This is a genomic window from Bacillus cereus (genome assembly GCF_025917685.1).
GTDB lineage: Bacteria > Bacillota > Bacilli > Bacillales > Bacillaceae_G > Bacillus_A > Bacillus_A cereus_AT.
Window position 1 is genome coordinate 4,954,502 of the sequence record NZ_CP089518.1, and the last position, 57,671, is coordinate 5,012,172.

The following is a 57,671-nucleotide window of genomic DNA, read 5'->3' on the forward strand; positions in this document are numbered from 1 at the left end:
GCTGGCTATTATTCCAAACAGGCTCACTGACCGGAACAAACATGCTTCTTCGTCGTTCCACATTAGAAGAACTTGGCGGCTATGATCCTTATGCAATTGCAGAGGATGCCGAATTAACATTGAGAATTACGCAAAAAGGCTATCTCTTACCAATCGTCCCGGAATCGATTACATGGGAACAAGAACCTGAACATTTAAAAATTCTTATTAAACAGCGTACACGTTGGCTTCAAGGAAACTTATATATTTTAGAAAAAATGTTTTCTTCGCTAAGCTTCTTTAAAGGAAAGCTACTCGTCCATTCCTTACAGCAAGTTTTAGTATATGTCGTATTTTGGCTATTCTTAATCATTTCAAACGTTTGGTTTGTAATTGGACTGCTCGGGATATTCCAAATTCAATACAGCATTCCATTACTATTTATGTGGTATGTCGCATATATTACATACGTTTCTCAATTATTTAGTGCCCAGAGCGTCGAACGAACCTTTACACCAACCAACATTTTCATAAGCGTCATTATGTACTTTACGTACGCACAGCTCTTTACGTATTTGTTTATTCGCAGTCTCATTCTTTACTTACGTGCAAAGAGCAAGAAACAAGTAATTGGCTGGGATAAAACAGTACGATTTAAAAAGGAAAAATAAAGTGAAACTTTAATCAGTGGGGGTTATTCATTTCCCACTGATTATTAGCCCTCACCAATCGGGCTTTTACGAAATAAAAAATAAGCACAGAGCGCCGTAAGCTCTGTGCTTATTTTTTACCGTAATACTATATATCAGACAATACCCCTTAGCTGAAAGTAATTTCACGTCCATCCCCCAACGAACGATCGACCTTCATTTATATACGAAAAAGTGATTGCTATTTTTGTAGAACCAGTTGCTTTTCTTGCTGCTCTTTGCGCGTTTCAGTCTTAGGTTCCGTGCTTTCTTGGACATTGCGATGTGCCACACGTTTCAAACAAATATGCTTCCACTTTCTTTCGTAACGTTTCATTATTCTAGATGTCCCCCTTGAATGCGATTTAAAACTATTTGAAATCGCTTACAGGAAATAATATAGCACATATACATAAAAGTGACAACACATTTCCGACATATTTTTGTCAAAAATATGAACATAATTTACACAATATCGAATATTGTCGAAACATATCGATTTTCCTTTTCGAACTGCTGATATCACCCTTTTCCTAATAGGTGCATTAAAAAGGAGCTGATATAAAATCAGCCCCTTTCCTTCTATTATTAATGTTTCTTTGTACGCCCTTCTTTTTGCAGTTCTTTAAACAACGCTGCAATCATAAAGAAAATAACAAATACAAATGGGAATGCCGCAATAATCGACGCAGTTTGCAACGCCTCTAATCCACCAACATACAATAAGGTCGAAGCTATTACTGCTAAAACAATACCCCAAACCATTTTAATACGATTTGGTGGGTTTAAACTACCATGTGTCGTTAACATCCCTAGAACAAACGTAGCAGAATCTGCCGATGTAATAAAGAATGTTGAAATAAGTAAAATAGCTAGGACAGATAAAGCTGGCCCCATGCCGCCCATTTGGTCTAACATAGCAAACAATCCTACTTCTGTACCCATTTCTTTAATTTGGTCATATATATTCGCTCCATCGAACAATTCCATGTGAATACCCGTTCCTCCGAAAACAGAGAACCAAAGTGCACCGATGATTGTTGGTACGAGTAACACACCGATGACAAACTCACGAATTGTACGTCCACGTGACACACGAGCAATGAACGTCCCTACGAATGGTGACCATGCAATCCACCATGCCCAGTAGAAAATTGTCCATGACTGAATCCATTGATTTCCACCTTCATTTAATGGACTTAAACGGAAACTCATACTTGGCAATTCTTGAATGTATGAACCGATTGTTGAAGTGAAATAATTCATAATAAAGTTTGTCGGACCTGCAAATAATACAATTATCATAAGTGCAAACGCTAAAATAATATTCGCATTACTTAAATATTTAATTCCTTTATCGAGTCCCGTTTGTGCAGATAGCATATAAAGAACAGTTACAATTCCGATAATTACTAACTGTGTCGTTAATGTGTTCGGAATGGATGTTAAATAACTAACGCCACCCGCAATTTGCTTTGCACCGAGTCCTAATGATGTTGCCACACCAAATACTGTCGCAAATACAGCTAGCACATCAAACATATGGGCAATACGGCCATGTTCACCGCCCCTAAATAGCGGACCCACTGTCGCACTAATTGTACTTGCCCTTCCTTTTCTAAACGTAAAGTACGCAATACATAATGCTACAAGTGCATATAATCCCCACGGATGTAATCCCCAATGGAAAAATGAGAAACGAAGTGCAAGACGTGCACTCTCTTCAGTTGCACCCTCTCCAAACGGAGGTGTGTATAAATGATTCAACGGTTCTGCAACGCCCCAGAAAACCAAACCAATTCCCATGCCGGCACTAAATAACATAGCAAACCATGTCATATAACTATAATCAGGTTCATCGTCATCTTTACCTAAACGAATCGAACCGTACTTAGAAACAATTAAGAAAATAGCAATTCCTAAGAAAATAGAAACGGAAATAATATAGAACCAACCAAACTTACTAACTAGCGCAGCTTGAATTGCAGTCGTTACATTTCCTAAGCTACCTTTTCCAATAATAGATTCGGGAATAATCCCCCAAAGTGTAAATGCAATACATAATGTTAATGAGACAATAAATGTTTTCGTCAGTTTCCTCATCAAATCCCCCTTCGTATGTTTCATTTCTTGTAAATAACATAAATTCCGATATGTTAAATCGGATAGAAAACTATAGTTTTGCGGTGATTTTCTTTCGGCTCTCTCAAGTTTGCCTTCACCAATTAGAATTCTTATGGACAGCCTTACCTTCCGTATAACCTTTTCACTCTGCAAGAGCTATAAGATAGGAATACTACTGTCAAATTGCGTGAGAAAAATGCGGATGGGGAGAGATTTTCCCCAAAAAGGATGTGTTACAGTTCTAAAAAAGGGCAGATTTATTCTTTACAACCCTTTCTTCTTGTAACAATTATGCGGTTTTTTGCTAGTATATAGCGCGTGTTTATAACTTCACAAACGAGATGTTTATGTTTATATAACTATATTACCCATAAAACGGTAAAATACTCAAGGAATGTAACTGTATAGTAATCATTACGTAACACCCTTGTAATATTTTTATTTACGCCGAAAAAAACATGTTGTATTAAATATTTTGAATATAACTAGAAACCTACTAATTATATGGAATGAAAAACGCTTTCCTCTAATTCTAGCTATATTACAAAGTGTTAACGACTTATTACGAATGGTTTGTAATTGTGTGTTTTCCCCAAATCCGAAAAAATCTGTTGCTATAATGAGGACACGAAAACAAACGCAATGGAGGCTATCATGAAAAAATTAATTGGTATAGCAACAGCAGCAGTTTTTGGTCTTGGGATTTTCACTTCATCTGCCAATGCAGAAACTGTTGTAACAACAGACGTACTAAACGTACGAGAAAACCCTACTACTGAATCAAAAGTTGTCGGTAAATTACTAAATGGTCATAAATTAGATGTTCAAAATACAGAAAACGGATGGTCACAAATCAAATTAGATGGTAAAGACGCATTCGTAAGTACAGAGTTTACAAAAAGCTCTTACTATGTAACAGCTAACGTATTAAATGTACGTGCTGAAGCGAACACAAACTCAGAAATTCTTGGAACGCTTAAGAAAGACGATATGATCGAAACAACGAACCAAGTACAAAATGAGTGGTTACAATTTGAATATAACGGGAAAACAGCTTACGTTCATGTTCCTTTCTTAACAGGTACAGCACCTGTTATTGAGAAACAAGAAACGCCTGCTCCTGCTAAAGCTGCAGCTGCAGCACCAGCTCAAGCTCAAGCACCTGCACCAGTAAAAACGGCTACTAAGCCTGCTGTGAAAGCTGCTGAAACTAGCGAACCATCTGGTGGTCGTGAGTTAACAGTTGTAGCTACAGCATATACAGCTCATCCGAGCGAAAACGGTGGCACATACGGCGGCCGTGTATTAACTGCAATGGGTCATGACCTAACAGCGAACCCAAACATGAAAATGATCGCTGTTGACCCGAAAGTAATCCCATTAGGATCTAAAGTATGGGTAGAGGGTTATGGAGAAGCTATCGCTGGTGATACTGGCGGTGCAATTAAAGGTAACCGTATCGACATTCTACTTGGATCAGATAGCGCTGCTCAAAAATGGGGACGCAAAACTGTTAAAGTGAAAATTTTAAAATAACCAATGACTGCTAAATTACAGCCGGTTCTCTTTATTGAGAGCTGGCTTTTATTTTTTATATAATACATATAAGGAGGTTATGTTCATGAATTTACAAGCAAAAGTAGACTGGGTCGGTACACCAAAACCGTACATATATAAAGATGAAACAACATATGACGCTACTTCTATTGATTTTTCACTCACAAACGATGACAATCGCTATAAGTTGATTGTGCTCAAGTCTGAAAAGAATACACATTACAAAATTGTGCAATATGGAATCAAACCAGGCTCTCAAAAGCCGTTTCCTATCGACGTTCCATTCAAACAAAACATGTTACCAATTATAGAACAAATATTACAAGATCCATATGTACAAGCGATATTAAAAGAAGCTCGCTTCTAATTGCTAAAAAGGATATCACCTAGTCGAAAAATCCGAATAGGTGACATGCTACCTAAAAAAAGAGACTGTTCTAAATGAACAGCCTCTCTCATATTAACGAGTCGGACCAGATACTTCTTCTGATTTCAACGTATTATTTGCACCAAGAGAATGATACAATATCTTGCCATTCCCATTAACCGTTACAATATGGTCATTATTAAAGCTCTTAAATTTAATAGAGCCATCACCGTAACGAATATGGTACTCTTCATATGTCGTTACTTTATATTTCGTAGCACTTTGACGCTCTACATTACGAATTTCCATTGTTAATAAATCTTCTGTAATTCCTTTTTTGTGTAGATATTGCAAGTAATCACGGTCTTCCTTATACGATTTACCGCTCTTATCATAATCATTTTCAATTAAGCTAAAATCATTTAATGCAATTGCACGCACGTTATTATAAATATGATTTTGTACAAAGTCACCAACTGCTGAGCTTGAAGCTTCTTTCGGGAACCTTAAATAATATGTGCTTTGGTCTCCAACTTTGATGCTTTCAGATTTAATGACACCAAAATCAGTGTTTTTCTCTAAATGTACTTCTACCGTTTCATCTGTCGGTACAGGACCAAGTTTATAGCTACCGTAACTTAATTTCCCACGTTTCTTACCATTAACAAAAACATTTGCTTCGCTTTCATCGGAAGAAATGGTTACATAATTTCCTTCAAGTGACAAATTCACTTCCACTGTCCCATTCTTTTCATCTGCTAGATCTACTTCTTTTTCTGTCTCTAATTCAGCAAGTTCTGTCTTCGCCTTCGCCTTTACAACATAAGCACCTGGGAAGTATGGACCTAATTCTTTTGAGGTTTTATCACTAGAAAGCTCTGCTTCTTTTTTATCATTCACATATATTTCAGCATTCTTTGCAGTTGTGCTAACACTCATGTAATAAGATTTCATGCTGAACTTATACTTCGGATATAAGAACCACTCTTTCCCATCTTCTATAATTTGCCCATCTTTAAAAGATGCATTATCACTTGCTAACTTTTGATTTACTGTTTCTTTTTGTAAATAAGACAGTAATGCTTTATTGTACGAAGGATTATCCTTTAAATAACGTATGTAAGCTTTAATATCTTCTGTCTTCACTTTTAAGCTTGGATCGTCTACTTTCAAAAACTCATCGATTGCATTCACATCTTTCTTTTGGAATGCTTCGATCATTGCATTTACTTGCTTTTCCTTCGAAAACTTACTTGCACCGAATTTATATGTACCAAACAAAATAGCAACAACAATGACAAAACCTATAAGTAAAAACATGTTTTTCTTACTTTTCACTTGCCTTTTTTCTCTCCGCATTTCTGAATGAGAAGAAGCTGTTTGATCAGCAATTTCTTCTATTTTACTTCCACACTCAGGACAAAAGTTCAAATGGTCTGCAACCTGATTTTTACAAGTTCCACAAAACTTCAATATGCTCTCCCCCTATTTCTTAGCTAATTTTATTCCAACGAACGCCGCTACATATGTCACAATAAAACTAAACAAAGTTAAATATATAAATGAATTTTGCATAGATAGCACCGTACCACTTGCCTCGAATAAATTCATTACATTTCCAGATACATCAATATTGAGCAATTTCTTGTGCAATTTGCAGCTTCTGCTTTCCTTGTTCTATTCCCTCTTGTAACTTATTCATTCCACTACCTAATTTCGTCTGTAAATCTGACAAGCTAACTCTCTCCCTATAAATATATAGTAATATACAAAATTAACTTCATATATATTACCATGATTTTCTAATTGTGTAATTAGAATTTCATTTTTTCTGTTTTGAGCATTTTTTGTTTATAATGGTAAAGGAAAGAAATCTGTGTACGGAGGAATATTATGCTGCAACACTCAATTACGAAAGATGAAATTATGATGATTGCGAATGAGTTCGTTCAAGGGCTTGATCCGCAGCAAGTTGCTGATCAGGAGCATGTCGCTACAGCTCGGCACCTATATCGTAGTGGTGTTGTCTATAACGTTGACTTTGATGGCTATACGCTATCAGGAACTGTAGATGCTGAAGGCAGCGTATATAGCGTTCACATCCCGATTCGTAATGTCGCTGAAAGCTATTGCGATTGCTTCGCGCCAACGCAATGTGAGCATATGCTTGCTGTGTTACTATCTGCAGCTTCAAGTTTTGGGCAGGTAGGAGACGTATTAACATTATTTAAAAATAATACGAAACCTTCCCTTCCTCCTATTCGAACTGCAAGACAAGTATTGCAATCATCAGCTTTTGAAGAAATGGATTATAAAAGTTGGCACACATACTTTGAAAATGAATTTGAATCATTTAAAAAGGAACAGGCTCGGCTCACTTATAAACAAATGTATTTTCTTATGAGTCTTTTTACAGACTTCTATACAAAATTAGAACGGAAAGCTCCGCGCGTCATTGCTATTCATGAATTATTTAAATTGCACGCGGCACTTTATTGCTTTCAAAAATTATTAGAAGAAATTCAAGAATTTGAAGCAAACAAACTATATTCTTATCACCAACCAGTTAACGTCGTTCGTCTATTCGTTGATAAAGTTGAATCTATCGTTAGGGACTTAAAAACAGAATCGATTCCGGCAGAATCTGAACCGATTTTACAAGAAACAGCTCGGCTCACGCATGAAGTATTCTTCTCTACCGATGCCTATACACAAGAGCGATTCTTCATTTATCGTCACATATGGGGTGAATTGTTAAGAACAGAAGAACAGCTACAGGAAGAAGCAAAACGGATCGATACTAAAATGAATCCACTTTCCAAAGCATTAGCCTCTTCTCATCTGCTCTTTTTAAATAATGAAGATTTATTGGCAATGGAATTACTCGAAAAACAGCCTGCTTCTGTCGTAAGCCTTTATTTTTATTGGTTAGAAGAGTTATTAAGTGCAATGCAGTGGGATCGCGGGAAAAACTGGCTTTCCTTTACGTATAAACAAGTAAAGAAAACAATACTCGAACAAGAGAATACCGTCTTCATACAAGATATCGTTCGGTTATTTGTAATGATGTATGAAACGTATGCAACACACACAAATGAACAAGCGGGATTAGAAATGATTTTACAAGAACTCCTGCCGTATAGTTTCGCAAATTACGAACAATACGTACTAGCGAAGAAACAATACCGTGCATGGGCAGAACTTCATCTCTTATATGGATTTGAGGCAATCGAACTTTTGAAAGAACCATTGAAAGATATTGAAAAAGAAGCGCCTGAAGCAGCACTTCCTCTTTATCACCTTGCCGCAACAGCAGCAATTGAAGAACGGAATCGCAAATCATATAGACGTGCCGTTCGTTACTTAAAGAAATTACGTATGCTTTATAAACGACTGAAACGAACTGATGAATGGGATGCCTTCATTATTCACATTGCTAATTTACATTCACGTCTGCGCGCACTACAAGAGGAATTACGGAAAGGAAAATTAATCGATGATCATACAAACTGAAGTAACAATTAGGCTCCAGCACGTTAGTCAAGGTTGGTTCCTTTGGGGAGAAGATGATAGCGGTGCTCCCTTATCCGTAGCAATTTGGAAACAAAATGCATTCACATGGCACTCTACTTCCTTCTACGGCACGTTTCTAAAAGAAGCAACGTATGAAGGTAAACAAGGCGTTATGCTAACGAATGTGCAAGCATTTGAATACATCGCAAATAAACCGATGAACTCATTTGCAAATATGCAAATGAACGGTCCTATTACAGCACTTACAAAGGATGCAAATGAATTATGGGACGCTTTCGTAAGTGGAAGCTTCGTACCCAATATGGAGCGTTGGTCTCATCAGCCATCTTGGAAAGTTCAGAATACCCCAATTGAAGATGACACGTTAGCATCACTTTTCACTTCAGCGGTGAACGAAAGTATTTTGCAAGATAGTCGCTCAAATGATGGCTGGGAAGATGCAAAGAGACTATATGAACATTACGACTTTACGAAAAGACAATTGGAAGCAGCACTACATGAGGAAGATTGGCTTCGAAAAATTGGTTACATTGAAGATGATCTTCCATTTATAGTTGGATTAAGACTTCAAGAACCACAAGAAGAATTTGAAATGTGGAAGCTCGAAACAATCGTTACGCCAAAGCGTGGTGCTCATCGCATATATGTATATGAGAATATCGATTCCTTGCCAAAAAGGTGGCACGATTACGAAGAACGTATTCTTGAAACACAAGAAGGATTCAGTAAGCTCATACCGTGGCTAAAAGAGGACGACAAGTTCAGGGAAGAACTCTTTGAAACAGAAGCTTGGAACTTCTTAACCGAAGCAAGTAATGAATTACTCGCAGCAGGTATTACAATTTTACTACCATCATGGTGGCAAAATTTAAAAGCAACAAAACCGAAGTTACGTGTACAGCTGAAGCAAAGTACAGCACAAACACAATCTTTCTTCGGCATGAATACGCTCGTTAATTTCGACTGGCGCATTTCAACGGACGGAATTGATTTATCAGAAAGCGAATTTTTTGAACTTGTTGAGCAGAACAAACGCCTTTTCAATTTAAATGGTCAATGGATGAGACTTGATCCTGCCTTTATTGAAGAAGTAAAAAAACTAATGAACCGTGCAGATAAATATGGACTAGAAATGAAAGACGTGTTGCAGCAACATTTATCTAACACCGCGGAAACAGAAATTGTAGAAGACGATAGTCCGTTTACCGATATTGAAATCGAACTAGATGGATATTATGAAGAGCTTTTCCAAAAACTTCTGCACATTGGAGATATTCCAAAAGTAGATGTACCCTCTTCGCTACAAGCAACACTCCGTCCATATCAACAACACGGTATTGAATGGTTGCTATACTTACGAAAGCTTGGATTTGGAGCATTATTAGCCGATGATATGGGACTTGGAAAAAGTATTCAAACGATAACTTACTTACTATACGCTAAAGAAAACAATCTCCAAACAGGACCTGCATTAATTGTTGCACCAACATCAGTCCTTGGAAATTGGCAAAAAGAATTTGAGCGTTTCGCACCAAATTTACGTGTTCAGTTACATTACGGGGGTAACCGAGCTAAGGATGAGTCATTTAAAGACTTCCTTCAATCAGCAGATGTTGTATTAACTTCTTATGCATTAGCTCAGCTTGATGAAGAAGAACTTAGTACCTTATGCTGGGATGCTGTTATTTTAGATGAAGCTCAAAATATAAAAAACCCACATACGAAACAGTCGAAAGCAGTAAGAAACCTACAAGCAAATCACAAAATTGCTTTAACCGGTACACCAATGGAAAACCGACTTGCTGAGCTTTGGTCTATTTTCGACTTTATCAATCATGGGTATCTCGGAAGCTTAGGACAATTCCAGCGCCGCTTCGTCACACCGATTGAAAAGGACCGTGATGAAGGAAAAATCCAGCAAGTACAACGATTTATCTCGCCATTTTTACTGCGTCGTACGAAGAAAGATCAAACAGTCGCATTAAACTTGCCAGATAAACAAGAACAAAAAGCTTATTGTCCACTAACTGGTGAACAGGCCTCCTTATATGAACAACTTGTTCAAGATACATTACAAAATGTAGAAGGATTAAGTGGAATTGAAAGACGCGGATTTATATTACTTATGCTGAATAAGCTAAAACAAATTTGTAACCACCCAGCCCTTTATTTGAAAGAAGAAGAACCACAAGATATCATCGAACGCTCTATGAAAACAAAAACGGTAATGGAGCTCATCGAAAATATAAAAGACCAAAATGAAAGTTGCCTAATCTTCACTCAATACATTGGCATGGGGAACATGCTAAAACGTATGCTAGAAGAAAAATTCGGTCAGCGTGTCCTCTTCTTAAACGGGAGTGTACCGAAGAAAGAACGTGACAAGATGATCGAGCAGTTCCAAAACGGAACGTATGACATCTTCATTTTATCATTAAAGGCCGGCGGAACAGGATTGAACTTAACTGCTGCCAACCATGTCATTCACTATGACCGCTGGTGGAATCCAGCTGTAGAAAACCAAGCAACAGACCGTGCATATCGCATTGGTCAAAAACGCTTCGTTCACGTTCATAAACTCATTACAACGGGAACGCTTGAAGAAAAAATTGATGAAATGTTAGAAAGAAAACAATCATTAAACAACGCCGTCATTACAAGCGATAGTTGGATGACCGAACTATCAACAGACGAACTAAAAGAATTACTTGGCGTATAAATCAAAAAGGAGCAAATCTCTAAATGAGATTAGCTCCTTTTTCTATGCCAAAACCAATTGCTTATTATAATTCCTGTTAACCCGCCGCACGTATCAAGCAATGAGTCTTGCCACATCGGTGTACGATCTCCTGTAAACCATTGATGAATTTCATCAAATGTTGCATAACCTGCAACGAAAAGGAGGGCGTATGCAAAGCATCTTTTTCTCGAATAACCCGATCGATGAAAAGCATAATACGTCAATGAACCTAGCATAAAGAACACCATAAAATGAGCACCTTTACGAAGGAAAAACTCAACAAATCCACCTACACCTTTATTTGCGATGCTAACAGGTGTACCTCCGCCATAATCGATAGATACCCATGAAAAATGCTCTTTCACAAACTCAACATTTACATATTGCTCAATATTTGAGCGCATATCCTGTTTTTTATATGGCTGTGCTGAGGAATAGAAAATAAGCCCCATCCATAGTAATACAGGAATCCAAAATAACCATTTACGATTCATTCTCCCGAAAGCTCCTCTCTTAGTCTTTTAAGAGTACCAAAAAAAAGAAAAAATTTCACGCCAAAACATGACATTTACTCCCTATTTATAAAGTGAAAGGGGGTGATAAACATGGCAGTTGAAACAATCGTAATGGATTTAACTTTACGCCTTGTATTAAACGGAGGATTAGACAAAAACGGTAAAACAGTTTTAAAGAACAAACAATTCAAACGTGTGAAAACAAATGCAGATTTAGGAAAAGTGCATGAAGTAGCACGTGCTCTTACTTCACTACAACAATCATCACTTCAAGCTGTACAACTTGTAAGCACGTCAGATCTTTCTAACCTGTAAAGTGAAACTTTAATCAGTGGGGGGTGTTTACCCCACTGATTATTATCCCACACCAAGCGAGCGGTTGCGGGATAAATAAAAAGGAGGGAATAAAACATGCAAGTACTAGAGTTAATTTTCGTGAAAGAAGATGGAAAAACAGTTGCCTTTTCTATCGAAAATCCCATCACACCAGTAAATGAACTAGTCGTAAATCAAGTAATGGATACCATTCTTTCTTCATCTGTATTTTCATCAATTGGTGAAAATGCTCGTAAAAAAGGGGCTCGCCTCATAGAAAAAAACATATCTGAAGTTCAGATCACTCCGTAAATCAAAAAGACGAATCTGCATTATTTTGCAGATTCGTCTTTTTTCTTCGGCATTTCAATCGGGATAAAGATGTTTGAAAAACCAACGCAAACATACTTATAATTCTCTCCGCCTACATCAAACTCTGTCTTATATGTCGAGAAGAAAATATAATCATTTCGCTTTGTATAATGATCGATTAATAGTCCAACTTGTGGCTCAACATACTTATTTGCCAATTTCTTTCCCGCCGATGCTATATCGCCAAGTATACCCTCTTTGTTTTCTTTCTCAACCTCATCTAGCTTCTTACTTACATCATTACGCTTCATAAATTGTTTTGCTGCCCAATCCGTATATTCTCCCTTACCCGGATTACTATTTGCTAAATAAACTAAGAGAATAACAGCTAGAACCATAATAATATACTTTTTCTTCATGCTATATCACCGCCTACTCTTTTCTATTTTCATATATATGTACAAGCGATACAAATTAGAAAGACTATCATCTATTGATTGTAAACGAACAGTAAAAATTTACAATACGCAACAGAAGATTAATAGCAACTTTACATAATTCGTATATAATTATATACGAATTAATTTCTATAAGGGAGGATTTAGAATCATGGATAATGAAAATGATATTTTTATTTCTCGTTCTACAATGATGCTCGAACCTTGCAAACACCCTTATTACCGGACAAAAATTATTGACAGTAGCGGTGACCCCCTGCACTCTTGCCAAACAGCTATCCAACTCATAAAGAAATCTTGTCTAACAAATGTTCATTCTACTTATCAAGGTAGACGGCATGCAGTCCAAGCAAACTTTAATTTCAAACGAAATGTTCCGATTCCAATTAATCATAGAGAATATATTTGCGTTTTCCCAACAGAATCTCCTTCTTCTCCAAACTGTATTTGGTTGTTCTATAACCATATAGATGATATAGAATTTTTTAAGAAAACTAAAACATCAATCATTCATTTTTCAAATGGAACTACTGTAACAATACTAATCAGTCCTCATAAGTTGCAGCAACAATTCTTGAAAGCTGGGCATGTATTATCCCGAATGAACATGAAAGATTCACTACACGTAAAAAACCTCTTGCCACATTTACTGTATTAAAGTAAATAGAATGGAACGCAACATTTCCCTTGCCTTGCCTTGCCTTCCATTCTATTTATTATTCTTATCCCCTTACACTATCTCGCATTTTCTCAAGCGCTTGTCGATATAACCATCTCACTTGATAATACGTCATCCCTATTTCATCGGCTATCTCCCCCATATTTTTCCCTACAAAGAATCGCTCTGAAATGATGTGCTTCTCCTTATCATCTAACACACTCATAAAGTCCTTCGCTCTCGTTCCTGCATCTTCACACTCAAATCGTTCCTCATACTGATCGGTGCATACATACCTCTCTTGCACTACACATTCTTTCTTCAACCTCTCCAATATATAACCACGTACCGTTACAACCGCATAAGCAGGAAAACTACCTTTCTCCTCCTCATATCTTTCATAAGCATGCCAAAGACCAATTAAACCACATTGATAATACTCTTCATAATCTTGGTAAATATTTAACCTCTTTATTTGATTTACAATCATACCTTCATACAAAACAACCGTATCTGCAAAAGTCGCTGGCTTCACACAGTACCCGTTTCTAAAAGGTATACCTCTTTAGTATTCCGCGGTACCTCTACAATATAAAATGAGAAAGGGAATTTCATTGTGAGTAATTTCAAATACTACTGCTGGAATTTGAAATTACACTAGGCAGTATTTGAAATTCTGATGGGGGTATTTGAAATAGGGGTAAAAATAAAAAAGGTGACTCTCAGAAGAGTCACCTTTTTAAACAAATATATTATGCACCAATACCAGTTAACCCTTTTACAACACCTAATGCAACGGATAGAATGAAGAAAATTACGATTAAGGTTGTAGCTTGTTTCTTACTTAAACCAGCTACAATGTGTAACCCTAGTCCCGTTAGAACTAAACTCCAAATATTGAAGATTTCAATTGAAGAGCCAATTCCATGTAACACTGTTCCTTTTTCGAATAAAGGAGCTAAACTTGTATAAACATCAACACCATTTCCATCGAATACAAAACCTAATGCTACATTTAACAATCCGCCGATATAATAAACAAGATTAGCGTATATGTAAATAGATAATATCTTCATGTATGGAGTATCATTGCTCATAAACATCATAATAATTTTATAAAAACCAGCTGCAATAAATAGACCTATAAGCGTACCTAATAAACCAACAAGTGCTCCACCACCAAGAGTAAATCCTTTTATCATTGCTCCCGCTTCACCATTTAACTCTTTTGCCATTTCTGGGTTATTAATTAATGATAAGTATGCTGCACCTGTTGCCATAATCGTCCCCATTAAAAGAAATATGAAAAACCCTCCCCAGACTGGGCTTTTCGTCTTCATTCTCTCAAACTGTAAACCTGGAGAAGTAATCATTCCAAATAATGACGGCTTCTTCGCACCTTCATCTTGCATATTAATATTCGCTTCCATTATAACGCCTCCCTCTATTTATATAACCCGTTCTAACGGGCGGTTCACTTCCTCACATAGAGGCTACGAACCGCCCACTAGAACGGTAATGTGTAGTAGAGAGTCCCTCTCTACTACAACTTATTCATAACGCAGTGCTTCAATCGGATCTAACTTCGCAGCTTTGTTTGCTGGAATTAATCCGAAAATAATGCCAAGTGTCATAGAGAATAATACGCCTCCTACAACAACTTCCCATGAAACGAGCGGTGGCCATTTCGCAAATGTGGAAACGATATATGCTCCGCCATATCCAAGACCAATTCCAATCAAACCACCTAGAAGTGTTAACATAACCGCTTCAATTAAGAACTGTAATAAAATTTTACTACGCGTCGCTCCGAGTGCTTTACGTATTCCAATTTCGCGCGTACGCTCCGTTACAGATACGAGCATAATGTTCATAACGCCGATACCACCAACGACTAATGAAATACCCGCGATACCGCCGATGATCATCGTCATAATACCAGTTACTTTAGAAACATTTTCTTGGAATTCTTTTAAATTCACCAGTTCATATTTACCTGGAATTTCACTTGGCTTACGACTATTTAATACATCAACAGCTTGTTTCCCTGCCGCTTCTAAATCATCTACATTTTTAGCTTGAATTGCGATATTTTGAATATTATCTGTTCCGTATAAAACAGGCCATAACGTAAGGGGGACTAATGCTTCTTCCATTTCAAATCCCATAAACTCATTATCAGATCTGTACACACCGATAATTTGCATCGGTTGTCCTTTCATCTCAATAATTTGTCCAACTGGGTTTACGTCCTTAAATAATGTCTCTTCTGTTTTTGTACTAATCATCACAACGTTATTTGCGTGAGAAATATCTGATTCACTTAAAGTACGTCCCTTTACGACCTTTACTTTATTAACCGCAAAATATTCATTATCAAGACCAATAACATTCAGATTTGCTTTTTTATCATTTACATCAAGCACCTCTGAATTCTGGTTTGTCGTAATAACGTGTGAAACATCTTTCACTTGTTTTACTTCCAAAATATCTTCTTCCGTTAACTTTGGTATTTCAAATCCACCTATAGCAAACTCATCATTAATATCTGGTTTAAATTGAATTGGCATAAGGTTATTACCACCAGAACCTGCGAATTTCGACTTCAACATCGCTTCTCCGCCTTGCCCAATTGCAACGACAGTAATAATAGAACCAACGCCGATAATAATACCGAGCATCGTAAGAGCTGAACGCAGTTTATGAGCTAAAATAGAAGATAGGGCAATTTTTATACTATCTAGTAAACTCATACCGCACACCTTCTATCTTCTGTAACTTTCCCATCTCGCAGTACAATGCGGCGGGAAGAATACGCTGCTACTTCCTCTTCATGCGTAACCATAACAATTGTTGTACCTTCTGCATTAAGCTTCGTGAAAATATCCATGACTTGCTCACCAGACTTCGTATCAAGCGCACCAGTTGGCTCATCGGCCATAATGAAAGTTGGATTATTCGCAATCGATCTCGCAATAGCGACACGCTGCTTCTGTCCACCTGATAACTCATTCGGCAAATGATGAACTCTGTCGGACAAACCAACTTTACCAAGTGCTTCCAGAGCTCTTTGACGTCGCTCTGCTTTCTTCACGCCACCGTATACGAGCGGAAGTTCAACATTTTCCACCGCAGAAAGACGAGGCAGTAAATTAAAGTGCTGGAATACAAATCCAATATATTCATTACGAATTAAAGCAAGCTTTGACTCATCTGCTGTTAAGATATTCACATCATTCAGCATATATTCGCCTTCTGTTGGACGATCTAAACAACCAATAATGTTCATAAGCGTTGACTTACCGGAACCAGAAGGCCCCATAATCGAAACAAACTCACCACTCTGAATCGTTAAACTAATACCATGCAAAATCGGCACCGCCAATTTCCCTTGGTAATACGTTTTAGCAATATTATTTAACGTAATCATTTCTCTTTCACTTCCATTCCGTCATACACATCGTCGGAAGGATTTTTAACCACCTTTTGCCCCACTGTTACGCCTTCTACAATCTCTGTCCAGTCTCCATCAGTAGAACCTTTTTTCACATTTTGCTTACGAAGCTTCCCTTTATCCTCAACATAAACAAATGCATCATCGCCTTTTTCTACAATGCTCTTAGTCGGAACAGCAATCATCGTCTTATTCTCTAAATTTACTTGCAATGAAACGTGGTAACCTGGAGATAAACCGTCTTGACTATCAAGGCTTGCTTTATATGTATATTGAGACATATTTTGAGCCGCTTCGCCTACACCACCAGCTTGAGCCATCTCTGCACTCGTTGGGAATTCACTTACCTCTGTAATCTTACCTGTCCACTTCTTCTTGCTATTTGCTTTCGCAGTTACAGTGAATGTTTGATCTTTTTGAATTTGTGACTTTTGAAGCTCAGTTAACGTCCCTTGAACTTGGAACGGGTCTTTAGAAGCCACTTGTAAAAATGCCTTTCCTTGTCCACCTAACGCTTGAGATGAACTTTGTGCTGCATCTTTATCTAACTTTTGAACAACACCCGTAAAGTTACTATAAATCGTAAGTTCTTTCTGCTTTTTACTTAACTCTTCTTTTTGCAACTTCCCTTTTTCTTTCTCAAGATCAGTTGTTTTCTGCGTCATCTCTAACTCACTTACTTGCTCTTCCATCGGATCTGTTACTTCTTTCCCAGCTCCGCCATCTTTCGCCTTCTTAATTTCTTTCTTCAACGAATCAATCTTCTTTTTCCCTTGATCATAACGCATATCCGCCATCTTCTGATCAAGCTCAGCTTGCTTCATTTGAAGATTAATCTCTTCATTGTCATAAGAGAATAACTTCGTACCTTTCTCTACCTCTTGCCCTTCTTTTACCTCAATATCTTTCACTTTTCCTTTAGTCGGATCTGCATAGAAGCTTTCAATATTACCAGGCTTCACCTGACCAGAAATTAATTTCGTATTATTCAGCTTACGCTCTGTCACTTTCTCAAAACTTACAGCATCAGCCGTTGCTGATGCGCCCTTCTTCTTACCTTGCATAATAAAAATATTAACTGCTGCCACAATAACAATTAGTGCAATAACCCCGATAATAATCCATTTTTTCTTCTTGTTTGGAGTACGAACCGTATTTGGTACCATATTCTCTCTCCCTTTATAAATTAATAGTTTAATAAACACTACAATTGTATAAAACTTTCTGAAAAATAATTGTATATTATTACAATCTTTTTACAAAGTTTTACACATTCATTTATATTGTAACAAAAATTCCAATGATTAGAAATATGACATCTTATCTTTTAAGATAGTTTTAAGGAAAGATTATATTATATAGAAAAAGCCATCCAAAATAACAATTGGATAGCTTTTCAAATAAAATATTACGCCGCTTTAGGATCTTTTCTCTCATGTCCACGTTGAACGATGAACAAGAAGACTGTTGATAAAATTGCACCTGTTAATAGTAAGATAAAGCAACCATCCCAGCCAGAACGATCAACAATAACACCAATTGCTGCGTTTGCTACAAGACTTCCGCCCACATAACCAAACAGACCACACATACCAACTGTCGTACCTACTGCAAATTTCGGTACTAATTCCATCGCACTTAAACCGATTAAGAACTGTGGTACGTAAATTAAACATCCGATAATAGAAACTGCAATACTTACAACAAGTACGCTAGTTGCTTGCCAATATACAAACGTACCAATAACAACTCCAACCATACTAATAATACACAATGGCATACGTTTCCCTTTAAATAATTTATCACTTAAAAGACCAACGATTAATGAACTTGGAATTGCCATACCTTCAAAGATTGCGTATGCTGCATGTGCTTCATTTTTTGAAAAACCTTTAACTGTCGTTAAATAAAGTGGAACCCAGTTAATAACACCGAAACGAATTAAATAAACAAATGCATTCGCAATACATAAGAACCATACAAATTTATTTTTTACTACGTATTTCATTAAAATTTCTTTTGGTGACATCTTGTTAGCATTATCTGCTTTTTCAAGATTTTCATAGTCATTACGATACTCATCAATTGGAGGAAGACCTTCAGATTCTGGTGTATCCTTCGCATTAATCCAAACAAGAACTGAAATTACCATTGCGATAATCGCTGGGAAAATAAATACTCCGCCCTGCCAATGATTCTCACCGAAAATACCTACACCGATTCCGACAAGGGGCGGCACTAGCATTCCACCAACGTTATGTGAAATATTCCAAATACCTGTTTTCGTACCACGTTCTTTCTTCGAGAACCATTTCGTCATAACGATACTACAAGGTGGTGCTCCCATACCTTGTACAATACCGTTCAGGACAAGTAACGTAACGATCATTCCAAATGAAGATGCAAACCCGAAACAAATATTTACAAGCCCTGATAAGAATAATCCAACTGCGATAAAGCGCTGGGCAAAAGCTTTATCTGATAAATTCCCCATAAAGAACTTACTAAATCCATAAACAATCGCCATTACTGAACCTAGTAGTCCAATTTCAGCTGTACTAAAACCATATTCTTGTACTAAATACGTACTTGATAACGTAAAATTACTGCGCACTAAATAATAAGCAGCATATCCCACTGAGATTCCCATTAACACACGAATACGCAGTAATGTATATACTTTAGCGATCATATCCGCTGGTAATCTCTCAATCGCAGGCGCTGGCTTAAGCCATTTAAACATATTCTTTCGTCTCCTTTTCTCACTGCTGAGAGAGACGTTGTCTATTCCATATCTCGATTATTCCACTATTTGATATATTTTTGTTCGTTCTTCTAACTGGCTGACCTTCTATCTCTTTTTGGTTCTTCGCAAACATCGTTGGTACGCCAAACGAAACTTTTTCTAAAATGTGCCCCGCTTCTTCTGATAAACAATAATCAATAAATAAGTCCGCAATAAAACCACTCGGTGCACGCTTCAGTTTCGAAATCGCATTAACAGATAACCCTGTTTGCTCAGGTTCATTACTTACAATAGGAAAGCCTTGTTTCTGAAGCATTCTCTGATCTCCCGCAAAATTGATGCCTATCATATATTCACCGCTCGCGACCAGTTCTGCAGGCATATAACCATTCACCGTTACTTCACCAATTTGCCTTGCAAGACTCTTAACATACCCTTTCGCTTCTTCTTCACCTAAAGTATCAATAAGTGATTGAAACAAAGTATATGCTGTGCCGGAAACATTTGGATCAGGCATTGCAATCTTACCCGTATATACCGGATCTAATAAATCTTGCCACCGTGATGGATACGGAAGACCGAGCGGTGCTATTTCTTCATTCCACCGCTCTTTATTAATCGCGATTGCTAGTTTCTCCACTTCGTAACCGTACCAATAACCATCTTTATCTTTAACAGACTTTGAAATACGGTTCGCATGCTGGCTCATAACAGGAATAGAAAGGTTCTTTTGCTTCATCATTTGATGCGCATCTACTGTACCGCCAATAATAATATCCGCCTTCGGATTTCCAGCTTCCTCTTCTACTCTCCGAAGAAGTTCTTCTGTCGATAGACGAATAAATTCATATGTACACCCTCGTTGTTTACAAAATGATGAAAGCAAAGCTTCACCAACTTCCTCGCGGGCCGCTACATACGCAACAAGATGACGATCATCCAAAATAGGGAGACCACTTTTATTATATTTAATAGAGGTTGTATCTCGAGAGCAACTAGACATCGCTCCTCCGATTACTAGCAAAAAGAAGAAAAAGGCTATCTTTCTCATGACACATTCTCCTTTACAAGGAATTCTGCTAGGGAGCCCTTCATATACATGACATTCCCGTTATTATCACCGAGATATTGCACAACAAAGTACGATGGATACACAGAAATGGTTAGAATATCCTCCCGCTCATTCTTTACACGCTTGCCTGTTTTATAGGCAGTAATATAAACAATCGGCTCATTCTGTGATTGTAATAATTTCTGAATTTCTCCGTAATCTGTAATTTGCTTTGCGTATCGAATAGAATCAAATATTTGCGTAAGATCTATAGTACGTATTACATCCCCTTGCCTCACTACAACTTCCTTTGCCTCCGCAAAGAAATTACTAATGCGCTCCGGTGTATAATACAGGCTTAACAAATACGTTTGTAATGCTGAGATCATCGGATCCGTACCATTCTTTCCGTATACATTGGCCTCATACTGGAACAAGTCACCTACTGCAAAAGTACGTTTATGTCCATTCAAGTACGTTACTTCTCCAGTAAATACTTGTTCTTGATTCCTCGCTTCTCTCGGTTCTACTCGAATTCGGTCAAAGAATGAAACAATCGTATGCAAACGAACTTCATCCGTTACAACAATTTCTCCCCACTTCTCATGCCTTACTTTCACTTCAGTAGGAAGGGATTCGTTCACTCTTTGTAAAACGGCTTGTTTGTCATCCACAATCGTGATTCGATTATATATTTGCTTCTCAATAACATAAAACAAAATAAGAGAAGCGATCATACAAAAGACAAACATAAGAATTTGAAATGATAGCCTTTTCATTTCTGCCTACCTCCAAGATAAAAAAACGTTGTTTCGAAAATACCGCATAATTGTTTCATAAATGTATCATTTAACCGCTTTCAAGTTTTTTATGTCTTCCATCCGTCTCGGAAGTACAAATGTCATACATATTGTAGTTCCCATTTCTTCACTACTCTCAATTCGCATACTTCCGCCTTGCTTCTCCATAATCCCCTGACAAATGTATAAACCATAGCCATTCCCATAACTAGAAGGAAGCACCTTCCCTTCCGGAGACTCATTCCATTCTGCAAGCACACCTTCATCCATACCGATGCCATCATCATGAACAAAAACCTTTGCTTCCTGCTCATTTATAATTACATTCATACGAACTTGCGTAGCATCACTATATTTAATCGCATTATCAAGCACATTCAAGAAAATTTGCTTCGTCTTATCAAAATCCGCAACAACGTGTACTTCCATTAACTCATTCATAACTTCAATTTCAAACTGCTGCAACCTAAGTTTCACAATCGAAACTGCCTCTTCTGCCAATTCCTTTATATTCACGACTGTAGGCGACACTTCAAACGTACTCGTCCCGTACTTTGAAGACTTAAGTAATTCCTCTACAAGTGATAAGAGACGCTCACTTTCTACAGCCACATAACGGAGGCTCTCCTGCACATCCTCCTTCGATTGTAACTTCGGAATCAAATCTACATAACCGATAATTGCCGTAAGCGGTGTTTTCAGCTCATGCGTAATGCGGTCTAAGAAATCTTTCTGTTTCTCTTTCTCTTCCTTCAGCTGCTTAATATGCAGTTCAATCCCATCAGCCATCGCATTAAAGGATGCTGAAAGCTGTGCAATCTCCACATACTCATTTAGCTCAATCTTACTTTCATAATCTCCATTCGCAAGCCGATGCGCCATTTGCCTTAACTGATCAATTGGTTTATGAAGAGACTTCGCCAAACGAATCGCAAAGAAAATACCAGCAGCTACTAAACAAAGCGACGTCATTAAAAACGTCCAACTCACATTTGTTAAAACTTCCTTCTCATCCGTTAACTCATTTATAAAACGAATACTCCCAATGACATCGTTTCCATAATAAACCGGACTTGAAAACAAAAGAATTGGAGCTGGGTCTCCCTCCTCGAAAACATAGGATTTCTTTCCCTTCAAAGAACTCTCAATATCAATATTCCGATGAAGTAATGCCCCTTTTTGTGTATCTGCAACAACATCTCCATTCTTCCCAATCATCTGCACCCGGACATCCATTCGCTTCGCTAAATACGAAGCAATTAAAAGCGAATTCGGACCTAGCGTCTCCACTTCTGCTTCCTTCTCTAAATAATTCATCGTATAAATTTGTGCTTCTACACTTAACTTTTCTAAGGAATCTGCCGCATTATGATATACATTCTTCTCCAGTGCAATATAAACAACCGCATACAAAAGAACAAGAATTGGAATCAACAATCCAACTATTCCAAACACCATATTTCGTTTTAAAGACATATCATCACCTTTTAGCAATCAAGCTTATACCCAACACCATAAATTGTCTTAATATACTCCCCGCTTTTCCCGAGTTTCTTTCGAAGCCTTTGCACCATAATATCAACCGCTCTCGTATTTCCGATATACTCAAACCCCCATACCTTCTCGAGTAACTCATCTCTCATGAATACACGCTGCGGATTCGAAACAAACAACTGGCATAAATTAAACTCTCGGTACGTTAACTGAATCTCCTGCCCACTCACATGCACCTTTCGTTCCTTTGGACAAATAAGTAAATCACCTGCGCGAATTACTTCATGACTTGCAGTTACCTCCTCCTTCTTCACACGCCTACTCATATTCTTCACACGAAGAATAAGCTCCGCATAATTAAAAGGCTTCGTCACATAATCATCCGCTCCAAGCTGAAGACCAAGTAACTTATCATTCATCTGACTCTTCGCTGTCAGCATAAGCACCGGAATATCACGATCCTTCTCCCTGAATAAACGTAATAACTCATACCCATCCGTATCAGGAAGCATCACATCTAAAATAAGTACATCCGGCTGCTCATTCCATCTCTCTAAAGCTTCTCTCCCATCAGCCGCCGTCAATACTTCATACCCTTCCATCTCTAACTGCATCCGAATCAAATTACGAATACTCGATTCATCATCTACTACAAGTATTTTCATCATTCTCCTCCTTCCATCTTGTATTATATTACAGTTTAGTATAGCAAAAATAAGACAAAAAAAGAGAGGGTATTGTCGAACATATTTTGTCGACGATACCCTCTCTCATTTATTATTTAGCCACAAAATAATCCGTTACATATTGTGCCCAAACTTCATGTCCCTTAGCACTTGGGAAACCAAATTCTTCTTTTAAATATGGTAAGATAGCCTTTGTTGTTGCATCCGGCCACGCTGTCCAATGGTCAACATATGTATAATTATTTTGCGTCGCAAATTGTTTTAATGCTTCAATTGCTTTCGGATAATTCTTAGCACCGTACACTGGGTTTGATGGTTGAATCATGATCGTAGCACCCTTTGCACTAGTAGAAAGTGCTTGAACGAACTTCTGTGTATTTACTACAGAGTTTCCATTACCATTTTTACCATTATCCGTAATAAATGGTGGCTCAAATAAAATTACATCTGGATTCTCTTTCGCAATCTCTTTATCACGCTTATTCGCAATTAACTCCTCTGTGCTTTCACCCCTATATTCCTTTACTGTCACATTCCATAAACCTTTACCGTAAGAAGCCTCTAAATTAGCAGTGAACTTAGCTACCCAAGCATCTTTTTCAGATGAAGAAGCTTCATCACCAACAATAACAAGATTTACTGCCTTCTTATCAGCTGCAGCTTTCTTTAATTTCTCTTTTACTTCATCTGGCAAGTTCTTTGCGTATGCTTCATTAAAAGATGACTTTGCTTGTTTTTTCTCTTCTTTCTTCGCTCCGCTATCTTTCACTTCAGCCTTTGTTTTCGTTACTTCACTCGTTTGTCCCGTTGCATTCGCAATCTTTTTATTCCAATACAGTTTACCGCTCACAACTGAAGCGATAAACAATACAAAAATAAATAGGACCAGTACTGCTTTCTTATTCATCGATTCACCTCATCCATTAATCTCACAATATATAATACTAATATAAATCTATGCAAAAATAAACCCAACTCCTTCCAAAGGAGTTGGGTTATTACATATTACTTAGTCAATTCAAGATGTGCTTTTAACTTATTCGTTAAATCTTGTTTTGCTGCGTCTGGAACGTAGTAGTACCAAATGCCATCCGCGGCTTTGTGTCCGTCACCTGGAATTTGGATTTCTTCACTGTTCTTCAAGCAATCTTTATAGTTCTTCTGCATATCAAACATTTGATCTTGCGTTAAGTTTGTTTTCACGTTCTTTTGGATTGCTGTTAACACATCACCATAACTTGTTAAAGAAGAGAAGCTTGCGCCTTTCTTAATAACAGCCTGCATCACTTGACGTTGGCGCATTTGGCGTCCGAAGTCGCCACGTGGGTCTTCATAACGCATACGAGTATACTTTAATGCCTCTTCACCATTTAAATGAATATTACCTTTATTAAAATGAGTATCTCTTGATGTGAAATCTAAATCATTATTTACATCAACACCACCAACAGCATCTACAATATCCTTGAACCCTTCCATATTAACTTCTATATAATAGTTAATAGGAATGTTTAAGAATTTTTCTACTGTCGATACAGACATATCTACTCCGCCAAACGCATAAGCGTGGTTAATTTTATCGCTTTTTCCTTTTCCAACAATTTCTGTATACGTATCACGAGGGATACTTACTGTTTTTATTGAATTATTTTTCGGATTTAGCGTAATTACCATTAGAGAATCTGAACGACCTTTATCTTCACCACGTTCATCCGCTCCTAATAATAAAATTGAAACAGGCTGAGACTTACTAATTTTTTCTTCTTTTTTATTATCATTTTGATCACGCTTTAAAGGTTTATGAACTTCATTTAATGTTTTTGAAACAGAAGAATATACATTATAAGCGTAAACTCCTCCGCCTATAATCATTACTCCTATAATTCCTAATATCCAAAATAGAACTTTCTTTTTCATTATCTTAACCTTCTTTCTTAGATACGCCTTATGTGTTTAGGAATAAAGTGCCAATCCTATTATACATGGAATTGACGGTCTTCATCAAATGACGCTATGTTTTATATCTAACATCTAACCTCTTATATATACAAAAAAGAAATTCTCCCCCTTATTCACACACTGGATAAGGGGGGAGAATTTAGTATGATGAGTAACACAATAGTAAATATATTTATCAACAGTGTATTTCTTTTTTATCACTTCAACTTAAAAATCCCTTTTATAGTAGTTCTCATTCCCTTGAAGATATTTCCCTATAGTTTAGGGTTTTTCCACTTTTCTCTTACAACATATGAAACAAACTTTAAATTCCCTAGCAGATATCTCTTCCACATTCTCTTTGGCTCTTGCATAAAGCGATAAAACCATTCCATTCCAATTTTTTGCATCCATCTTGGTGCTCGTTTTGTTATTCCAGCTACAACATCAAAACTGCCACCAACTCCCATTTGGAAAGGCACTTCCATTTCAGTACAGAAGTTTTTTAACCAATACTCCTTTTTAGGAGAACTAAATGCAACAAATAAAATATCAGCATTCGAATTTTTTATATCATTAACTATTTCTTCATTATCTTCTTCTTTAAAATAGCCATTACGATAACCTGCAACTTTTAAAGAAGGATATTTATGTTTATACAGTTTTACAACTTCTTTCACAACCTCTTCCTTAGCACCAAAGAAATAGATACTATATTCTTTTTCAGCAGATAATTGGATTATCTCTTCCATTAGGTCAATTCCAGCTACCCTTTCAACCAAAGGTTTACCTAGGAATTTTGAAGCCCAAACGATAGACTGTCCATCTGCATTAATTAAAGGACATTCATTAATTATTCTTCTTAAATTTTCATCTTTTTGTATCATAACTGCCTTGGAAGCATTAACAACTACATGCTGAGTTGGTTTACGATCCTTAATAATCCCTTCAATCTTCAAAAGAGTTTCCTGCATAGAAAGATTATCTACATTAAAATTCATCATATTAATTCTTGTATTCATTGTGTCCTCCATTTAAAATGAATTATAGAAATATATTTATAAGCGTACCTTCAATATTTTTCACTTCATATTTATTTGCTGTATGAATGGATTGCTCCCTCATCTTTGCTTTGAACTCTGCATCATGACCAAAAAATTCTTTAATTTTAATTGCCAATTCTTCTTTATTTCCTGGGCTAAAGAATAATCCATTTTCGCCATCTTTGATATAATCTAATAAGCCTCCCATCTCGCTTCCTATTACAGGAAGACCTGTAGCCATTGCTTCTAAGCCAACTAATCCTAAACTTTCGCCTTCTCTCATCGTTGGAAAGCAAAATACATCGAGACAATTATATATATCATTTAATTTTTTTTGAGGTAAAAGAGTATAGTGTATAACAAACTTATCTAGGTCTAATTCTAATAAAGTATTTCTAAATTTATTTATGTCTTTTCCATTTCCTACTACTATCAGCTTTTTATCGTTCATAAATCCTTCATTCTTTAATATATAAATGGATTGTAATAAAACATCCCAACCTTTTTTATAGTCTAATCTTCCTACATACCCAATATATTTATAATCAGGACTAATTTCCATCTTCTCTAATAAAGGTTCTCTATCGGTAATAGGATAAAAAATATTACTATTCACTCCACCTGAAGGGAATACCTCAATTCCCCCCTCTATCCTATATTTTTTTTCTACTAATTCTTTATAATAATTAGATGGAACTATTATTTTACAAGAGACTTTTAAAAGTTTTGTTACTAAACCTTGAAGTCTATGATGCACACGGGTTTCTGGTACAATATCACTTCCATGAACATTTGTATAAATCCTAATACCCTTTTTTAATTTCTTCAAGATAAGTAATGGTATAGCGTTATGTGCTGCATAATGAACATAGATAACATCATACTTTTTTACTAGCACATTCAATATAATTGAAATATAATATTTTAAATAACCAATGATTTTTAAAAATTTATTTTTCCCTTTATACATAACAATCTTATCAATCTGGATACCTTGTTTTACCAAGATCTCTTCTGTATTTTTTACAAAAACACCATAATTTGGATGCTCTTTATTAGGATACATATTGGATACTAATAAAATTCTCAAAACACCATCTCTTTTCTTAGATTAGTTAAATTACTATGTATATCTTCTAAATAAGCTGAAAAATAAATACCTTCCACATATAGAAGGTATTTATCTATAAAATTATTCTCATTTACACATCTTAAATACTTAATTATTTTCAAGATAATTATTCAAATTTTTAAATAGTGACTTTCTATTAAATTCACTATCATCACATTCATCCTCATTAATTACTGTATTTAGCATAATATGATCTAAACCATTCAGAATTTCTGATTCTTTATTCTTACAATGAACAGATAGACTATACGAATTTAGCGTCTCAAATAAATAACCATAGTTAATATCATTAATACAGAATATAGGCTTTTTTAATGCTATATAGTCATATATTTTAGTTGTCGGCTCGTAAGGATGTCCTCCAGATACAATTAAAGTTATGTCACTTGCCTTAACATATTCTAAAGCCTTTTTATAAGGTACAAATCCTGTTTGAACAACATAAGGTCTTATAGCTGGATTATTATCCAAATAATTTTGAATTTCTTCCTCTTGCTGACCAACATGTATAAAGTACATTTTTTCTTCGTTCTTTTGATTATACTTATCCAATGCTGCTAGGAAATTTAGTGGTTTTCTAAATCCTCCAAATTTCCCTGTATAAACGATTTTTCTTCCTGGTAAATTTAATTCCATATCATTGATATCAGTAAAATCCTCAGGATCGTATCCATTTGATATTGTAATAAATTTATTTTCCTCGATAGATTTATAATGATTTTTATACATATTAGTTGCATCTTCTGTGACATTGATAATTACATCCGCATTTTTTATAACATAGGGTTCTAAAATACCAGATATAACTTTTCGTATTTTTGAATTATTATAAGGTGTTAATAGCCATGGATCTCTAAAATCTAACACATATGGTATTTTACTATATTTTTTTATTATCGGTGCTACTACCCAGTGAAAGAATGGGCCACCCGTATAAAAAATATAGTCAAACTTTTCATTCTTAATTACCTTTTTTATATTATGATATAAATCTACTGCCCAATATAATCCTTCTTCCTTAAAGCTAGTAAATTGACTATATCTTTTCGTCTTAATAACCTTTACTTCAGATGGTATTTCATTTTCTTTATCGTAATCTAATTGGCTTTGATCATAATATTTTTCATTTACAGTAACAACAGTAACATCCCAACCAAATCTACTAAAATATTTCACTAATTTTGTCATTCTTACTGCACCTACTCCACCAAACGGTGGAAAGTAGTAAGCTACAATAAGTATCCTTTTCACTATAAATCACCTAAATTCTAGATTTTTTTCAAAACTTATTACAAAACATTAATGATCTGCCATATCATTTTTTCTACTGACATTAATAAGCAATAAAATCAAGAAACAATGCTGGGCCATATAATCACTACTTAAGTTTGCTATTGAGTTATTAGAATTAATCATTAAGGTCAGAAATATAAAATTAACCATTGTATAAAAATCTTTATGTCGCCAAAATAAATAAATAGGATAAAAGAATATACAAATGTAGATAATTAAAGTCCCTAAAATTCCATAGTCATATGCTAACATAATTAATGGGTATTCAAAGTTAGAAGCTCCTCCCCCTAATTCCAGAGCTTTTTCTCTAGAAGAATTGGCTCCGCCTCCATAAAAGAATTCTGGTAACTCAGTACTACTACTGTTTGCTAGTAATTCCAACAAATCATTTCTTCCAGATGAAATATTACCAGTTGTAACACCTTCTACAAATCGCTGCTTCAAATTATTCTCAAATAAATCCGAATTATATATAACTAAAAATAAAGAAGCAATTCCAATATAGTAAAGAAATTTATATTTCTTTACATTCGAATAAAGAATAAGCAATATAACAAATAACACTAAGGCTGTTTTACTGCCACATAACACCAATCCAACCATCGTTATAAATGTAATTAAATACTTATTCATTAAATAGCCTACTTTTACCGCATAAATATTATTCATTATATAAAATATTAAAAAATATTTAGCATTTGTTAAAGGATGACCTGCAAATGAATAAAATCTATAAATACCAGAAAGATTTTCTTTAATAATTAATAAATCGTACCCTTCTCCTTTAAATACCGTGGATGCTAATGTTAATTGTATTGCGCTTTTTGTAATAACATCTACAATACCAGATAAAAATAAAATGAGAATAAAAAAGTTAAATATATACAAAAACACCTTAAGCGCCTTCAATGCTTCTTCATGTTTCAACTTAATACCAACTAAAAACAATGGCATTAATAAATTAACAAACGTAAATACTGTATATACAGAAGGATATGACCAAATCGTATTCATACTAAAAATTACAATGATTGAAAAGAATGATACTATAAAAAGAATAAAAGGATTTATCCTTTTATGTAATACTGATGACAAGAAATATATTCCACCAAATATTAAAAAAAGTATATTAACAGTACTGATTGAGGAACCAAAGATTTTTCTGGTCGTTTCATTTAATACAAATAAGGCAATACAAAAGATAATTGAATAGTTAATAGTAAACTCCTTTTGTCTTTTAGTAGCATCTATCGATGGATAAAACGTCTGCATCCCATTTATAATCTCCTTCATGTTCATCTTTTAAGTATTTCTTACTATATTTCTAAAAAAAGATAGATAAGATTATAAAAAGCACAATAAATATAAGTTATGTTTATCGTGCTTTTCATAATTCCTTTACATTCCATTTTACTAGAATAAATTTCTATACAAGTATCTATTTTAATAACATTGACTATACTATTAAGTAATTCATGCCGAATATTGTTTAACAATAGCCTTTTTAAAGAAATAGTTATTAAAAAAGATAGTTATCAGGTATGTTAACATTGTTGCAAAAGCTGCACCTACAACATCAAATTTCAAAATTAATACTATGTTCAATACAATATTGATTATAAATGTGCAAATACTCGTATAAAAATTATAATCGATTCTTCCAATACTAAGCAACGTTATACCTTTAGGAGAATACAAGCTCCAACATAGCATACCTACTAAAAGAATTCGAAAATAAGTAATAGAATTAGTATATTTTTCTCCAAATACAATCGGCATAAATATGGGCACTATAAAATAAGTTGCAATAAATAAAATCGACATCAGCATTCGCATGCGTTTTTGATAAGAATTTAAAAGCTCTATGATTTTTTGTTTATTTTGCGACTGCTCAGATAAATAAGGGATCATAATTTGATTAAGTGTATTAGGGATGATCATCATAGAAGTAATAATTAATTGAGCTATCCCATAATAACCTATTTCAGCACTACTTTTGCTCATATAGCTTAGTAAAAGTATATTAAGAGAAATTACAAGCTGTCCCATTAAATTAGTTACAAAAGACACCCCTGAAATACTTAATAGTTTTAAAATATAAACTTTACTAATTTTAATTTCTCTCAATTTTACTAATTTAGCTTTCAATAATGAGAAGCATAAGAAAGTAGCTACTATATTCGAAAATACAATTCCCATCACATAGCCATATAATCCAAAGAAATATGCAGCTAAAGTACTTACTACAATAACCATTACTTTAGTTTTACTTTGGATTTTGGACATAGCATGAACCTGTTTCTGTGATTGTAAATAGAATATAGCAAAAGTATTCATTACTAGAAAAGGCACCTGGATACTGTAAAATTTCATCGCATTGTTTATTTCATTATTCTCCGAAAAGAGACCTAAAAATGCTAGCAGTATTACAACAACTGTAGTAAATAATGAAATAACAATACTAAATTTGAAACCATTCACAAATAAAATATCTTTCTCCTCATCACTGATTTTCTCTGAACATAATTTTAGTATCGCTACATTGATCCCAAGACCTGCAATGAGAATAATAATACCTAGAAAGGATTGAAGAACTTTTATTTTACCAATCTCTTCAACCGAAAGTATCCTTGTTAAAAATATTTGTCCACCAAAACCAGCTATCTGTAAAAGCATATTTGCACTTAATAAATGTAGAAATCCAACTTTTTTAGCCTTTTGCAGCATTGATTTAAAAAGCCTCAATAACTCTCCAGTTTGAAATTTTTCTTTTAATTTAATAATCATTTCTTTTCCCATTCAATCTTCCCCGATTTAAGTATTATGTTTCACTAAGATTTGATTATACTTATTAAGTTCCTTACTAGCTATAATATCCACAGAAAATTGATTTTTAACTCTATCCATTAAATAATCCATATCCTGATTTTCCTGAATTACCTCTACAACTTTCCGTACAAAGTTCTCTTCAAATCTTTCTCCATCACTAACAATATAGTTTTGATCACCAATCGCTTCTGGTATTCCTCCTTGATTACTTCCAATAACCTTGATACCACACGCATGTGCCTCTAAAATTACATTGCCCCAACCTTCATTTCTACTTGGTAACAGCATAATATCCATTAAATTTATGTATTTATTTACTTCGTCCGGATTAATCTTACCCGTAAAATATATATTTAATTGAAATTCTTCACTTATCTTCTTAATTTCTGCTGATAATTTCCCATCTCCTATAATTAAAAAAGATACCTCTTCATGATATGCTTTTTTTATTTCATTAAATATATAAGGTAGTCTATCAGCCCTCTTAACTTCAACTAAATTCCCTACAAATCCAACTACTTTGCCACTCAAACTTAATTGTTCTTTCAATTTTTTATTCTTATTAACTTCTATCGGATAAAAGTTACTTATATCAACACCGTTAGGTAATACTAAATAATTATCTTTATTATAACCGATATTATATGCACTATCCCTTAAGCCTGAACTTACAAAAAAATTGTTAGAAGAGTTGTTTAGTATTTTCAAAGTTTTTCTTCTTATTTTTTTACTATTTCTCGGCAATGTATGAATATCACTCCCGTGTAAAGTTACAGTATAAGGTGTTTTAAAAACTTTATTAAAATAGTATGCTACTCCCCCTTGTGGATAACACCAATGAGCACTTATAAGATCAAATTTTTTAATTTTTTTTCTACTAGATATAATTAAATTTATAAATGTCGGGAAATCCACTCCGAATTTTAATGCAATCTTTCTGAATACAGTATTCTTAATGTATTTATTCTCATATCTAATTCCCTCATAGACAAAATATTCTTCTTTCTTTTTCTTAATTCTTTTGTTAAATAATTTCTTTACTAAACTCATAAAGGCACCATCATAATACTTTAAACAATAAACTTCATATTCATTAAGATATGGTACCAATGATTTTATTCTTTGATGTGTTGCGTTAAATAAGCCTGTTTTATTTCTCTCATCCATATTAACAATAAAAAGAATATTTTTATGAGAATTTTGCACAGGAACACCTCCTATACTCCACAATTAATTTACTATACTAACTTGTAGGATACATTCAAAATTTAAAAACTCTTGTATTTTACTTACTTGTTTCTGTATTTTTTCCATAGAAAAAACACAGAAACAACAAAAATAAAAGAAATTCGGTTCAAATTATATACAAAATATAGGTCATATAAATAACTTATATATTTGAAAAGATAATTTAGAGAGCTACCTACATGCTTTAAAAATATATTTTCAAATTAGAGTAATAGGCTATTTTCTAATAAAAAACAGCCTAAATACTCCACCCTAGATAAATTGCTACAGTAATACTACCACTTTTTGAGCATATTAATTTAGAAATCACTCAAAATAAGTACCCTCTAGTAAGGTATTAATTAATCCATGAATCCTCTAGTATCAATAACTATTTTTTCTTTCAACATATTTTTATCAATAGCTTTAAAAACATCATGATCTACTAACAGTAATATAATATCAGATTTTGTAATAGCTTCTTCTAAAGTCATTAATGTAACATTTTCTCTATCTAAATTTATTGGTAGACTTGTTATATGTGGCTCTACAATACTAATTTCCCCTATATTTAGATTAGATAAATGTTTTACAATCTCTACAGATGGACTCTCACGCAAATCATCAATATTTGCTTTAAAAGCTAAGCCTAAACAAGCAATAACTGGTGCTTTAAAGCGCTCTGCTTTTTCTCTAACTTTATCTACAATATATCCTGGTTTATAATCATTTACTATTCTTGCTGTATGAATTAATTTTGCTTCTTCTGGAGCAGCATCTACAATAAACCAAGGATCAACCGCAATACAATGTCCTCCAACACCAGGACCTGGTTGTAAAATATTTACACGCGGATGACGGTTTGCTAAACGAATGAGTTCCCAAACATTAATATTTAACTTATCACAAATTAATGATAACTCGTTCGCAAATGCAATATTTACATCGCGGAATGAGTTCTCTGTTAACTTCGCCATCTCTGCCGTTCTTGCATTTGTATCAAGGATATTCCCTTTTACAAATTGCTTATAAAATTCTACTGTACGCTTTGTAGATTCATGATCTAATCCACCAATAATACGGTCATTCTCTACTAATTCTCTTAAAATATGTCCTGGTAATACACGTTCTGGGCAGTGTGAAATATAAATTCTACCTTTTTCACCATGTAACCCTTCTGTCGTTGTTAGATCTGGGCGTTCTTCTAAAATCCATTCAGCGACTTTTTCAGTTGTACCAATTGGACTTGTAGATTCAAGAATGACAATATCTCCATTCTTAACAACAGGTGCAATAGTCTTTGCAGCTGCTTTTACGTATGTTAAATCTGGTTTATGTTCGTCTTGAAATGGTGTTGGAACTGCTAAAATAAAAATATCAGCTTCTACCGGTTCTATACCTGCTTTTAACTTTCCACTCTGTACTGCCGCTTTTACTAAAATATCTAAATCCGGCTCATAAATATGTACTTTTCCGCTGTTAATCATTTCGACCGCTTTTTCATTTACATCTACACCATGTACTTGAAAACCTTTAGTTGCTAATAAACTCGCTGTTGGTAAACCAATATAGCCTAATCCCATTACACAAATTTTTTTATCCATTGTTTTTTCAACCTCTTTTTCTCGAAATTTATTTCTTAAGATGCATTATTTGAATTAATCATGACTTGAATTGTTTTAAATATGATTTTCAAATCATAAATAACCCCTCTTTTCTGTATATACTCTAAATCTAGTTCTACCATCTCTTTAAATCCAACACTATTTCTCTCAGTGACTTGCCAAAGCCCTGTACATCCTGGCGTAATAAGTAATCTCTGTTTATCATAAGAAGTATACTCTCTCACTTCTCTTAGAAGCGGTGGACGTGGTCCAACCAAACTCATGTCACCTTTTAAAACATTTAATAATTGCGGTAACTCATCAATACTTGTTTTACGAATAAATTTACCGATTTTTGTAACACGAGGATCATCTTTCATTTTAAACATTGCACCAGATACTTCATTATGTTGTAATAAATCCTTCAACTTCTCTTCCGCATCAGTGACCATAGAGCGGAATTTATACATACCAAATTCTTGTTCATTTTTCCCCACTCGGGTTTGCTTGAATAAGATTGGACCTTTTGGATCTTCTAACTTAATGAGTAGTGCAACGATAAGAAAAACAGGCGAAAGGAAAATAAGACCACATAATGCTCCTACTACATCCATTAAACGTTTCATAAATAAATACAACCATCTTTGATTTACCTCTTCAGCAGCAAGTAATTCTTGTTTTTTTATAGTTTCCTCCGATACCTTTATTAAGGCCACTGCTATCCCACCTCACTTTTTATACATGTACACTTTCTTTTTGTACAAGTTCATTCATATAACTCATCAATTCTTCTTTCAATTCTTCATTTTGAAGTGCCATTTCAATCGTCGTCTTAATAAACCCGAACTTCTCCCCAACATCATAACGAGTTCCTTCAAAGTCATACGCGAATACTCGTTGGATTTCATTTAATCGTTGAATCGCATCTGTCAATTGAATCTCTCCACCAGCACCTGTTTGTTGGTTCTCAAGAAACGTAAAAATCTCCGGTGTTAATATGTAACGACCCATAATTGCTAAATTTGATGGTGCTGTACCTTGAATCGGCTTTTCAACAAATTGACGCACTTGGTAACGACGGTCATTTCGTTCAACTGGATCGATAATACCGTAACGATGCGTCTCATTTTCTGGCACTGTTTGTACACCAATAACTGATGATTGTGTACCTTCATATTGATCCATCAACTGACGTAAGCAAGGTGTTTTAGCTTGCACAATATCATCACCAAGTAATACCGCAAATGGCTCATTACCAATAAATTTACGAGCACACCATACCGCGTGACCTAATCCTTGCGGCTCTTTTTGTCTTATGTAATGAATGTTAATTTTTGAAGATGCTTGTACTTTCTCAAGCATTTCATATTTCCCTTTTTCTAAAAGGTTTTGTTCCAATTCAAAAGAATGGTCAAAATGATCTTCAATTGCGCGTTTTCCTTTTCCAGTTACAATAATAATATCTTCAATTCCAGATTCAATTGCTTCTTCTACAATGTACTGAATCGTCGGTTTATCAACGATAGGTAACATTTCTTTCGGCATCGCTTTCGTCGCTGGTAAAAACCTTGTCCCCAGTCCAGCGGCTGGAATAATCGCTTTTTTTACTTTTTTCAAGTTTTGTCCCCCTAATAAGTATTGTTTTATCTATATGTAACAATAACAAAAACCCTACCTATAGAGTCATTTTTATAACTCCATAGGTAGAGTTTCTATTATAAATAAATTATGGGCATCTAACCCATCCTCACGCCATACTCCCGACGACAAGCGTCTAAGGTAGGCTCGAAATAAAAATTTCTACCCACAGCACGACCGAGTGCCCCCATTGATAACGGTTAGGAGACATCACCAGAGCTCTTCAATTAAAAAATACCAAACAATTTTTTACGACGAATTTGTTCTGGATCTTCTTTATAAATTACTTTTCCGCTAATTAATAAATACGGATTTTCTTTTAAATCGCTCATAACGCTCATTCCAAATTCTTTTCCGATTAACTCGTAGCTTTCTCCTAAATGGAACCCTCTTGATGTCGTGTTATGCGCATCAGATGCGATCATATGCGTTAAATTATGTTCAACGAGTTGTAGTGAGAATTTTTTTATCTTTTTGCCAAACTTCCCTAAAAGACTTCCTGCCGTCACTTGTGTTAATGCACCTTTATTTACAAGGTTATATAACTTATCTGGTCGCTCAATTAGTTCAGCATTACGTTCCGGATGAACGATAATTGGAATCATTCCTTTAACACGTAATTCATATAATAGTTGCTCTGCATAGCGAGGTACATGATTAGATGGAAACTCAATTAATATGTATTTATTCGTTTCGTTTAAAGTAACGATTTTACCAGCTTCATAGTCTTCAAGTAAATCACCATATAATCTGACCTCTTGCCCTGGCAAAATTTTGAGTGGAATATCATGTTGTTGTAGTTCATCATTTAATTGTTTCACTTGATGAATAATAGAAGTACGTTCATTTACATATTTTCCATTTTGATGGTGTGGTGTAGCGACAATTGTGTGAATTCCTTCTTGAACAGCTTTTTGTGCCATCGCTAAACTATCTGTTACTGTTTGCGCACCATCATCGATGCCAGGTAAAATGTGACAATGTAAATCAATCATTCTTCTCATCCTCCCTCTCGTATAAAAATCTTTTTTCCCTTGAATATGAGACATGTCTCATATTCAAGGGAAAAAAGGAGATATGTTCTGGTCATATCTCACTTTTTAATTAGTTTGCACCGTAGTAATAATATGAGCCTTGTTCACTTTCACGATCGTTCAGAACAACGCCTAACAATTTACCTTTTGCAGATTCTAATAATCCTTTTGCCTTTACCGCTGTTTCCTTTTCTGTCGATTCACTACGAACGACAAGAATAGATGCATCACATACATTCGCCATAATTTGCGCGTCTGTTACAGCCAAAATTGGCGGTAAATCAAAAATAACTAAATCATACATGCTATACGCTTGAGCAAGAAGTTCTTGCATCGATTTCGAACCTAATAATTCCGCTGGATTAGGCGGGATTGGGCCACACGCTAAAAAGTGCAAATTATCTACAGCTGTCGTTTGTACACATTTCTCTAAACGTTCACTATGTGTTAATACGTTCGTTAATCCGAAAATATTATCAACTTGGAACATTTGATGCATTGCCGGTTTACGCATATCTGCATCAATTAATAATACTTTTTTGCCTTGTTGAGCGAAAACAACTGCCATATTGGCTGTCGTCGTCGTTTTACCTTCACTCGGGTTCGCAGATGTTACCATCAGTGAATGTAAGTTGGTATCAACAGACGCAAACTCAACGTTCGTTCTAATATTACGATATTGTTCTGAAATTGGTGATTTCGGTTGTTGATGAGCAATTAATTGACGACGTTGACGATGATTTTTTTTCTTTTTAAATAAACTTTTAAGAACCAATTGTCTGTCCCCTCACTTTTCTTGATGATGGAGCATGTGATTTCACGCTTGCTGTTTCTTCATCCATACGTGCTACAATACCTAACACCGGTAAGCCAAGTAAATTTTCTACATCTTCTTCTTTTTTCACTGTGTTATCTAAGTATTCTAGTAAGAATGCAAGACCAACTGCAGCCATTAAGCCAATAACGAAAGCAATTGCTACGTTTAACATTGGACGTGGTTTAATTGGTGATTGATTTTCCCCAACTTCCGCTTTCGATAATACCGTTACGTTATCGACATTCATAATTTTTGCAACTTCACCTTTAAATACATCTGCTGTTGCATTTGCAATATCACGCGCTACTTTTGGATCTTTATCCTCGGCTGTTACAGAAATGACCTGTGAATCTTTTTCATTCGCAACATTAACCTTCTTTGTTAAATCTTGCGCTGTCATATTTAAATTTAATTTTTCATTTACTTGATCTAAGATTACTGGACTTTTAATAATAACCTTATATGTATTCGTTAATTGAATATTTGTTTGAACTTCACCAGCTTGAATCATTGCTCCTTCTTGCTTTTTCTGGTTTACAAGAATTTGCGTTGAAGATTGATAGATTGGTGTCATAAAGAAGAAGCTAATGATAGCACTTACTATAGCTGCACCAAAGGCGATTACGAGGATCATTGCTAAACGTTTTTTTAAGATATAAAATAACTCTTTTAAACTAATTGTTTCTTCCATAAGTTCCTCCAACTTTCTAAAATTTGCACATAAGAAAAATTATAACATATAATCTTACATTTCTTTTATTTTAGTAATATCTACGTACGATTGTTATTTGAAAACATATATAATCTTACAAAATAATCTTAAATTTGACAACACATTCCATAAAATTTCCAAAATTTATATTTTATCATATTTTTTATATAAACAAATGAAAAATTTTAAAACAATTCAAAAAAGCCAACAAAATACTTATTGGCTTTAAAATTTATTATATCATACATTTTTTCTAATAATATCCATATCGTTCCTTTTCTTCTCTCTTGTCATTTAGTACAACACCAAGCAGTTTACCAGACGCCTTGTCTAAAATTTGTTTCGCTTTTACTATATTATCTTTTTCTGTTTGTTCACTGCGCACGACAAGTATGACTCCATCACATTTGTTCGCAAGTATTTGGGCATCGGTAACCGCAAGAACTGGTGGTGTGTCTACTAAAATAATATCAAACATGTTATAAGCTTCTAGTAATGCCTTGTCCATTACTCGATTTCCTAACAGTTCCGCTGGGTTTGGTGGTATTGGACCTGACGCCATTAAATATACGTTCTCTACATCTGTTTTTTGAATGCATTGCATTAATTTCGCTTGTCCTGATAATAAGCTCGTTAATCCATTTGAATGATGAATTGCAAATAAGTTTTGTATCGTCGGCTTACGTAAGTCAGCTCCGATTACTAAAACTTTCTTTCCTTGTTGACCGAAAACAACTACTAAGTTTGCAATTTTCGTGGTCTTTCCATCACCTGGATCTGCTGAAGTGACAACGATAGAACGAATATGATTATCTACAGATGTAAATTCAATATTTGTACGAATGTTACGGTATTGTTCTGCAATACGCGATTTAGGCTCCTTATGTGTAATTAATTGTTTTAATGGCTTTCTTTTCTTTCTCCCGAACATGTTCTAGTCTCCTTTTTTAAGTGCGACCTGTTCCCCCTATTTCTATATGCTCGATATACACGCCCATTTCATTCGTAATCGATATATTACGCTTATTTAACGTTTATTTATACTGTTAAATTCGTCCATTATTCCCCATATTTAACCATAACAAGTACCATTCTATTTTGTCCTATATAAAGTCCGTAACAATATGACAATAGCCTCATTTCTTTTATATCTTTATCATTTATCTCAAAAAAGAGATAAATGATAAAGATATACTATGGTAATTCCAATTGGTTTGTATTTTTGCATTTACATCGATATATATCGTAAATAAAAAAACTTCTTGTACAAATACAAGAAGTTTTTTTATTCTATCTATTCTTTTTTATCACCAATTGCAAAAGTAATTTCTGCTTCACATGCAACTTCACCATCTACTGTTGCAATAGCTTTTCCTTTTCCAATTGGGCCACGTACGCGTGTCATTTCTACTTCTAGACGAAGTTGATCACCGGGGCGTACTTGTTTTTTGAAGCGACAGTTATCAATGCCTGCAAAGAAAGCAAGTCTTCCACGATTTTCTTCTTTCTTTAATACAGCAACTGCTCCAACTTGTGCTAATGCTTCTACAATTAACACGCCTGGCATAACTGCATAATCAGGAAAATGTCCATTAAAGAATTCTTCGTTCGCAGTTACATTTTTAATTCCGATCGCTTTCTTACCTTCTTCTACTTCCAAAATTTTATCAACGAGTAAGAATGGATAGCGGTGCGGGATAATTTCTTTAATTTGTTCTATATTTAACATGTAACGATCGCTCCTTTTTCTAAAAAAAGATTGGTCTTACCACTAGGGTATAGTTTATTATCCCATTTTGTTAACTTTTTGTCATTATTAAACGGGGACTACATTATTTAGGGACTTCCTCCTCCCCACCTTAAAATTTTAAGATGGGAAGTTCATCACTCACTATACGAATCGGAACGGAACAATCGTTACATAAATAAGTTGTAAAAAATGCACACACTTTATTCTTAAGAAAAACTATATAACTAATTACTGCTGACACGGAAATAGAAAAAAGTGTGTGCCCATATTAGGGGAAAGAAATATGTATAAAAACATACTTTTCCTTAAGTGTCGTATTCTGCATTATTATATTACATGTGATTTCAAATAAGAAAACCCTAAATATAGTTGAATATATGTATATACATCATATTATCTCTATATTTCTTTATTATCCTTTGATTTTCTTAAAAATAAAAAATATATAAAAATAGAATTTGCACTCCATATACAATGGAAAACCTAGTAAACATAAGCTTCGTGTTCAAATTTCGCTCTGTAATACGCAAGATTTTTTTATTTTTATACTATTTTTTTAAAAACCAACCTTACTTATTCCCACTATAACGAAGAATGAGCCTGAAAACATAAAAAAACAAGTCGTGGACTTTTTTAAGCGTCCACGACTTGGAGTATAGTTCATATTCGTTCTCTTTATTTCAAAGCACGTCTTGGTAGTTTATCGATATTCTCTAACATAATACCTGTACCAACAGCAACACATTGCATTGGGTTTTCAGCAATTAATACTGGTACCTTTAATTCTTCAGCTAGAAGCATGTCGATACCGTGTAATAAAGCTCCTCCGCCTGTTAGAATCACACCGCGGTCGATAATGTCCGCAGATAGTTCTGGTGGTGTGCGCTCTAGTACGCCTTTTGCAGCTTGTACAATGATAGCTGCGTCTTCTTTTAGTGCTTCTGTAATTTCTTCAGAGCATACTGTAATTGTACGTGGTAAACCTGTTACCATGTCACGTCCGCGAATTTCAAGTTCTTCACTACGTGCACCTGGGAATACTGTACCAACTTTAATTTTAATGTCTTCCGAAGTACGTTCTCCGATTAATAGCTTATACTTACGTTTAATATAGTTTAAGATCTCCATATCAAACTTATCGCCAGCCATTTTGATAGAGGAAGAGGTAACAATATCACCCATAGAAAGTACGGCAATATCTGTTGTACCTCCACCAATATCAACAACCATGTTTCCGCTTGGTTGGAAGATTTCCATACCAGCACCAACTGCGGCTACTTTTGGTTCTTCTTCTAAAAATACTGTTTTCCCACCTGAACGTTCAGCAGCTTCACGAATTGCTTTTTGCTCTACAGATGTGATATTTGTTGGACAACAAATTAAAATGCGAGGTTTTGAAAAGAAGCTTTTTACGTCCAATTTGTTAATGAAATACTTTAACATTGCTTCTGTAATTTCGAAATCTGCGATTACACCATCTTTAAGTGGACGAATTGCTACAATATTACCAGGCGTACGTCCCACCATACTTCTTGCTTCTTCACCTACTGCTAATACTTTCCCACTATTACGATCAATTGCCACAACAGATGGCTCATTTAATACAATACCCTTACCTTTAACATGAATTAATACATTAGCCGTACCTAGGTCAATTCCGATATCTCGCGCAAACATTCCCGTCTTTTCCTCCTCGATATTCAAAATCAGGTTACACCCGAATTCTTTTACACCTAATTTCTGATTTTATCATAAATTTAACAGAAACGTAATATTCGCAAAAAGAATTCTTCTGAAAAATATTACCGAATTTGCAAGGAATGTTTGCTTTCTTGTATTTATTGACGTACAGGCTTTTCTGTATCTTCTTTACGATACTTCTGCTTTGTTGCTTCTCCACCTCTTAAATGACGAATAGACTTATGATAATCAAGAATTTCCTTCACTTCATTTGCGAGCTCTGGATTAATTTCTGGCAAACGCTCTGTTAAATCTTTATGGACTGTACTCTTTGATACCCCAAACTCCTTTGCAATTACACGCACTGTCTTTCTTGTCTCCACGATATACTTGCCAATCTTGATAGTTCTCTCTTTGATGTAATCGTGCACACCACTCGCCTCCCTAAATTGGATGTGAGAAGTGTGAAATGAGACTCGCTGCATACGACTAAGAAGTAAATGTGAGTGCTGTTTGTAAGCGTTAAACATTCTTGGATTTATAATGAAATGATTCACGATTTCTCACCTCAAACACTCTCTTTGCTTTGGTTTATACCATTGTATTGCTCGCACTACTGATATATGCTACATGTTCACTATTTTTGCGGACTAAGTTAAGAAAAATTACGTTTTTTTGTGAGAAATACGTTAAAGTTGACAATTATGGCAAAAAAAATGACACCTTTTTATAAAAGGTGTCACTCTTCTCGGTCACAATCTTCTTTCAACAACTGATGGTGGGGAACTTCCTTCTTACCGGCAATATAATAATATAAAGCGAATAAAACAAACAATAAAATAATAGCAATCGACAGAACAGATAAAAATGACACAGTATCCCCTCCCTTTTGTAATATATATTCGAGAATCTCGTCATTTTTCCTTGTTATTGCAACTTTTTTCTCGAAACTAATTATTTTTATATAAAAATGAAAAAATCAGCTCTCTAGTGAGAACTGATCTTTTCATTTTATTATTCTTGTGAAGAAGAATCGTTAGATGATTCTGTAGAACCATTCGTTGATTTTTCCTCTTTTTGAGATTTCTCATCTTGCTTGCTGTTCGTCTCTTTGTCACTAGTTGAACCGCTCGTTGATTTCTCTTCTTTTTGAGATTTATCTTCTGTTTTACTTTCTGGTTTCGTGCTTGTTGACTTTTCTTCTTTTTGAGATTTGTCATCAGCTTTTTTACCAGAAGCATTTGTCGCCTTTGCAGCACCTGCATCAGCTTTAATTTCTGCTACTGATTTATTTAAATAACGCTCAGGGTTCACAGCCACATTGTCTTTACGCACTTCAAAGTGAACGTAAGAACCTGCATCTTTATTCATTGCACTTAGACCTGATTTTCCTAACACTTCACCTTGCGCAACTCTTGCACCTTTTTCTACTTTCACACTACCTAAGCTTTGATAAGATGCTGCTACACCATTTCCACTATCTACTGTTACAACATAACCAAGAAGTGAATCTTTTTCAGCTTTCGTTACTGTACCACTTAAAGCAGCTGTCACATCAAATTCTTTTCCGTTCTTCGCAGCAATGTCGATTCCTTTATTAGGGGAATATGTGTTGTTATAAAAGACAAGTGCTTTTTCTTGTTCCGCCTCTGATGCTGCATCTTCATAGAATTTCTTCTGTACTACTACTTCTGCATTTGCTGCAGCTGGCATTTTCACTACTTCTGAAGACTTTGTTACTGGTACTGCTGGATTTTCCGTTTGTGTATACGGTGTTGCTTGATCTTGGTTCGGAGCTTTCTTCGGATTAGCTCCTTGGAACCATAGTGCAACCATTAAGATTACCGCTGCACAAGCAATATATAGTGCCGGAAACACCCATCTTCTTTGAAATAAATGTACTACTTTTCGCGACTTTTTATTATTTCTTCCTCGCATTCCATCATCACCTCAGCAATCATTTTGAACAATATTCAAACATCCTATACAACCTATAACTAATTACTTTTCGACAAAATCTGTAAAAATATGTATAGGAATTGAAAAATTTCCGAGGAAATGATAGAAAAAGGAAAAAACTGAGCGTTTGAGCTCAGTTTTTAGTCCATTTGTTTCTTTCTATAAATGAAGAGCGTAATAACAAGTACTGCAACTAACCAAATAGTTATGTTCAATAAATTACTAGTAATTGCACTAAAACCTCCACCTTTTATAACACTGCTAACTGCAAGACCGATATGACGAGTTGGTAAATAATCGATTATTTTTGTAACGACTTCATTCTTCACAAACATTCCAATTAAATCACCGAAAAGAAATGTCATTAATATTGGTAATCCAATTGTTGATGTTTGCGGTACATTTTGAGCTAATAATCCGATACAAGTACCAATGAGATTAAATATTAACATTCCAAGAACAAAGATGAGTAATAATAATGCAAAATTACCTTCTAATTTACCTAAAATAAGTAGATTAATAAAACAGATTGCAACTGTAATCATACCTGTTAATGAACTTTTACCAATTAATACTTCAATAGATGATGCTGGTGATAGCATAAGAACACGAAGCGTATTTTTTTCCTTCTCTTCAGCGATAAGCATCGCCTGTACAAAACCTCCAACCATAACTAACGCCATCGCAGTTAACGTACTTGCTCCAACTTCTCTCATATTATCTGAACGACTAAATAATACCGAAAAGACAAGTGGCATTACCAACATAATTAAAGTTTGTGAATTCGTTTTAAAATCCTGTAACTCTTTCCGGAAAATCGCTGAAAATCGTCTCATTGAAAATGTCATTATAGTCCCCTCCCAGTAACTTCAATAAAGATATCGCCTAACGTTGGCTCATGTGAATGAATAGATAGTAATTCGCCCTTTTTCATCCATTCTGAAATGCGTTTTGCACCTAATTCATCTTTTTGCACGACTTCTTTTTGCTTATCTTTTAATACGACTTGTATTTGGTCCTTCGCGTATTGTAAACGCAGGTTTTCCGGTGTATCAAGAGCTACAATTTCTCCGCCGCACAGAAAGGCAATGCGGTTACAAAGTGTTTCTGCTTCGTCCATATTGTGCGTCGTTAAGAAAATCGTCGTTCCTTCTTTATTTAAGTCTTTTAAGATTTTATGAATGTTTTGTACGTTTACCGGATCAAGTGCGGATGTTGGTTCGTCTAAGAAGAGGATATCTGGTTTGTGAAGGATCGCTCTAGCTAATGTGACGCGCTGCTTCATTCCTTTTGATAATTTTTTTACTTGTGTTTTTTTATCATCTAATAGATTCACTTGCGATAGTACTTCATCAATTCGTTCTTTTTTACAATTGTATAAGTCGCAAAATAATAGTAAGTTATCATAGATGCTAAGTCTTTCATATAAGCCGCTATTGTCTGTTAAAATACCGATTCGTTTGTAATCGATGCTACTTGGTCCTGTAATGTCTTTCCCTAACACTTTTACAGTTCCAACGCTATGAAGTAATTGAGAAGTTAAAATCTTTACTGTTGTTGTTTTACCGGATCCGCTCGGTCCAAGGAATCCGAAAATTTCTCCTTGCTTCACCTCAATATTTACATTTCGAAGTGCTGTTTTTTCGTTGAAACTTTTCATTACATCTTTCATTTCAATTGCCAATGTCATTTCGTCATCCCCTTTGTTTTTCTTATATAGATGAAATTCGCTTTCGCAAGTTTCGATTTGGTTGTTTCGCTTTTCTTGACTCAATCATATGAAAAACAAAGGGTTTACGCAGTAAAATACCGGTAAAAGGAGTATTTTTACCGGTGAATGAATCGTATTTTGAGCTTATCGGAGCATTTTTATAGCCCAATTACTCCTTTTAATTCATCCATTCGTCCTTTTGAAAGCGGGATTGAACTTTTTCTTTCGTCATCCAAAATTAAGCTAAAACTGTTACGAGTCCAAGTAATGACTTCTCGTACTCTTTGTAAATTGACGAGGTACGAGCGATGGCATCTAAAGAATCCGAATCCTGTTAATCTCACTTCTAGTTCACTTAATGTTAATGCGCATACGAAATCTCCTTCGCGCACATGAATATGCGTCACTCCATTTTGCGTTTCAATGAAATGAATCTCCATTGGATCCAGTAAAATGATTTTATCGTTCACTTTCGCTGGTATTCTTTCAAGTTTCATTTGCGGAATCATTTGAACTACTTTTTCCTCATCAGCCTCTTCCACTTCTTCTTGCTCGATCTCTACTTTTTTTACACCGTCTTGATTTAATATGTACACATCCTCTGTTAGCGAAAGAGCGTCCGATAAGAAAGATGACGTAATAAAGATCGCCTTTCCTCGCTCTTTCATTTTCATAATCGCTTTCCGAATAATAATCGTACTCTCTGTATCTACATTTTGCTCTGGCTCTTCCAAAATAACTAAATCCGGATTATGAATCATAACTCGCCCAAGATGAAGACGACGTTTCTCTGAAAATGACAATTTTTCTATTTTAACGTTCAACTTATCTAGGAGACCAACATATTGCACTACTTCTTCCATACTTATATTTGATTCATAAAGCCCTAATAAAAACTTGAAGTATTCCTTCACCTTCAAACGGTCATATGCTTCATCTTTCAAAAAACAAAAACCGATGCGTGAATATACTTTCTTTCCAATCGGCTCCCCTTCAAATAACACACTGCCCGAAGAAGCCTCTTCTTCTCCGATAATAATGCGATGCAACACTTTAGCTGTATGGTTATTACACTGCAAAACAACACATTGTCCTTTTTCAACCTGCAGTTCAACTGCCGGTAACTGGTTCGTCTTCCCTAATTGTTTCAACTCCAATAACGCCATTCTGTCTCCCCCAAATGTTTTTATCTAATTATACCAAACAATTAATGGAAAATTATGATATTTAATACAATGTTTTTAAACTGTATCAACAAAGAAGGCTATCCATCAGGATAGCCTTCTCCTCTATTTTTGCTCCACCATATAAGTCTTGAGCTGATCACGAAGTGCTCTTTTCAGGAATTTTCCTACAGATGTTTTCGGAATTTCATTTACAAATAAAATATCATCTGGTATCCACCATTTCGGGAATTCGGCTTCTAATAAAGAATACAGCTCTTCTCTTTCTACTGCTTGTCCTTCTTTTAATACGACACAAGCAACGGGACGTTCTTGCCATTTTTCATGCGGAACTGCCACAACAGATGCTTCTAATACGTTATCGTGTGACATTAAAGCGTTTTCTAAATCTACTGAAGAAATCCACTCACCGCCGCTTTTAATTAAATCTTTCGTGCGATCAGCAATTTTAATAAATCCTTCCGAATCAACTGTAACGATATCTCCCGTATGGAGCCAACCATCTTTCATCGATTCCTCTGTACGCTCATCTTTATAATAGCTACCAGCGATCCATGGGCCTCTTAGACAAAGTTCTCCCATTTCTTCCCCGTCCCACTTAATTTCACCGTCTTGTCCAATCACTTTCATTTCTAGCCCAGGGAATAAATATCCTTGGCGAGAGCGCAAGTTATAATATTCTTCTTTCGGTAAATCGCGTTGATATGATTTCGGACAATTAATTACAACAGCAGGACTTGTTTCTGTCATTCCATATATTTGTCTAAATGCAATTTCATATTTCTCTTCATACGTACGAATCATACTTTGCGGAGCCGCTGATCCACCTGACCATATCGTTTTTACACTACTAATATCATATGGATGCTTTTCAAGTTCTTGTAATAAGCCAATCCAAATTGTCGGCACACCAGCCGTAATTGTTACTTTCTCACTTTCAATTAACTCCGCTAAAATTTCCGGTGTGAAATGCGGTCCTGGTAATACGAGTTTCGTCCCAAACCATGTACTCGCAAACGGTAATCCCCATGCATTAACATGGAACATTGGAACGACAGGCATACAAGTGTCTACTTCTGATATATTCCCGCCATCTGCAAGTCCAAGTGTATAACTATGGAGCGCAATACTACGGTGTGTGTAAACTACACCTTTCGGTTTTCCTGTTGTAGCTGATGTGTAGCACATACCGGCTGGTTCTTTTTCATCTAAATCTTTTACAAACGGAAATGTCTCATCGCCTTCTTCGAGTAATTGGTCATAATGATATGCTGGTGATAGTGTTGTGTGAGGTAGTTTATGATCGTCTGTCATAATAATAAAGGCTTTTATATGCGGGATTTCGTGTTGAATACGCTCTAATATAGGTACCATATCTTCATCGACAAGAATGATTTTATCTTCTGCATGATTAATAATATATGAAATGTGGTCAGCGGAAAGCCTTAAATTAATTGTATGTAACACCGCTCCGATTCCTGGAATCGCAAAGTATGCTTCCAAATGCCTATGATGGTTCCAAGCAATTGTCCCTACTTTATCCCCTTGTTCAATTCCCATTCGATTTAATACACTAGCAAGCCTTCTCGTCCGCTTTGCAATTTCTCCGTATGTTAATGTATGAATACGCGATGCAGTCCGTGAGACAACTTCCTTTTTCGAAAAATATTTCTCCGCTCGTTCCATCATGGATGGAATGAGAAGTGGTACATCCATCATCATTTTTCATTACCCCCTGTTATTATATTTTATATATTCACATAACTGTATTATAACACGCAGTACGCAGAGGAACTTCCATTTATTTCTACAAATAGTGACAAAAAGGACGTTCCGAAATTGAACTTCTGACTGAAGCTATTTTCTTCTTTGTTACGATTGCAATGATAATCGAATTTATATCAACGGAAATTGAGTTATATCGTTCACGACCCCAAATATATCGACTTAACTACAAAATACGACAAAAATAATCTACCTACCAACAAAAGAAAACCGTCCCAACTACCATTTGGGACGGCCTCTTTTACGTTCTACTTTTTCACCATCAATTTTCCTTCATAATCATTCATCGTCTTTATTTCAACGCCTTTATAATAATGAGCGACGATATCTGTATATTTCTTACCTTCCGCTGCCATGCCATTCGCTCCGTATTGGCTCATGCCAACGCCATGACCGAATCCTTTCGTTGTAACGACAATTTTATCCCCCTGTTGTTTCCACGTGAAGTCAGACGAGCGTAAATCTAATTTTTCACGTACTTCTTTTCCTGTTAATGTTTTTCCTTGAAACGCTACATCTTTTACTCGTTTGCCTTCTGTAAGGTCTTTAATATCGCCGACTTTTCCGTCCGCTAGTACTTTCACACCGAGACGTTTTTGAAAGTCAGCTACTGTAAATGTTTGCTCGCTCGTAAATTTTGGAGATGCTTGATCCCACGGACTATCTACGCTTTTCAGGTACGGATAATCATTTCCCCAATAATCAGCTGCATTTTCTGTCCGGCCGTTACTCGTTGAGAAGAAAGAAGCTGAAATTGGTTTTCCATCATACGTTAAAACTTGTCCTGCGGTTTTCGAAACGGCTTCCTCGATTTTCTTTAAATTATTTTCGTAGTTATTACCCCATTGTTTCTTCAATTCTTCTTTGCTTTTGTACACTTGATCTTTCACCGTATCTGTCACGTCCGCATTGTTTTTCTTACCTCCGCTTAGCATGCGCTGGACTACAAATGTTCTCGCTGCTAATGCCTGCGCCTTTAGCGCCTCTATTTCAAAGCTGGCATTCATCTCAGAAGCTACTACACCGGTCACATACTCCTCCATAGGTAATGTTTCTACCTTCTTCTGCTGATCACGATATACAGCAACCTGAACCGCTGTATCCACTTTCCCTGGAGCTGGTATACTTTCTATCGCTGGAGGAGTTTTAGAAGCTGCTTCTTCCCCTACTTTTGCTTTCGCAAACGGAATAACAAGAGCAGCAGGTACAATGATAACGAGCGCTATTAAAAGCGCTACTGTAATGAAAAGTGGCTTTGAAAATTTCATCCTATTCCCCCAATATAAAGTTGGCTTCCTTTCATTCTTATGGAACTATGGACTCTTTTAGAACACGCTTGGGGGTATCGATATAAAGTGAAATTTTAATGCAGTGAAGTTGTACTGACCACAAATAGCGAAATAAAACGAAAATTTTCTAAATATTTTTACTGAGACGTGCATAAGTATAGAATTTCTTGACTATAACAGTAATAGTAAAAAAAATAGCCCCTATGTCAAAAGACATAGAGACTATTTCAATTAAGCGTGAAGATCAGAAACTTCTTGTTCTTTCACTTCTTCTACTTTTTCGTTTACGCGTTCAATAGTTGCACCTAATGCAGCTAATTTCTTATGGAAGTTTACATAGCCACGGTCAAGATGTTTTAACTCTGTTACACGAGTATAACCTTCTGATACTAAACCAGCTAAGATTAATGCTGCTGCTGCACGTAAATCAGTCGCGCCTACTTCAGCACCTTGTAAGCTGTTTGGACCGTTCATAATTACAGAACGACCTTCAATTTTAATATCAGCATTCATACGACGGAATTCTTCAACGTGCATAAAGCGGTTTTCGAATACCGTTTCAGTAATCATGCTTGTTCCTTCAGCTTGTAATAATAATGCCATCATTTGTGATTGCATGTCTGTTGGGAAACCTGGGTGAGGCATAGTTTTAATATCAACCGCTTTTAACTTATCTGGGCCGATAACACGTATACCTTCATTTTCCTCAATAATTTTAACACCCATTTCTTCCATTTTCGCTGTAATTGAGCGTAAATGTTCAGGTACAGCATTTTCAATTAAGATGTCCCCACCAGTAATTGCTGCTGCGACCATGAATGTTCCTGCTTCAATACGGTCAGGAATAATAGGGTGGTTTGCACCATATAATTTATCAACGCCTTCGATACGAATCGTTCCAGTTCCAGCTCCGCGTACTTTCGCTCCCATCGCATTTAAGAAGTTAGCTAAGTCAACGATTTCTGGTTCTTTCGCTGCGTTTTCAAGGATTGTTGTCCCTTTTGCTAATGTCGCTGCAGACATAATGTTTTCTGTCGCGCCCACGCTTGGGAAGTCTAAATAGATTTTAGCTCCTTTTAGTTCTCCGTCTACGTACGCCTCAACAAAACCGTTACCAACTTTTACTTTCGCTCCCATTGCTTCGAAGCCTTTTAAATGTTGGTCAATTGGACGTGAACCAATTGCACATCCACCAGGAAGTGCAATACGAGCACGACCGTTACGTGCTAATAATGGTCCCATTACTTGGACAGATGCACGCATTTTACGTACATACTCAAATGGTGCTTCAATGTTTAATTCTTTAGAAGAATCGATTGTTACTTGGTTATTTTCAAATACGACTTCAGCATTTAAATGACGTAATACCTCGTTAATTGTGTATACATCAGACAAAACTGGTACTTCAGATAGTACATTCTTTCCATCACTCGCTAATAGGGCTGCAGCGATTATAGGTAATACAGCATTTTTTGCGCCCTCAACACGCACTGTGCCGTTCAACCGCTTTCCGCCACGGACGATGATCTTTTCCAAATTATTCCCCTCCGTGTCCTTTTTTCAGTATCTATTCACTCAATACTCAGAAGTTATGATCGGTGTGCCAACCACAATTGTATCTTTGTTGTCTGTAGAACGTATTGCTATTTGCACATTTATTTTCTCTCTATTTATCGAAAGAGCGTCATTCCACTTTTTATTATATGCGGAGACTGATACAAATGCTCTTTCTTCTGTCTGTTCGATCGCTCTTGCTGAAAGATCTTTCAAAACCTGATTGGTTTTATTTTGCAAAACACCTTCAATCTTATCATTCAATACACCTTGAACACAAGTGTAAATTGTAGGTTTTTCACTAAAAATTTTATTCATTTTCTGAACGTACTTCGGGTCCCATTTCGCCCCGCTTACTTCAAATATAATGAAAGTGTTTTCTTTAGTATTTTCCTTAGTCCAAGTTACTACTACTCGTTCTTCATATGAAGAAGATTTTTTATAGGATGTAGCTTTATATCCATCTGGAGATTGTTCTAATTCCCAACTTTCGATATTTGCCTTTTCCTTCACATCGTTTAACAATTTTTGAAACGTATGTATATTAGAAATTGTTTTTGTTTCTCGCGCTAACCATGACCACCGCTCTACTTTTGCATCATTCTTCTCTAAAGCTGCGATCATGCTCTCCATCTTCTGTTCATCGCTTATAGGTTTCATCTCTTTATATCCAACCAAAAATAAAACAACACTCAAGGCAACAATAAGAATGGCTTTAAGCTTCAATCTCATCCCCTCCTATCCCCATTGTTAACGGAGATATGAGGTTCTATACACTTACTTTACTAAATACGTTAAACTCTTTGAATAGCCTAAATAATCAAGGAAAAAGTTACTGACAGATGTCCCAATCGCAATCGTAACTAGGATGAGTAATACTCTCGTCTGCATCACTTTCCCAGACTTCATTAAACGCTCAATGTGAATACCTTGCAAGGCCCACCACGTAATAGTAATAAACAATAAATGCGAAACAATGGCAATCAGTGCTTGTTGCCCTAAAAGTTGTGCCAAAAAATCGACCCCTTTTTGTTTGGCTACTACTTACGTAAAATGTAAAAACGATACCATAATAAGTAGGAGCCACACTTTTTCAAACGCGAATAGGATTCTTACATTTCAAATCGTAATTTCCTCTCAAAAACATATACTTATATATGTTTCCGTTTGCTGTTACTCCAAAATAAAAAGCGCAGAGTACGGACTCTACACCTTTTGTTTTCACTATTGTACCACGTTCCCCAAGAAGAAGAAATCCTTCATTAGTGGAAAATATTCATAAAAGAAATTGTAACCAATCATCGGCATAATCCCTAGTATTACAATCGAAATTGCACAAAGACTCATGACAACCTTTATATTTAACGGTAACCGAAGCCGCTCTTCTGTCTCTCCAGTGCGGAAAAACATTTGCTGTAATATCCGGAAGTAATATACAAATGAAACAACTGTTGTCCCCATCATAATAGAAGCTAATACGTAATGAGCAGGTTCAACATGAAGTGCCCCTAAAAAGATGTTAATTTTTCCGATAAAACCAGCTGTCCCAGGTATCCCAGCTAACGATAAAATAAAGATCGTCATCACTATAGCTGTAAATGGAGATCGCTTGTATAATCCTGTAAAAATCGTCATATTTTCCTTATCATTTTGTAAGATTAATCCATGGATGATTGCAAATACTCCTATATTCATAAGCATATATGCAAGCATATAAAACCACATACTATCCATCGTGAACTGTGATAGCGCCACAAGCGGCACGAGCAAATACCCAGCATGCGCGATACCTGAATAAGCAAATAGACGTTTTACGTTGTATTGCTTTAATGCTACTACATTCCCAACAATCATCGTAATACTAGCTAGCACAGCAATGTATATACTCATACGCCCGTACAAAGATTGTGCATCTCCTTGGATTGCCACGCCTGCAAACACCATAAGAAACAAACGCGTAATGAGTAGAAAACCAGCAATTTTAGAAATCGTTCCGAGAAAAGCAGTGACAGGTGTAGCCGCTCCCTCATACACATCCGGTGCCCACATATGAAATGGTACTGTTGCAATTTTGAATGAGAGTCCAACGAGCAAAAGTAGAAATGCAAGAGCTAACAATAACTGAATGCCCCCGGCCAATCCTTGCGTAAATGCCTTTTGCATTTCCACTATGTTGGTCGATCCTGTAATACCGTATAAATAACTCATTCCAAAGAGCGTAATTGCTGTTCCAATTCCTCCGTTAATGACGTATTTCATCGCCGCCTCATTCGATGCGCGGTTTCTTTTCCGGATTCCTACAAGAATGTAGGAAGAAAGCGACAGCAATTCTAAACCGACGAATAGTGTGATGAAATCAACGCTTGAAGCCATGAACATCGCTCCAAGAAGCGCCATTAACATTAAGTAATAATATTCTCCCTTATCCTCGATAGGATCCTTTTCATCATCGCTCATTGCCATACATAAGACGAGAGCTGCCCCGATTAATAACAACGTTTTAAACCCTTTTGAAAATCCATCTAACACAAACGATCCATTTAAAATATCTCCCGCTGGTTCACTATATAGCGTAATTAATGACACGGCCGCTAATACGACGGCTGCGATTGCACCAATCGCAACGTGCCTATGGTTCAGCTTAAAAAACAAATCACATATGGAAAGAAGGATGGCTGCCCCAAGAATAATGAATTCCGGCACCATCAGATGCCACGACAAGCTAAGTAACGTATTCATATCCATCCTACTTCACCCCCAATGTTTTCAGCGTATTTTGAAGCGGATCCCCTAGTAGTTCTGGCATTACTCCAATTGCGATAATACAAACGATAAGTAATATAACAGGAACATACTCCCACCCATGTATATCAGATTTCGCTTCCCATTCTTTCTTACCAAATGTCACTTGAAGTGTCGCTCTTAATACGTATACAGCGGTTAAAATAATTCCAAGTACACCTACGGCAGCTATAACTGGTTTCCCTTGAAATAAACCGAGAAAAGCAAGGAATTCGCTAATAAATCCAGACATCCCTGGCATTCCAAGCGATGCCATACCTCCCGCTAGGAAGAAGCCGCTAAGCACAGGCACACTTTTTGCGAGTCCACCAAGCGCTGTAATATCTGAAGTCCCAAAACGCTCTTCAATCATGCCAAGTAAGAAGAAGAGCAATGCCGCAATTAAACCGTGAGACACAACCTGGAACAGTGCCCCTTGTATACCTGGTGCATTTAACGCCGCAAGCCCCATTAACACAATGCCCATATGCGAAATACTAGAGTAAGCAAGCACCTTTCTAAAGTCCGTTTGGATGAGTGCTAGAAAGGCCCCGTACAATAAATTAATGACTCCTAAAATCGCAATTAGCGTTGCAAAATCACGAAAATATTCTGGAAATAATCCTTTCCCGAAGCGAATAATACCGTATGCTCCAATTTTCAGTAAAACTCCCGCATGAAGCATAACTACAGCAGGATGCGCTTCTATGTGTACATTGACCATCCAGCGATGCAAAGGGAAAACAGGAAGCTTAATCGCAAAGGCAATCATTATGGCAAGAAACAAGCCGAACTGTAAGCTACTTGAGACAGCCATTCCTCCCCCAGCACCTACACTCGTTAATATTTCTTTAAGCTCCGTAATATTTGTTGTACCTGTTTTCGCAAATAAAACCGAGAAAACGATAAGTAAAATAGCTGATCCGATACCGTTATATATTAAATAACTATATGCAGCCTTTTCACTCGACAATTTCCCCCACTTGCCAATTAATAAAAACATTGGTGGCAAAGTAATTTCAAAGAAGATGAAGAACAGCATTAAATTTTGAGCAGCGAAGACACCGAGCATCCCTATTTCTAGCATGAGTAATAGCATGTAGAATGCTTTCAAATTTCTTTTAATGGAAAATGCCGCAATTGCTGCGAGCATCGCTAGAAGGGCCGTCAGCGCCATCATTACAAGCGATAAACCATCAATACCAATCTCGTAATAAATGGAAAACCATCTCTTATCTACCGCTGCAAAATCCCCAAATTTAATCCATTTCACTTTTTCATCAAATATCGATAAACTCTTTCCTGAAGCGTATGTACAAGCGAGGACGATAGCAATTCCAAATGGAAGCGCCGTTCCGAATAAACCAAGCGCCTGCACTGTACGCGATTCTCGTTTCGGCGTTAATAAAAGCAAGAGAATTCCTAAAAGTGGGGAAAAAATGAAGAACGTTAATAGTAATCCATTCACCGTAAATCCCCTCCCGTATATAACAAAATAATTAGGAGCACTGCGAGCGAAACGACCGTTACAGTTCCGTACACTTGTACATTCCCGTTTTGAAGCCGCGATCCTAGACAGCTCATACCTTTAACCAATCCCGCAATTAAAACTGCAATTCCTTCTACAACGTATACTTCAAATAAGCGAAGCACATGAGCGATTCCTTTCGTAATAGGAAGCACCGTAACATTGTAGAGTTCATCCACATAATATTTTTCTTTCAAAAGGTTATAAAGAGGCGTCCCTTCTCCGCCTGCCCAATCTCTAGAGATAGATTTCTTACCATATATGAAATATGCGAGGGCAATTCCCGCAAATGAAACGAGCGTCGCAACAATCATAATCCAAACAGGTCCATGTACTTCCTGCACTTTGAATCCTACATCTTTCGTAAGCCAATCCCCAAGAAACGTCCCGAACCACGGTGTATTTATATAGCCTGCCACTACCGCGAGAACACCAAGGACAATCATCGGATACGTCATTGTGCGAGGCGATTCATGCACCTCTTCCTTCGTCTTCGTTTCCCCTGTAAAGACAAGAAAGTATAGACGGAACATATAAAATGCTGTTAGAAATGCCGCAATTACCGCTAAAACGAATAGAAAGTAATTGCCATTCATCCAAGTCGCCGCTAAAATTTCATCTTTACTAAAAAATCCGGAAAGAAGAGGAACACCACTAATTGCAAGTGTGCCTATTAAAAACAGTACACCAGTTACTTTCATCTTTTTCTGTAAACCGCCCATTTTATTAATGTTTTGTGTATGGACTGCATGAATTACACTTCCTGCCGCCAAAAACAGTAATGCTTTGAAGAAGGCATGTGTCGTTAAGTGAAAGACACCAGCTACATAACCAGCAGAGCCTAGCGCAAGCATCATATACCCGAGCTGACTAACTGTAGAATAAGCAAGAACCCTCTTAATATCCGTTTGTACAAGGCCGATAGAGGCCGCAAAGATTGCGGTGAAAGCCCCAACGATTGCAACGGTTTGCATTGCTACCGCACTTGCTGAAAATAGTGGGAACATCGTCGCTACTAAATATACGCCGGCTGCAACCATCGTTGCCGCGTGAATAAGCGCCGAAACAGGCGTCGGTCCTTCCATTGCATCTGGCAACCACGTATGAAGCGGAAACTGACCTGATTTCCCCATCGCACCGATAAAAATTAATATCGCCGTTATTGTAATCATAGAAGGCGAGAGGTCACCCGTATGAATCGCTTTAAAGATCGCGTCATATTCAAAACTACCTGCGTGCCAAAAAATTAAAATCATCCCAATAAATAGCCCAACATCCCCAATGCGTGTCATAATAAAAGCCTTTTTCGCAGCAGCCTTCGCTTCTTCTTTAAAGAAATAAAAACCGATAAGTAAAAACGAACCAAGGCCGACTAACTCCCAAAATATATAAAGCTGTAGTAAATTCGTCGATATAACAAGCCCAAGCATTGCAAATGTAAAGAGCCCTAAATATGCATAAAAGGTTGGTAACCTTTCGTCACCTTTCATATAACCTTTTGAGTACACATGTACAAGAAAACTTACAAGTGTAACGATAAATAACATTAAAGCTCCCAATGCGGTAACTTCAAAACCAAATGATATATCTATATCTCCTGCCCTAAGCCATACCCACTTATGCTTCACCGTATCGGATGAAAGCCGTTCTATTAGTACCACTACCGCGGATATAAAAGAGAGAAAGGTAAAGAAAATACCTAGT

The 57,671-nt window shown here is 35.9% G+C and carries 54 protein-coding genes and 1 pseudogene (2 of these 55 running past the window's edge); 8 read left to right on the forward strand and 47 right to left on the reverse strand.

Going from position 1 to position 57,671, the window contains the following annotated elements:
• Positions 1 to 650: the 3' portion of a glycosyltransferase family 2 protein gene (locus LUS72_RS25910; protein WP_097832404.1), read on the forward strand. The gene continues 652 nt to the left of window position 1, outside the view; the window shows 650 of its 1,302 coding nt (coding positions 653-1,302); the start codon falls outside the window, past its left edge; the stop codon is at positions 648 to 650.
• 220 nt (positions 651 to 870) lie between these two features.
• On the opposite strand, the gene LUS72_RS25915 is transcribed toward LUS72_RS25910, so the two are convergent.
• Positions 871 to 1,005 carry a hypothetical protein gene (locus LUS72_RS25915; RefSeq protein WP_000833065.1) on the reverse strand — a complete coding sequence of 45 codons (135 nt, stop codon included), beginning with the start codon at positions 1,003 to 1,005 and terminating at the stop codon, positions 871 to 873.
• 251 nt (positions 1,006 to 1,256) lie between these two features.
• Complete coding sequence (opuD, locus tag LUS72_RS25920) at positions 1,257 to 2,771, reverse strand: glycine betaine transporter OpuD (protein WP_097832405.1); 1,515 nt, start codon at positions 2,769 to 2,771, stop codon at positions 1,257 to 1,259.
• Between the two features lie 675 nt (positions 2,772 to 3,446).
• Between opuD and LUS72_RS25925 the strand changes: the two genes are divergently transcribed.
• Positions 3,447 to 4,328 (forward strand): cell wall-binding protein EntA, encoded by an 882-nt coding sequence (locus LUS72_RS25925; RefSeq protein WP_264448441.1) that lies wholly within the window; start codon positions 3,447 to 3,449, stop codon positions 4,326 to 4,328.
• A gap of 85 nt (positions 4,329 to 4,413) precedes the next feature.
• Positions 4,414 to 4,716 carry a DUF3910 family protein gene (locus LUS72_RS25930; RefSeq protein WP_264448442.1) on the forward strand — a complete coding sequence of 101 codons (303 nt, stop codon included), beginning with the start codon at positions 4,414 to 4,416 and terminating at the stop codon, positions 4,714 to 4,716.
• A gap of 93 nt (positions 4,717 to 4,809) precedes the next feature.
• Here LUS72_RS25930 and LUS72_RS25935 read toward each other — a convergent pair whose 3' ends face one another.
• Both LUS72_RS25935 and LUS72_RS25940 read right to left on the reverse strand, forming a co-directional pair.
• On the reverse strand, positions 4,810 to 6,189 hold the full coding sequence (locus tag LUS72_RS25935; protein WP_264448443.1) for a zinc ribbon domain-containing protein: 1,380 nt from the start codon (positions 6,187 to 6,189) through the stop codon (positions 4,810 to 4,812).
• 12 nt (positions 6,190 to 6,201) lie between these two features.
• Positions 6,202 to 6,348 (reverse strand): annotated as a pseudogene (locus LUS72_RS25940) (zinc ribbon domain-containing protein); the annotation flags it as partial.
• Positions 6,349 to 6,609: 261 nt separating this feature from the next.
• Between LUS72_RS25940 and LUS72_RS25945 the strand changes: the two are divergent.
• Both LUS72_RS25945 and LUS72_RS25950 read left to right on the forward strand, forming a co-directional pair.
• Positions 6,610 to 8,229, forward strand: a complete 1,620-nt coding sequence (locus LUS72_RS25945) for an SWIM zinc finger family protein (protein ID WP_264448444.1) — start codon at positions 6,610 to 6,612, stop codon at positions 8,227 to 8,229.
• Positions 8,213 to 10,969, forward strand: coding sequence for a DEAD/DEAH box helicase (locus LUS72_RS25950; RefSeq protein ID WP_264448445.1), 2,757 nt, complete (start codon positions 8,213 to 8,215; stop codon positions 10,967 to 10,969). Before LUS72_RS25945 ends, LUS72_RS25950 begins: the two co-directional genes overlap by 17 nt.
• Before the next feature lie 29 nt (positions 10,970 to 10,998).
• On the opposite strand, the gene LUS72_RS25955 is transcribed toward LUS72_RS25950, so the two are convergent.
• Entirely contained in the window at positions 10,999 to 11,484 is a 486-nt protein-coding gene (locus LUS72_RS25955; protein ID WP_128856254.1) for a VanZ family protein, read from the reverse strand.
• A 111-nt stretch (positions 11,485 to 11,595) separates the two neighbouring features.
• On the opposite strand from LUS72_RS25955, the gene LUS72_RS25960 reads away from it, so the two are divergent.
• Together LUS72_RS25960 and LUS72_RS25965 are read left to right on the forward strand one after the other, a co-directional pair.
• Positions 11,596 to 11,820 (forward strand): DUF1659 domain-containing protein, encoded by a 225-nt coding sequence (locus tag LUS72_RS25960; protein WP_264448446.1) that lies wholly within the window; start codon positions 11,596 to 11,598, stop codon positions 11,818 to 11,820.
• A 96-nt stretch (positions 11,821 to 11,916) separates the two neighbouring features.
• The gene (locus LUS72_RS25965; RefSeq protein WP_001197608.1) at positions 11,917 to 12,132 is read left to right on the forward strand and encodes a DUF2922 domain-containing protein; all 216 of its coding nucleotides are present in this window, start codon (positions 11,917 to 11,919) and stop codon (positions 12,130 to 12,132) included.
• A gap of 20 nt (positions 12,133 to 12,152) precedes the next feature.
• Here LUS72_RS25965 and LUS72_RS25970 read toward each other — a convergent pair whose 3' ends face one another.
• Entirely contained in the window at positions 12,153 to 12,551 is a 399-nt protein-coding gene (locus LUS72_RS25970) for a DUF4359 domain-containing protein (RefSeq protein WP_097832412.1), read from the reverse strand.
• Between the two features lie 190 nt (positions 12,552 to 12,741).
• Between LUS72_RS25970 and LUS72_RS25975 the strand changes: the two genes are divergently transcribed.
• The gene (locus LUS72_RS25975) at positions 12,742 to 13,248 is read left to right on the forward strand and encodes a competence protein ComK (RefSeq protein WP_264448447.1); all 507 of its coding nucleotides are present in this window, start codon (positions 12,742 to 12,744) and stop codon (positions 13,246 to 13,248) included.
• A gap of 64 nt (positions 13,249 to 13,312) precedes the next feature.
• Here LUS72_RS25975 and LUS72_RS25980 read toward each other — a convergent pair whose 3' ends face one another.
• From LUS72_RS25980 to nuoL, 41 genes are all read right to left on the reverse strand, one after another.
• Positions 13,313 to 13,783: a sigma-70 family RNA polymerase sigma factor gene (locus tag LUS72_RS25980; protein WP_097832414.1), complete on the reverse strand. Its 471-nt coding sequence runs from the start codon at positions 13,781 to 13,783 to the stop codon at positions 13,313 to 13,315.
• A gap of 217 nt (positions 13,784 to 14,000) precedes the next feature.
• Complete coding sequence (locus LUS72_RS25985) at positions 14,001 to 14,678, reverse strand: YknW family membrane protein (protein ID WP_097832415.1); 678 nt, start codon at positions 14,676 to 14,678, stop codon at positions 14,001 to 14,003.
• Between the two features lie 120 nt (positions 14,679 to 14,798).
• A complete protein-coding gene (locus tag LUS72_RS25990) occupies positions 14,799 to 16,001 on the reverse strand; it encodes an ABC transporter permease (RefSeq protein ID WP_097832416.1) in 1,203 nt (400 codons plus the stop codon).
• On the reverse strand, positions 15,998 to 16,678 hold the full coding sequence (locus tag LUS72_RS25995) for an ABC transporter ATP-binding protein (RefSeq protein ID WP_097832417.1): 681 nt from the start codon (positions 16,676 to 16,678) through the stop codon (positions 15,998 to 16,000). The genes LUS72_RS25990 and LUS72_RS25995 overlap by 4 nt, the downstream gene beginning before the upstream one ends.
• Positions 16,675 to 17,868 carry an efflux RND transporter periplasmic adaptor subunit gene (locus tag LUS72_RS26000; protein WP_097832418.1) on the reverse strand — a complete coding sequence of 398 codons (1,194 nt, stop codon included), beginning with the start codon at positions 17,866 to 17,868 and terminating at the stop codon, positions 16,675 to 16,677. The genes LUS72_RS25995 and LUS72_RS26000 overlap by 4 nt, the downstream gene beginning before the upstream one ends.
• Before the next feature lie 242 nt (positions 17,869 to 18,110).
• The gene (locus LUS72_RS26005; RefSeq protein WP_097832419.1) at positions 18,111 to 19,445 is read right to left on the reverse strand and encodes an MFS transporter; all 1,335 of its coding nucleotides are present in this window, start codon (positions 19,443 to 19,445) and stop codon (positions 18,111 to 18,113) included.
• 19 nt (positions 19,446 to 19,464) lie between these two features.
• Positions 19,465 to 20,499, reverse strand: a complete 1,035-nt coding sequence (locus LUS72_RS26010) for an ABC transporter substrate-binding protein (protein ID WP_097832420.1) — start codon at positions 20,497 to 20,499, stop codon at positions 19,465 to 19,467.
• Positions 20,496 to 21,278, reverse strand: a complete 783-nt coding sequence (locus tag LUS72_RS26015; protein ID WP_264448448.1) for a DUF3919 family protein — start codon at positions 21,276 to 21,278, stop codon at positions 20,496 to 20,498. Before LUS72_RS26015 ends, LUS72_RS26010 begins: the two co-directional genes overlap by 4 nt.
• Positions 21,279 to 21,344: 66 nt before the next feature.
• Positions 21,345 to 22,775 carry a HAMP domain-containing sensor histidine kinase gene (locus LUS72_RS26020; RefSeq protein ID WP_264448449.1) on the reverse strand — a complete coding sequence of 477 codons (1,431 nt, stop codon included), beginning with the start codon at positions 22,773 to 22,775 and terminating at the stop codon, positions 21,345 to 21,347.
• A gap of 11 nt (positions 22,776 to 22,786) precedes the next feature.
• Complete coding sequence (locus tag LUS72_RS26025) at positions 22,787 to 23,458, reverse strand: response regulator transcription factor (RefSeq protein WP_097832423.1); 672 nt, start codon at positions 23,456 to 23,458, stop codon at positions 22,787 to 22,789.
• A gap of 112 nt (positions 23,459 to 23,570) precedes the next feature.
• Positions 23,571 to 24,386 (reverse strand): SGNH/GDSL hydrolase family protein, encoded by an 816-nt coding sequence (locus tag LUS72_RS26030; protein WP_264448450.1) that lies wholly within the window; start codon positions 24,384 to 24,386, stop codon positions 23,571 to 23,573.
• 98 nt (positions 24,387 to 24,484) lie between these two features.
• A complete protein-coding gene (locus LUS72_RS26035; RefSeq protein ID WP_264449087.1) occupies positions 24,485 to 25,399 on the reverse strand; it encodes a polyisoprenyl-teichoic acid--peptidoglycan teichoic acid transferase TagU in 915 nt (304 codons plus the stop codon).
• A 293-nt stretch (positions 25,400 to 25,692) separates the two neighbouring features.
• Positions 25,693 to 26,439, reverse strand: coding sequence for a WecB/TagA/CpsF family glycosyltransferase (locus LUS72_RS26040; RefSeq protein WP_264448451.1), 747 nt, complete (start codon positions 26,437 to 26,439; stop codon positions 25,693 to 25,695).
• Positions 26,440 to 26,461: 22 nt separating this feature from the next.
• A complete protein-coding gene (locus LUS72_RS26045; protein WP_264448452.1) occupies positions 26,462 to 27,550 on the reverse strand; it encodes a glycosyltransferase family 4 protein in 1,089 nt (362 codons plus the stop codon).
• 129 nt (positions 27,551 to 27,679) lie between these two features.
• The gene (locus LUS72_RS26050; RefSeq protein ID WP_264448453.1) at positions 27,680 to 28,843 is read right to left on the reverse strand and encodes a glycosyltransferase; all 1,164 of its coding nucleotides are present in this window, start codon (positions 28,841 to 28,843) and stop codon (positions 27,680 to 27,682) included.
• Between the two features lie 48 nt (positions 28,844 to 28,891).
• Positions 28,892 to 30,157 (reverse strand): hypothetical protein, encoded by a 1,266-nt coding sequence (locus tag LUS72_RS26055; protein ID WP_264448454.1) that lies wholly within the window; start codon positions 30,155 to 30,157, stop codon positions 28,892 to 28,894.
• Positions 30,158 to 30,358: 201 nt separating this feature from the next.
• The gene (locus tag LUS72_RS26060; RefSeq protein ID WP_264448455.1) at positions 30,359 to 31,684 is read right to left on the reverse strand and encodes an oligosaccharide flippase family protein; all 1,326 of its coding nucleotides are present in this window, start codon (positions 31,682 to 31,684) and stop codon (positions 30,359 to 30,361) included.
• A gap of 15 nt (positions 31,685 to 31,699) precedes the next feature.
• Complete coding sequence (locus LUS72_RS26065) at positions 31,700 to 32,920, reverse strand: glycosyltransferase (RefSeq protein WP_264448456.1); 1,221 nt, start codon at positions 32,918 to 32,920, stop codon at positions 31,700 to 31,702.
• Positions 32,921 to 33,303: 383 nt separating this feature from the next.
• Positions 33,304 to 34,545, reverse strand: coding sequence for a UDP-N-acetyl-D-mannosamine dehydrogenase (wecC, locus tag LUS72_RS26070; protein WP_264448457.1), 1,242 nt, complete (start codon positions 34,543 to 34,545; stop codon positions 33,304 to 33,306).
• Positions 34,546 to 34,580: 35 nt separating this feature from the next.
• Positions 34,581 to 35,261 carry a sugar transferase gene (locus tag LUS72_RS26075; protein WP_272502241.1) on the reverse strand — a complete coding sequence of 227 codons (681 nt, stop codon included), beginning with the start codon at positions 35,259 to 35,261 and terminating at the stop codon, positions 34,581 to 34,583.
• 19 nt (positions 35,262 to 35,280) lie between these two features.
• Positions 35,281 to 36,162: a UTP--glucose-1-phosphate uridylyltransferase GalU gene (gene galU, locus LUS72_RS26080; protein WP_264448458.1), complete on the reverse strand. Its 882-nt coding sequence runs from the start codon at positions 36,160 to 36,162 to the stop codon at positions 35,281 to 35,283.
• 248 nt (positions 36,163 to 36,410) lie between these two features.
• Positions 36,411 to 37,178: a tyrosine-protein phosphatase gene (locus LUS72_RS26085; RefSeq protein WP_264448459.1), complete on the reverse strand. Its 768-nt coding sequence runs from the start codon at positions 37,176 to 37,178 to the stop codon at positions 36,411 to 36,413.
• A gap of 109 nt (positions 37,179 to 37,287) precedes the next feature.
• Entirely contained in the window at positions 37,288 to 37,992 is a 705-nt protein-coding gene (locus LUS72_RS26090; protein WP_264448460.1) for a CpsD/CapB family tyrosine-protein kinase, read from the reverse strand.
• Positions 37,982 to 38,725: a YveK family protein gene (locus LUS72_RS26095; RefSeq protein ID WP_264448461.1), complete on the reverse strand. Its 744-nt coding sequence runs from the start codon at positions 38,723 to 38,725 to the stop codon at positions 37,982 to 37,984. Before LUS72_RS26095 ends, LUS72_RS26090 begins: the two co-directional genes overlap by 11 nt.
• A 274-nt stretch (positions 38,726 to 38,999) precedes the next feature.
• A complete protein-coding gene (locus LUS72_RS26100) occupies positions 39,000 to 39,677 on the reverse strand; it encodes a CpsD/CapB family tyrosine-protein kinase (RefSeq protein ID WP_264448462.1) in 678 nt (225 codons plus the stop codon).
• A 363-nt stretch (positions 39,678 to 40,040) separates the two neighbouring features.
• Positions 40,041 to 40,475, reverse strand: coding sequence for a 3-hydroxyacyl-ACP dehydratase FabZ (gene fabZ, locus LUS72_RS26105; RefSeq protein WP_074532622.1), 435 nt, complete (start codon positions 40,473 to 40,475; stop codon positions 40,041 to 40,043).
• Positions 40,476 to 41,171: 696 nt separating this feature from the next.
• Positions 41,172 to 42,173 carry a rod shape-determining protein gene (locus LUS72_RS26110; RefSeq protein ID WP_000457977.1) on the reverse strand — a complete coding sequence of 334 codons (1,002 nt, stop codon included), beginning with the start codon at positions 42,171 to 42,173 and terminating at the stop codon, positions 41,172 to 41,174.
• Between the two features lie 161 nt (positions 42,174 to 42,334).
• Positions 42,335 to 42,607, reverse strand: a complete 273-nt coding sequence (spoIIID, locus tag LUS72_RS26115; protein ID WP_000544011.1) for a sporulation transcriptional regulator SpoIIID — start codon at positions 42,605 to 42,607, stop codon at positions 42,335 to 42,337.
• 308 nt (positions 42,608 to 42,915) lie between these two features.
• Positions 42,916 to 43,050, reverse strand: a complete 135-nt coding sequence (locus LUS72_RS26120) for a hypothetical protein (RefSeq protein ID WP_044738197.1) — start codon at positions 43,048 to 43,050, stop codon at positions 42,916 to 42,918.
• 140 nt (positions 43,051 to 43,190) lie between these two features.
• The gene (locus tag LUS72_RS26125; RefSeq protein ID WP_097832442.1) at positions 43,191 to 44,114 is read right to left on the reverse strand and encodes a stage II sporulation protein SpoIIQ; all 924 of its coding nucleotides are present in this window, start codon (positions 44,112 to 44,114) and stop codon (positions 43,191 to 43,193) included.
• 161 nt (positions 44,115 to 44,275) lie between these two features.
• On the reverse strand, positions 44,276 to 44,983 hold the full coding sequence (locus LUS72_RS26130) for an ABC transporter permease (RefSeq protein ID WP_097832443.1): 708 nt from the start codon (positions 44,981 to 44,983) through the stop codon (positions 44,276 to 44,278).
• A complete protein-coding gene (locus tag LUS72_RS26135; RefSeq protein ID WP_097832444.1) occupies positions 44,983 to 45,825 on the reverse strand; it encodes an ABC transporter ATP-binding protein in 843 nt (280 codons plus the stop codon). Before LUS72_RS26135 ends, LUS72_RS26130 begins: the two co-directional genes overlap by 1 nt.
• A gap of 179 nt (positions 45,826 to 46,004) precedes the next feature.
• Positions 46,005 to 47,012: a LytTR family transcriptional regulator DNA-binding domain-containing protein gene (locus tag LUS72_RS26140; protein ID WP_097832445.1), complete on the reverse strand. Its 1,008-nt coding sequence runs from the start codon at positions 47,010 to 47,012 to the stop codon at positions 46,005 to 46,007.
• A gap of 123 nt (positions 47,013 to 47,135) precedes the next feature.
• Positions 47,136 to 48,752 carry a long-chain fatty acid--CoA ligase gene (locus tag LUS72_RS26145; protein ID WP_264448463.1) on the reverse strand — a complete coding sequence of 539 codons (1,617 nt, stop codon included), beginning with the start codon at positions 48,750 to 48,752 and terminating at the stop codon, positions 47,136 to 47,138.
• A 311-nt stretch (positions 48,753 to 49,063) separates the two neighbouring features.
• Positions 49,064 to 50,083 (reverse strand): stage II sporulation protein D, encoded by a 1,020-nt coding sequence (spoIID, locus tag LUS72_RS26150; RefSeq protein ID WP_097832447.1) that lies wholly within the window; start codon positions 50,081 to 50,083, stop codon positions 49,064 to 49,066.
• Between the two features lie 252 nt (positions 50,084 to 50,335).
• Entirely contained in the window at positions 50,336 to 51,640 is a 1,305-nt protein-coding gene (gene murA / locus LUS72_RS26155) for a UDP-N-acetylglucosamine 1-carboxyvinyltransferase (protein ID WP_097832448.1), read from the reverse strand.
• A gap of 39 nt (positions 51,641 to 51,679) precedes the next feature.
• Complete coding sequence (locus LUS72_RS26160; RefSeq protein ID WP_264448464.1) at positions 51,680 to 52,384, reverse strand: YwmB family TATA-box binding protein; 705 nt, start codon at positions 52,382 to 52,384, stop codon at positions 51,680 to 51,682.
• A gap of 51 nt (positions 52,385 to 52,435) precedes the next feature.
• Positions 52,436 to 52,672, reverse strand: coding sequence for a DUF1146 family protein (locus LUS72_RS26165; protein WP_071734725.1), 237 nt, complete (start codon positions 52,670 to 52,672; stop codon positions 52,436 to 52,438).
• 210 nt (positions 52,673 to 52,882) lie between these two features.
• Positions 52,883 to 54,397, reverse strand: a complete 1,515-nt coding sequence (gene nuoN / locus LUS72_RS26170) for an NADH-quinone oxidoreductase subunit NuoN (protein ID WP_336297075.1) — start codon at positions 54,395 to 54,397, stop codon at positions 52,883 to 52,885.
• Positions 54,398 to 54,404: 7 nt separating this feature from the next.
• Entirely contained in the window at positions 54,405 to 55,907 is a 1,503-nt protein-coding gene (locus tag LUS72_RS26175) for an NADH-quinone oxidoreductase subunit M (RefSeq protein WP_098361992.1), read from the reverse strand.
• Positions 55,904 to 57,671: the 3' portion of an NADH-quinone oxidoreductase subunit L gene (nuoL, locus tag LUS72_RS26180; RefSeq protein WP_264448465.1), read on the reverse strand. Its footprint extends 95 nt past the window's final position; the window shows 1,768 of its 1,863 coding nt (coding positions 96-1,863); its start codon lies off the right edge, out of view; the stop codon is at positions 55,904 to 55,906. The genes LUS72_RS26175 and nuoL overlap by 4 nt, the downstream gene beginning before the upstream one ends.

Bases quoted from the DNA above. Each gene is read 5' to 3' on its own strand.
- LUS72_RS25990 (WP_097832416.1), bottom strand. From the start codon at position 16,001: ATGAGTTTACTAGATAGTATAAAAATTGCCCTATCTTCTATTTTAGCT.
- LUS72_RS26030 (WP_264448450.1), bottom strand. From the start codon at position 24,386: ATGAATAAGAAAGCAGTACTGGTCCTATTTATTTTTGTATTGTTTATC.
- nuoN (WP_336297075.1), bottom strand. From the start codon at position 54,397: ATGAATACGTTACTTAGCTTGTCGTGGCATCTGATGGTGCCGGAATTC.
- LUS72_RS25925 (WP_264448441.1), top strand. From the start codon at position 3,447: ATGAAAAAATTAATTGGTATAGCAACAGCAGCAGTTTTTGGTCTTGGG.
- LUS72_RS26085 (WP_264448459.1), bottom strand. From the start codon at position 37,178: ATGATTGATTTACATTGTCACATTTTACCTGGCATCGATGATGGTGCG.
- LUS72_RS25955 (WP_128856254.1), bottom strand. From the start codon at position 11,484: ATGAATCGTAAATGGTTATTTTGGATTCCTGTATTACTATGGATGGGG.
- spoIID (WP_097832447.1), bottom strand. From the start codon at position 50,083: ATGAAATTTTCAAAGCCACTTTTCATTACAGTAGCGCTTTTAATAGCG.
- LUS72_RS26125 (WP_097832442.1), bottom strand. From the start codon at position 44,114: ATGCGAGGAAGAAATAATAAAAAGTCGCGAAAAGTAGTACATTTATTT.
- LUS72_RS26005 (WP_097832419.1), bottom strand. From the start codon at position 19,445: ATGTTTAAATGGCTTAAGCCAGCGCCTGCGATTGAGAGATTACCAGCG.
- LUS72_RS26095 (WP_264448461.1), bottom strand. From the start codon at position 38,725: ATGGAAGAAACAATTAGTTTAAAAGAGTTATTTTATATCTTAAAAAAA.
- LUS72_RS26145 (WP_264448463.1), bottom strand. From the start codon at position 48,752: ATGATGATGGATGTACCACTTCTCATTCCATCCATGATGGAACGAGCG.
- fabZ (WP_074532622.1), bottom strand. From the start codon at position 40,475: ATGTTAAATATAGAACAAATTAAAGAAATTATCCCGCACCGCTATCCA.
- opuD (WP_097832405.1), bottom strand. From the start codon at position 2,771: ATGAGGAAACTGACGAAAACATTTATTGTCTCATTAACATTATGTATT.
- LUS72_RS25950 (WP_264448445.1), top strand. From the start codon at position 8,213: ATGATCATACAAACTGAAGTAACAATTAGGCTCCAGCACGTTAGTCAA.
- LUS72_RS25995 (WP_097832417.1), bottom strand. From the start codon at position 16,678: ATGATTACGTTAAATAATATTGCTAAAACGTATTACCAAGGGAAATTG.
- LUS72_RS25960 (WP_264448446.1), top strand. From the start codon at position 11,596: ATGGCAGTTGAAACAATCGTAATGGATTTAACTTTACGCCTTGTATTA.
- LUS72_RS26000 (WP_097832418.1), bottom strand. From the start codon at position 17,868: ATGGTACCAAATACGGTTCGTACTCCAAACAAGAAGAAAAAATGGATT.
- LUS72_RS26140 (WP_097832445.1), bottom strand. From the start codon at position 47,012: ATGGCGTTATTGGAGTTGAAACAATTAGGGAAGACGAACCAGTTACCG.
- LUS72_RS26055 (WP_264448454.1), bottom strand. From the start codon at position 30,157: ATGCAGACGTTTTATCCATCGATAGATGCTACTAAAAGACAAAAGGAG.
- LUS72_RS25975 (WP_264448447.1), top strand. From the start codon at position 12,742: ATGGATAATGAAAATGATATTTTTATTTCTCGTTCTACAATGATGCTC.
- LUS72_RS25970 (WP_097832412.1), bottom strand. From the start codon at position 12,551: ATGAAGAAAAAGTATATTATTATGGTTCTAGCTGTTATTCTCTTAGTT.
- LUS72_RS26015 (WP_264448448.1), bottom strand. From the start codon at position 21,278: ATGAAAAGGCTATCATTTCAAATTCTTATGTTTGTCTTTTGTATGATC.
- LUS72_RS25915 (WP_000833065.1), bottom strand. From the start codon at position 1,005: ATGAAACGTTACGAAAGAAAGTGGAAGCATATTTGTTTGAAACGTGTG.
- LUS72_RS25965 (WP_001197608.1), top strand. From the start codon at position 11,917: ATGCAAGTACTAGAGTTAATTTTCGTGAAAGAAGATGGAAAAACAGTT.
- wecC (WP_264448457.1), bottom strand. From the start codon at position 34,545: ATGGATAAAAAAATTTGTGTAATGGGATTAGGCTATATTGGTTTACCA.
- LUS72_RS26110 (WP_000457977.1), bottom strand. From the start codon at position 42,173: ATGTTTGCGCGAGATATCGGAATTGACCTAGGTACGGCTAATGTATTA.
- LUS72_RS25930 (WP_264448442.1), top strand. From the start codon at position 4,414: ATGAATTTACAAGCAAAAGTAGACTGGGTCGGTACACCAAAACCGTAC.
- LUS72_RS26040 (WP_264448451.1), bottom strand. From the start codon at position 26,439: ATGAATACAAGAATTAATATGATGAATTTTAATGTAGATAATCTTTCT.
- LUS72_RS26020 (WP_264448449.1), bottom strand. From the start codon at position 22,775: ATGTCTTTAAAACGAAATATGGTGTTTGGAATAGTTGGATTGTTGATT.
- LUS72_RS26060 (WP_264448455.1), bottom strand. From the start codon at position 31,684: ATGGGAAAAGAAATGATTATTAAATTAAAAGAAAAATTTCAAACTGGA.
- LUS72_RS26100 (WP_264448462.1), bottom strand. From the start codon at position 39,677: ATGTTCGGGAGAAAGAAAAGAAAGCCATTAAAACAATTAATTACACAT.
- LUS72_RS25985 (WP_097832415.1), bottom strand. From the start codon at position 14,678: ATGGAAGCGAATATTAATATGCAAGATGAAGGTGCGAAGAAGCCGTCA.
- LUS72_RS25945 (WP_264448444.1), top strand. From the start codon at position 6,610: ATGCTGCAACACTCAATTACGAAAGATGAAATTATGATGATTGCGAAT.
- LUS72_RS26135 (WP_097832444.1), bottom strand. From the start codon at position 45,825: ATGACATTGGCAATTGAAATGAAAGATGTAATGAAAAGTTTCAACGAA.
- LUS72_RS26130 (WP_097832443.1), bottom strand. From the start codon at position 44,983: ATGACATTTTCAATGAGACGATTTTCAGCGATTTTCCGGAAAGAGTTA.
- LUS72_RS26025 (WP_097832423.1), bottom strand. From the start codon at position 23,458: ATGAAAATACTTGTAGTAGATGATGAATCGAGTATTCGTAATTTGATT.
- LUS72_RS26010 (WP_097832420.1), bottom strand. From the start codon at position 20,499: ATGAGAAAGATAGCCTTTTTCTTCTTTTTGCTAGTAATCGGAGGAGCG.